The 57,671-nt window shown below is 40.3% G+C and carries 59 protein-coding genes (1 of these 59 running past the window's edge); 1 reads left to right on the top strand and 58 read right to left on the bottom strand.

Annotated elements, in window-relative coordinates:
- From K9H14_01365 to K9H14_01150, 44 genes are all read right to left on the bottom strand, one after another.
- Positions 1-1,381, bottom strand: the 5' portion of a protein-coding gene (locus K9H14_01365; protein MCG9478842.1) for a ribonuclease J. 278 nt of this gene lie to the left of the window's left edge; the window shows 1,381 of its 1,659 coding nt (coding positions 1-1,381); it begins with the start codon at positions 1,379-1,381; its stop codon lies off the left edge, out of view.
- 28 nt (positions 1,382-1,409) lie between these two features.
- Positions 1,410-2,294 carry a 4-hydroxy-tetrahydrodipicolinate synthase gene (dapA, locus tag K9H14_01360; GenBank protein ID MCG9478841.1) on the bottom strand — a complete coding sequence of 295 codons (885 nt, stop codon included), beginning with the start codon at positions 2,292-2,294 and terminating at the stop codon, positions 1,410-1,412.
- Positions 2,295-2,311: 17 nt separating this feature from the next.
- On the bottom strand, positions 2,312-3,106 hold the full coding sequence (gene dapB / locus K9H14_01355; protein MCG9478840.1) for a 4-hydroxy-tetrahydrodipicolinate reductase: 795 nt from the start codon (positions 3,104-3,106) through the stop codon (positions 2,312-2,314).
- Positions 3,106-4,365 (bottom strand): insulinase family protein, encoded by a 1,260-nt coding sequence (locus tag K9H14_01350; protein MCG9478839.1) that lies wholly within the window; start codon positions 4,363-4,365, stop codon positions 3,106-3,108. The genes dapB and K9H14_01350 overlap by 1 nt, the downstream gene beginning before the upstream one ends.
- Positions 4,366-4,397: 32 nt before the next feature.
- Positions 4,398-6,500, bottom strand: a complete 2,103-nt coding sequence (locus K9H14_01345) for a polyribonucleotide nucleotidyltransferase (GenBank protein MCG9478838.1) — start codon at positions 6,498-6,500, stop codon at positions 4,398-4,400.
- A gap of 79 nt (positions 6,501-6,579) precedes the next feature.
- Complete coding sequence (gene rpsO / locus K9H14_01340) at positions 6,580-6,849, bottom strand: 30S ribosomal protein S15 (protein MCG9478837.1); 270 nt, start codon at positions 6,847-6,849, stop codon at positions 6,580-6,582.
- Positions 6,850-6,929: 80 nt separating this feature from the next.
- Positions 6,930-7,871, bottom strand: a complete 942-nt coding sequence (locus K9H14_01335; GenBank protein ID MCG9478836.1) for a bifunctional riboflavin kinase/FAD synthetase — start codon at positions 7,869-7,871, stop codon at positions 6,930-6,932.
- Between the two features lie 15 nt (positions 7,872-7,886).
- Positions 7,887-8,669, bottom strand: a complete 783-nt coding sequence (gene truB / locus K9H14_01330) for a tRNA pseudouridine(55) synthase TruB (GenBank protein MCG9478835.1) — start codon at positions 8,667-8,669, stop codon at positions 7,887-7,889.
- A 126-nt stretch (positions 8,670-8,795) separates the two neighbouring features.
- Positions 8,796-9,785 (bottom strand): bifunctional oligoribonuclease/PAP phosphatase NrnA, encoded by a 990-nt coding sequence (locus K9H14_01325; protein ID MCG9478834.1) that lies wholly within the window; start codon positions 9,783-9,785, stop codon positions 8,796-8,798.
- A gap of 14 nt (positions 9,786-9,799) precedes the next feature.
- The gene (gene rbfA / locus K9H14_01320) at positions 9,800-10,147 is read right to left on the bottom strand and encodes a 30S ribosome-binding factor RbfA (protein ID MCG9478833.1); all 348 of its coding nucleotides are present in this window, start codon (positions 10,145-10,147) and stop codon (positions 9,800-9,802) included.
- A gap of 10 nt (positions 10,148-10,157) precedes the next feature.
- Positions 10,158-12,263, bottom strand: a complete 2,106-nt coding sequence (gene infB, locus K9H14_01315; GenBank protein ID MCG9478832.1) for a translation initiation factor IF-2 — start codon at positions 12,261-12,263, stop codon at positions 10,158-10,160.
- A 25-nt stretch (positions 12,264-12,288) separates the two neighbouring features.
- Positions 12,289-13,329 (bottom strand): transcription termination factor NusA, encoded by a 1,041-nt coding sequence (nusA, locus tag K9H14_01310; protein MCG9478831.1) that lies wholly within the window; start codon positions 13,327-13,329, stop codon positions 12,289-12,291.
- 138 nt (positions 13,330-13,467) lie between these two features.
- Positions 13,468-15,630, bottom strand: a complete 2,163-nt coding sequence (locus K9H14_01305; protein MCG9478830.1) for an ATP-dependent RecD-like DNA helicase — start codon at positions 15,628-15,630, stop codon at positions 13,468-13,470.
- A complete protein-coding gene (locus tag K9H14_01300) occupies positions 15,630-17,336 on the bottom strand; it encodes a proline--tRNA ligase (GenBank protein ID MCG9478829.1) in 1,707 nt (568 codons plus the stop codon). The genes K9H14_01305 and K9H14_01300 overlap by 1 nt, the downstream gene beginning before the upstream one ends.
- Positions 17,337-17,339: 3 nt before the next feature.
- Positions 17,340-18,410, bottom strand: a complete 1,071-nt coding sequence (gene ispG / locus K9H14_01295; protein MCG9478828.1) for a flavodoxin-dependent (E)-4-hydroxy-3-methylbut-2-enyl-diphosphate synthase — start codon at positions 18,408-18,410, stop codon at positions 17,340-17,342.
- Between the two features lie 2 nt (positions 18,411-18,412).
- Positions 18,413-19,477, bottom strand: a complete 1,065-nt coding sequence (locus K9H14_01290; protein ID MCG9478827.1) for a site-2 protease family protein — start codon at positions 19,475-19,477, stop codon at positions 18,413-18,415.
- Between the two features lie 5 nt (positions 19,478-19,482).
- Positions 19,483-20,217: an isoprenyl transferase gene (locus tag K9H14_01285; protein MCG9478826.1), complete on the bottom strand. Its 735-nt coding sequence runs from the start codon at positions 20,215-20,217 to the stop codon at positions 19,483-19,485.
- Between the two features lie 39 nt (positions 20,218-20,256).
- Entirely contained in the window at positions 20,257-20,814 is a 558-nt protein-coding gene (gene frr, locus K9H14_01280) for a ribosome recycling factor (GenBank protein ID MCG9478825.1), read from the bottom strand.
- A gap of 3 nt (positions 20,815-20,817) precedes the next feature.
- Entirely contained in the window at positions 20,818-21,537 is a 720-nt protein-coding gene (pyrH, locus tag K9H14_01275; GenBank protein MCG9478824.1) for a UMP kinase, read from the bottom strand.
- Positions 21,538-21,546: 9 nt separating this feature from the next.
- Positions 21,547-22,143 carry a translation elongation factor Ts gene (gene tsf, locus K9H14_01270; GenBank protein ID MCG9478823.1) on the bottom strand — a complete coding sequence of 199 codons (597 nt, stop codon included), beginning with the start codon at positions 22,141-22,143 and terminating at the stop codon, positions 21,547-21,549.
- Positions 22,144-22,163: 20 nt separating this feature from the next.
- Positions 22,164-22,955 (bottom strand): 30S ribosomal protein S2, encoded by a 792-nt coding sequence (gene rpsB, locus K9H14_01265; GenBank protein ID MCG9478822.1) that lies wholly within the window; start codon positions 22,953-22,955, stop codon positions 22,164-22,166.
- A 172-nt stretch (positions 22,956-23,127) separates the two neighbouring features.
- The gene (locus K9H14_01260; GenBank protein MCG9478821.1) at positions 23,128-24,033 is read right to left on the bottom strand and encodes a tyrosine recombinase XerC; all 906 of its coding nucleotides are present in this window, start codon (positions 24,031-24,033) and stop codon (positions 23,128-23,130) included.
- A gap of 3 nt (positions 24,034-24,036) precedes the next feature.
- On the bottom strand, positions 24,037-24,447 hold the full coding sequence (locus tag K9H14_01255) for a hypothetical protein (protein ID MCG9478820.1): 411 nt from the start codon (positions 24,445-24,447) through the stop codon (positions 24,037-24,039).
- 82 nt (positions 24,448-24,529) lie between these two features.
- Positions 24,530-25,393 carry a DNA-processing protein DprA gene (gene dprA, locus K9H14_01250; GenBank protein MCG9478819.1) on the bottom strand — a complete coding sequence of 288 codons (864 nt, stop codon included), beginning with the start codon at positions 25,391-25,393 and terminating at the stop codon, positions 24,530-24,532.
- 16 nt (positions 25,394-25,409) lie between these two features.
- Positions 25,410-26,033: a ribonuclease HII gene (locus K9H14_01245; GenBank protein MCG9478818.1), complete on the bottom strand. Its 624-nt coding sequence runs from the start codon at positions 26,031-26,033 to the stop codon at positions 25,410-25,412.
- Between the two features lie 72 nt (positions 26,034-26,105).
- Positions 26,106-26,633 carry a signal peptidase I gene (gene lepB, locus K9H14_01240; GenBank protein MCG9478817.1) on the bottom strand — a complete coding sequence of 176 codons (528 nt, stop codon included), beginning with the start codon at positions 26,631-26,633 and terminating at the stop codon, positions 26,106-26,108.
- A gap of 12 nt (positions 26,634-26,645) precedes the next feature.
- Positions 26,646-26,990, bottom strand: a complete 345-nt coding sequence (gene rplS, locus K9H14_01235) for a 50S ribosomal protein L19 (GenBank protein MCG9478816.1) — start codon at positions 26,988-26,990, stop codon at positions 26,646-26,648.
- A 59-nt stretch (positions 26,991-27,049) separates the two neighbouring features.
- Positions 27,050-27,748 (bottom strand): tRNA (guanosine(37)-N1)-methyltransferase TrmD, encoded by a 699-nt coding sequence (gene trmD, locus K9H14_01230; protein ID MCG9478815.1) that lies wholly within the window; start codon positions 27,746-27,748, stop codon positions 27,050-27,052.
- A 10-nt stretch (positions 27,749-27,758) separates the two neighbouring features.
- Positions 27,759-28,283 (bottom strand): ribosome maturation factor RimM, encoded by a 525-nt coding sequence (gene rimM, locus K9H14_01225; GenBank protein MCG9478814.1) that lies wholly within the window; start codon positions 28,281-28,283, stop codon positions 27,759-27,761.
- A gap of 42 nt (positions 28,284-28,325) precedes the next feature.
- A complete protein-coding gene (locus K9H14_01220; GenBank protein ID MCG9478813.1) occupies positions 28,326-28,562 on the bottom strand; it encodes a KH domain-containing protein in 237 nt (78 codons plus the stop codon).
- A 13-nt stretch (positions 28,563-28,575) separates the two neighbouring features.
- Positions 28,576-28,833 (bottom strand): 30S ribosomal protein S16, encoded by a 258-nt coding sequence (rpsP, locus tag K9H14_01215; GenBank protein MCG9478812.1) that lies wholly within the window; start codon positions 28,831-28,833, stop codon positions 28,576-28,578.
- Positions 28,834-28,910: 77 nt separating this feature from the next.
- Positions 28,911-30,245, bottom strand: a complete 1,335-nt coding sequence (gene ffh, locus K9H14_01210) for a signal recognition particle protein (protein ID MCG9478811.1) — start codon at positions 30,243-30,245, stop codon at positions 28,911-28,913.
- 14 nt (positions 30,246-30,259) lie between these two features.
- Positions 30,260-31,132, bottom strand: a complete 873-nt coding sequence (ftsY, locus tag K9H14_01205) for a signal recognition particle-docking protein FtsY (protein ID MCG9478810.1) — start codon at positions 31,130-31,132, stop codon at positions 30,260-30,262.
- Positions 31,116-33,326: an AAA family ATPase gene (locus tag K9H14_01200; protein MCG9478809.1), complete on the bottom strand. Its 2,211-nt coding sequence runs from the start codon at positions 33,324-33,326 to the stop codon at positions 31,116-31,118. Before K9H14_01200 ends, ftsY begins: the two co-directional genes overlap by 17 nt.
- Before the next feature lie 15 nt (positions 33,327-33,341).
- On the bottom strand, positions 33,342-34,058 hold the full coding sequence (gene rnc, locus K9H14_01195) for a ribonuclease III (protein MCG9478808.1): 717 nt from the start codon (positions 34,056-34,058) through the stop codon (positions 33,342-33,344).
- Positions 34,059-34,082: 24 nt separating this feature from the next.
- Complete coding sequence (gene acpP / locus K9H14_01190; protein MCG9478807.1) at positions 34,083-34,319, bottom strand: acyl carrier protein; 237 nt, start codon at positions 34,317-34,319, stop codon at positions 34,083-34,085.
- A gap of 9 nt (positions 34,320-34,328) precedes the next feature.
- A complete protein-coding gene (gene plsX, locus K9H14_01185) occupies positions 34,329-35,300 on the bottom strand; it encodes a phosphate acyltransferase PlsX (GenBank protein MCG9478806.1) in 972 nt (323 codons plus the stop codon).
- Positions 35,301-35,356: 56 nt separating this feature from the next.
- Positions 35,357-36,421 carry a phosphotransacetylase family protein gene (locus K9H14_01180; protein MCG9478805.1) on the bottom strand — a complete coding sequence of 355 codons (1,065 nt, stop codon included), beginning with the start codon at positions 36,419-36,421 and terminating at the stop codon, positions 35,357-35,359.
- Positions 36,422-36,440: 19 nt separating this feature from the next.
- The gene (locus K9H14_01175) at positions 36,441-38,549 is read right to left on the bottom strand and encodes an acetate--CoA ligase family protein (protein MCG9478804.1); all 2,109 of its coding nucleotides are present in this window, start codon (positions 38,547-38,549) and stop codon (positions 36,441-36,443) included.
- 20 nt (positions 38,550-38,569) lie between these two features.
- Positions 38,570-38,758, bottom strand: a complete 189-nt coding sequence (gene rpmF / locus K9H14_01170) for a 50S ribosomal protein L32 (GenBank protein MCG9478803.1) — start codon at positions 38,756-38,758, stop codon at positions 38,570-38,572.
- Positions 38,759-38,851: 93 nt separating this feature from the next.
- A complete protein-coding gene (locus K9H14_01165; GenBank protein ID MCG9478802.1) occupies positions 38,852-39,310 on the bottom strand; it encodes an ATPase in 459 nt (152 codons plus the stop codon).
- 18 nt (positions 39,311-39,328) lie between these two features.
- Positions 39,329-39,823 carry a pantetheine-phosphate adenylyltransferase gene (gene coaD, locus K9H14_01160; GenBank protein ID MCG9478801.1) on the bottom strand — a complete coding sequence of 165 codons (495 nt, stop codon included), beginning with the start codon at positions 39,821-39,823 and terminating at the stop codon, positions 39,329-39,331.
- A 12-nt stretch (positions 39,824-39,835) separates the two neighbouring features.
- Positions 39,836-40,387: a 16S rRNA (guanine(966)-N(2))-methyltransferase RsmD gene (rsmD, locus tag K9H14_01155; protein MCG9478800.1), complete on the bottom strand. Its 552-nt coding sequence runs from the start codon at positions 40,385-40,387 to the stop codon at positions 39,836-39,838.
- 17 nt (positions 40,388-40,404) lie between these two features.
- A complete protein-coding gene (locus K9H14_01150; protein ID MCG9478799.1) occupies positions 40,405-42,072 on the bottom strand; it encodes a DAK2 domain-containing protein in 1,668 nt (555 codons plus the stop codon).
- Between the two features lie 232 nt (positions 42,073-42,304).
- Between K9H14_01150 and rpmB the strand changes: the two genes are divergently transcribed.
- A complete protein-coding gene (gene rpmB, locus K9H14_01145) occupies positions 42,305-42,496 on the top strand; it encodes a 50S ribosomal protein L28 (protein ID MCG9478798.1) in 192 nt (63 codons plus the stop codon).
- Positions 42,497-42,498: 2 nt separating this feature from the next.
- Here rpmB and rsmB read toward each other — a convergent pair whose 3' ends face one another.
- The 14 genes from rsmB to carB are packed head-to-tail and all read right to left on the bottom strand — an operon-like array spanning position 42,499 to position 57,621.
- On the bottom strand, positions 42,499-43,875 hold the full coding sequence (gene rsmB / locus K9H14_01140; GenBank protein MCG9478797.1) for a 16S rRNA (cytosine(967)-C(5))-methyltransferase RsmB: 1,377 nt from the start codon (positions 43,873-43,875) through the stop codon (positions 42,499-42,501).
- On the bottom strand, positions 43,859-44,797 hold the full coding sequence (fmt, locus tag K9H14_01135; GenBank protein ID MCG9478796.1) for a methionyl-tRNA formyltransferase: 939 nt from the start codon (positions 44,795-44,797) through the stop codon (positions 43,859-43,861). The genes rsmB and fmt overlap by 17 nt, the downstream gene beginning before the upstream one ends.
- Positions 44,797-45,306, bottom strand: coding sequence for a peptide deformylase (gene def / locus K9H14_01130; protein ID MCG9478795.1), 510 nt, complete (start codon positions 45,304-45,306; stop codon positions 44,797-44,799). Before def ends, fmt begins: the two co-directional genes overlap by 1 nt.
- A 14-nt stretch (positions 45,307-45,320) precedes the next feature.
- A complete protein-coding gene (priA, locus tag K9H14_01125) occupies positions 45,321-47,723 on the bottom strand; it encodes a primosomal protein N' (protein MCG9478794.1) in 2,403 nt (800 codons plus the stop codon).
- Between the two features lie 18 nt (positions 47,724-47,741).
- Entirely contained in the window at positions 47,742-48,947 is a 1,206-nt protein-coding gene (gene metK, locus K9H14_01120) for a methionine adenosyltransferase (protein ID MCG9478793.1), read from the bottom strand.
- A 28-nt stretch (positions 48,948-48,975) separates the two neighbouring features.
- Positions 48,976-50,181, bottom strand: a complete 1,206-nt coding sequence (gene coaBC / locus K9H14_01115) for a bifunctional phosphopantothenoylcysteine decarboxylase/phosphopantothenate--cysteine ligase CoaBC (protein MCG9478792.1) — start codon at positions 50,179-50,181, stop codon at positions 48,976-48,978.
- A gap of 3 nt (positions 50,182-50,184) precedes the next feature.
- A complete protein-coding gene (gene rpoZ / locus K9H14_01110) occupies positions 50,185-50,421 on the bottom strand; it encodes a DNA-directed RNA polymerase subunit omega (protein MCG9478791.1) in 237 nt (78 codons plus the stop codon).
- Positions 50,414-50,992, bottom strand: coding sequence for a guanylate kinase (gene gmk / locus K9H14_01105; protein MCG9478790.1), 579 nt, complete (start codon positions 50,990-50,992; stop codon positions 50,414-50,416). Before gmk ends, rpoZ begins: the two co-directional genes overlap by 8 nt.
- Entirely contained in the window at positions 50,992-51,318 is a 327-nt protein-coding gene (locus K9H14_01100) for an integration host factor (protein MCG9478789.1), read from the bottom strand. The genes gmk and K9H14_01100 overlap by 1 nt, the downstream gene beginning before the upstream one ends.
- Before the next feature lie 54 nt (positions 51,319-51,372).
- Positions 51,373-51,972, bottom strand: coding sequence for an orotate phosphoribosyltransferase (pyrE, locus tag K9H14_01095; GenBank protein ID MCG9478788.1), 600 nt, complete (start codon positions 51,970-51,972; stop codon positions 51,373-51,375).
- A gap of 1 nt (position 51,973) precedes the next feature.
- Entirely contained in the window at positions 51,974-52,708 is a 735-nt protein-coding gene (gene pyrF, locus K9H14_01090; protein MCG9478787.1) for an orotidine-5'-phosphate decarboxylase, read from the bottom strand.
- A complete protein-coding gene (locus tag K9H14_01085) occupies positions 52,705-53,610 on the bottom strand; it encodes a dihydroorotate dehydrogenase (protein ID MCG9478786.1) in 906 nt (301 codons plus the stop codon). Before K9H14_01085 ends, pyrF begins: the two co-directional genes overlap by 4 nt.
- Positions 53,611-53,626: 16 nt before the next feature.
- The gene (locus K9H14_01080) at positions 53,627-54,412 is read right to left on the bottom strand and encodes a dihydroorotate dehydrogenase electron transfer subunit (GenBank protein ID MCG9478785.1); all 786 of its coding nucleotides are present in this window, start codon (positions 54,410-54,412) and stop codon (positions 53,627-53,629) included.
- Positions 54,409-57,621, bottom strand: a complete 3,213-nt coding sequence (gene carB / locus K9H14_01075) for a carbamoyl-phosphate synthase large subunit (protein MCG9478784.1) — start codon at positions 57,619-57,621, stop codon at positions 54,409-54,411. Before carB ends, K9H14_01080 begins: the two co-directional genes overlap by 4 nt.
- Positions 57,622-57,671: the final 50 nt, after the last annotated feature.

The raw sequence follows: 57,671 nt of genomic DNA, 5'->3' as shown, positions 1-57,671 counted from the left end.
CTCTGGAAAGCAGCCTCCTGTCCTTTAAAACCATATCCTCTATATTTCCTCTGCCAATGCCATCCACATATATGGTTTTCAGATTTAATGAATTGGAAACCCTGCAGAGATTAGAATTCATCTTAAGAATGGAACCGTCCTGGGCAATAATTACATTCTTTTCATCTATGCCCATTTCTTCAGCGATCTTTGCATTTTGTATCTTGTGCTTATTCTCCCCATGTATGGGAATAAAATATTTCGGCCTGACCAGTCCAATCATCATTTTTATCTCTTCCCGGGCTGCATGGCCTGATACATGCACTCCGGCTATTGACTCATAGAACACATCGGCACCCTGCTTTATCAACCGGTTAATGGTGTTGGAAATAGATTTTTCATTTCCGGGTATGGGAGAGGCGGAAATAATAACCATATCTCCACCCATTATCTGTACCCTTTTATGTTCACCCATCGCCATTTTATTCAGTGCGGAAAGAGGTTCCCCCTGGCTTCCGGTAGAAAGAATTACTATCTTTCTTACCGGGAAATCATCTATTTTGGTAATGGGAACAATAGTTTTTTCGGGTATCTTCAAATAACCCAGCTCCGAAGATATCCTGATAGTCTTGAGCATGGATTTTCCCGATATTGCTACTTTCTTATCAAATTTGTGGGCTACATCCATTATCTGCTGTATGCGGTGGATATGGGAAGCAAAAGTGGCTACAATAATTCTTTTATCCGCCAGATTAAACTTCTCTTCCAGGGTCTTGCCCACATCCCTTTCCGGCAGGGTATATCCCTGCTCTTCTGAATTGGTACTGTCACAGAATAAAGCCAGAACCCCTTCCTGGCCTGCTTTGATAATTTTAAAAAAATCAGTAACCTTTCCATCTACAGGTGTCTGATCAATCTTGAAATCACCCGAATGCACCACATTTCCTATATCCGTCTTTATTATTAGTCCAACCCCGTCAGGTATGCTATGGTTAACCCGGAAAAAATCAACATTAAAAGGTCCGATCTCGATGGGCTTATCCGGATCTATCTCATAAAATTCCTGCTGTCTCTGAGAGCTGTTTAACTTTATCTTTATCAGCCCCATGGTAAGCCTGGTGGCATATACAGGCGCACTTATTTCCTTTAACAGAAAAGGCAGGGCGCCGATATGGTCTTCGTGCCCATGAGTAATAATAATGGCCTTAACCTTATGTTGGTTCTTCTTGATATAGGTAAAATCAGGGATAACATAATCAATTCCCATCATTTCCTCATCGGGAAACATTACCCCGCAATCAACAATTATTATCTGGTTGTCTTTCTCAAAAATGGTTAAATTTTTACCAACCTCATTCAAACCCCCCAGGGGTATTACTTTCAAACTACTTTTTTTTGGCATCTACTTATATAATCATCCTCCTTTTTTGCTATTCTATAATTGAATATTTTTTTAATATATCAATTAGTTTTTCCTTTTTATAATCTTCCATCTGCCATAAAGGCAGCCTGGTTTTGCCTACATCCAGCCCAGCCAAATTCAATGCTTCTTTAATAGGTACAGGATTGGTAGTAATAAAGATAACTTTGAAAAAATCCATTAAAGAATTATTTATATCCCGGGCCTGTTGTATATCACTATCCTTAAAAGCCCCAATCATCTTTTTTATCTGTTTTCCCATAAGATGAGAGGCAACGCTAATTACTCCCTGACCTCCTATACTTAATATTGGCAGAGTATCACAATCATTGCCGCTATATATAATAAAATCCTTATCTTTAGCTCTGGCAATTTCTGAAATCTGGGACAGGTTTCCGCTTGCTTCCTTTATTCCTACTATATTGTCAATTTTAGATAATCGGATACAGGTGCTGCAATCTATATTGGTACCTGTACGGCCTGGAACATTGTAAACTATTATGGGCAGGCTGACTTTGCTGGCAACAGCCTCAAAATGGCGGTACACACCTTCTGGTGTAGGTTTATTGTAATAAGGGGTAACTATCAGCAAAGCATCTACCCCTAATTGCTCTGCCTGCCTGGATAACTCTACTGTATGCCTGGTATCATTGGAACCGGTACCCGCAACTATCTTTGCCTGTGAGCCAAAATTCTCTTTAGCATATTTGAACAGTTTGAGCTTTTCTTGGTCGCTTAAAGTAGGAGATTCACCAGTGGTTCCAGAAAGCAGAATCCCATCCGAGCCATTGGATACCAGATATTCCATCAGCTTATGAGTCAAATTCAGATCCACTTCAAGCTCCTGGTTAAATGGAGTAACCATTGCCGTTATTACTTCTCCTAGCCCTGTCATATATATGCTCCTAACCTCTAGAATTGTATCAATTTATCTAAACCATAAGTGTAGTTCCCGAGTTTATCCAGGTTTCTTAACGCCATAATCACCCCGGGATAAAAAGCGGCCCTGTCTATACTGTCATGGCTTAAAGTAAAAGTTTGCCCTTTTGCTCCAAACATAACCTTCTGATGGGCCAATAGACCGGGCAGCCTTATACTATGAGTATGTATGCCGTTTATAAAGCCTCCCCTGCTTGACTCCACCGTTTCTGCCTCAAAATCTTTTAATCTCTGGTGATTAAACTTCATGGAATCAGCAATAACCTCTGAAGTAGAAATAGCCGTGCCGGAAGGGGCGTCCTGTTTCTTATCATGATGCATCTCAATTATTTCACAGTTGTCAAAGTACCTGGCTATCAACCCTGAAAGCTTTACCATTATTACCGCCCCGATAGAAAAATTGGGAGCTATCAGTACCTTGCAATCTGTCCTACTCGCCCTTTTTTTTATACTTTCCAGGTCACTTTTTTTTATTCCGGTTGTGCCCACTACTATATTAATGCTGTTATCAATTGCCCAGCTAATAGTCTGTAAACAGATGTCGGCACGGGTAAAATCAACAATAGTATCTACCGAAGCCTGTTTTATTTTTTCATAGCTATCATAGATCCTGGCTCCAGTAGGACCCATATTTAAAAATGTTCCTATATCCTGGCCTGTATGAAGGTTGTCGAAACCCGCCACTACCTGAACATCTTTCTCTCTTATCAATTCCCTGGCCATAGCCTGGCCCATCTTGCCGCATATTCCAAATACTGCAACCCGCATTACTGCCTCTGCCCCTTCAAATCACCCAGAATTACCCAGCTCTGGTCTTCCGGGTTATAATATTTATTTACAATTTCAATTAATTGGCTACTGGTAACATTATCTATTTTCTTTAATATATCATCAATAGTCAAAACTTTTTTATCTACCAATAAGGCCTTGCCCATTCTAAACATCCTAGAACTTATATCTTCCACATTTAACACAATACTGCCCTTAAGATTTTCCTTGGCCCTTATAACTTCTTCCTCAGTTAAACCATTACGTTCTATGTCCTTTAGCTCATCTTCAATCAGCTCTATAATCCTGTAACTGTTTTTTGGCGATGAACCAGCATAGGTTAGTACTACCCCGGTATCAACATACTGCGAATTAGTAGAAAAAATAGAATAACTTAATCCATGTTCTTCCCTGATTTTTTGAAACAGCCTGCTGCTCATAGAACCTCCAAAAAGTACTGTAAACACAGAAAGAGGATACTTGTCCTGATGGGTCCTGCTGCACCCGAGTCCACCATAACAGAGATGCACTGCCTTGGTTTTATGGCTATAAACATTTTTAAATTTACGCTTATCCGGCCGGGTTTTTTTCACCTGGTTTGCATTCGCCCCGGCATCATGATTAAAACCATCGATATTCTTCTCCACTTCCCGCACCAACTTATCATGGCCTATGTTTCCTGCTGCCGATAGTACACAGTTTTTTAGGTTATAGTTTTGTCTAAAATATTTCCAAATCTCCTTCTGGTTGATATTCTTTAAAGACTCTCCCTGTCCCAGTACAGTTAAACTTAAAGGATGCCCTGCAAATAAGTCTTTGTAAAAATAGTTGAAAATATTTTCACTGGGATTATCTTCAACCATTTTAATTTCTTCATAAATAATCTTTTTTTCGGTTTTAATATTCAGTGATTCAAAAGAGGGATTAAACACCACGTCAAACAGCAGCTGTAAACATTTATCCAGGTGTGAATCTATAAAATCGGCATAAAAGCAGCTATTTTCCTTATCGGTAAAGGCATTATACTCCGCTCCCAAAGAATCAAAAGCAACAGCTATATCCCGGTAGCTTCTGGTAGTAGTGCCTTTAAAAAGCAGATGCTCAATTAAATGGGTAATACCGTTATTGGTTTTATTTTCACTTCGGGAACCAGCAAATATCCAAAAACCTAGTGAAATGGACCTAAAATGTGGTATTTTTTCACTAATAATCTTAAGTCCATTATCTAATTCTGTTATATGGTAATCATCAAATTTCAATCGGCTAAATATTCCTTCTAAAAACTAGTTGATTAAATATCTGCCCTTTCTAATCCAATTTTTTTAGTTTTTTGATCAACATTGGAAACTCTTACCTGTATTTTGTCACCGAGTTTTAAATAGTCCTCTACATTATCTATCCTCTTATCAGCAATTTTGGATATATGCAGCAAACCATCTATATTGGGTATTATATTTATAAAGGCTCCGTAATTGGTGATACCTACAACTGTGCCCAGAAATTCTTCTCCTTCTTGAATATCTTCAACACCTTTAAGCATGGTCTTAATCATCGACCTTGCATCCACAATTGTCTGCTGGTCATATCCCACAATGGAAACCAGTCCTTCCCCGTCAGAGTCGGTTATTTCTATTTCTTCCAGATCGAATTGCTCTTTTACCATTTTAATATTTTTTCCACCCGGGCCTATGACCTCTCCAATCTTATCCTTGGGTATCTTAAAGGATATAATTTTGGGGGCGGTTTTAGCTAACTGTTCCCTGGGCATGGCAATGGTATCCAGCATTTTCTGTAATATATATAACCTTCCCTCTTTTGCCTGCTCCAGAGCCTGCCTCAATATATTCAGGTCTATACCCTTTGCCTTTATATCCATCTGTAATGCAGTTATACCTTCATTGGTGCCTGCAACCTTAAAATCCATATCTCCATAGAAATCTTCTATGGCTTGTATATCAGACAGAACCATATGGGATCCATCCTCAGCCTTTATAAGACCCATGGCTATCCCTGATACCGGGTTCTTTATAGGAACACCTGCATCCATTAGAGCCAGGGTGCTTCCACATACGCTGGCCATAGAAGTTGAACCATTGGATTCAAGTATTTCTGATACCAGTCTCAGTGAATAAGGGAACTCTTCCTCGGAAGGTACCATGGGGTACAGAGCTTTTTCTGCCAGCGCCCCGTGTCCTATTTCCCTTCTTTTGGGGCCCCTTAGCATCCAGACCTCGCCTGTACTGAAGGGAGGGAAATTGTAATGGTGCATATAACGTTTAAATTCCTCCACTCCCAGGCTGTCGATTCTCTGGGCTTCCTTTATGGAACCCAGCGCCAGTATGGTTAAAGCCTGAGTCTTTCCCCTGGTAAACAAACCAGAGCCGTGGGTTTCAGGAAACAGACCCACCTCGCAGGTTATCCTTCTTATATCCCCAGGTTTCCTGCCATCAGGCCTTATGTGTTTGTTTACGATAGTGTCTCTTACCAGTTCACGCTCAACATCTTTTAAACTGGTTTTAATAGCTTCTGAATCCTCCGGAAACTGTTCAGAGAGCTGGTCTAAAATCTGCTGCTGAATTACTTTAAGTTCATCCTGAAAAAAACCTTTCTTGGTATTATCCAGCAACTGTTCCCTGTCTTCCCTTTCTGCATATCCCACAATGGTTTCCATCAGAGACTTGATTTTATCATAGCTTAACTCTCTCACTTTTTCTTTTATTTCCTCTGGTGAGCCAAATGTTTCTACTTCTACTTTTTCCCTGCCTACTTTTTCCCTGAACTGGTGCTGCAATTCTATTATCTTTTTTATATTCTGATGGGCTATATCTATGGCTTCCAAAACTATTTCTTCGTCTGCTTCCTTGGCATTAGCTTCTACCATAATTATTTCTTTTTCCGTACCTGCAACCACAATGTCAATTTTGCTTTTTTCCAGTTCATCATAGGTTGGATTAATTATCCATTCTTCCCCTATTCTACCTACCCTGACTGCTCCAATTGGTTCATAAAAGGGAATATCGGATATATACAGAGCCATGGAAGCCCCGTTTAATACCAGTATATCGTAAGGGCTTATCTGATCTACAGAGAGAACCGTAGCAACAACCTGCATTTCGTTTCTGATATTTTTATCAAATAAGGGTCTCAGGGGCCTGTCTACCAGACGGGCAGTAAGTATTGCCTTCTCCGAAGATCTTCCCTCCCTCTTAAAAAAACCGCCCGGTATTTTACCTGCAGCATACATTCTTTCTTCAACATCTACAACTAAAGGAAAAAAGTCCGTACCTTCCCGGGGGTTTTCCCCCATTACTGCAGTAACCAGGACTCCATTTCCGCTGGATTTTACTAAAACCGCACCATTAGCCTGCTTGGCTATCTTCCCGGTGGCAAACATTATATTTTCGTTGCCAACCTTTATTTCACACTTTTCCTCTTTTAAAAATTCATTATTCAAACTAATTTCCTACTCCTTACTATTTCCTTAAACCTAATTTCTTTATTAATTTTTTATACCGGTCCAGTTCATTGTCCTGTATATACCTTAACAACCTCTTCCTCTTTCCAACCATCATCACCAGACCTCTCCTGGAATGATGGTCCTTCTTATTTTTCTTCAAGTGCTCATTTAATTGATTAATTTTTTCGGTTAACAATGCCACCTGAACCTCAGATGAACCAGTATCCGTTTCATTAACTTTAAATTCATCTATTATTTTACTCTTGTTTTCTTTCTCTAAACCCAACTTTTCCATCTCCTTTTGAATTTACATCGCTCAATAATTTATCACAACTATTTTATTATTACAATTAAAATAAATGGGAACTAACTTATATTAAAATAATTTTTAGCCGCCCTGACATCCTTTTCTATCTGTAATTTTAACTGGTCCGGGCTGCTAAACTTTATTTCCCTTCTTAATTTTTTTAAAAAGCACACCCTTATTTTAGCACCATAGATGCTTTTATTAAAATCCAATATAAAAACCTCCAGCTGGGTATCTGAATTCCCAAAGGTAGGGTTGTTGCCAATATTTACAAGGCATGGTAAAACTCCAGGTTTATCTAATTCCGCTTCCCCCAGATACACACCATCTCCGGGAAACACGAATTTCTTACCTACACCTATGTTGGCAGTGGGAAAACCCAGACCCCTGCCTCTTTTTGCGCCTTCCTCCACCATACCCCACAGGCATGGTTTTCTGCCCAGAAGCAGCTTAACCTTATCTATATCGCCTTCTCCGTAAAATTTTCTGATATTGGTACTGGATACAGTAATATCCCCTATCCGGTAAAGAGGGATAATATTTACCTTAACCCCGTGCTTTAAAAAGAATTGTTTAAGGTACTGTTCATCTCCCTGCCCTTTGTAACCAAACCTGAAGCCGGAACCCACAAATATTTCTTTCAGGTGAAACTTTTCAAGTAAAATTTTCTGGCAGAATTGCCGGGGGCTAATCATGGAGAACTGCCTGCTAAAACTTTCAGTTACTATATAGTCTACCCCCATTCTGCCAATCAATTCCAGTTTTTCTTCAAAAGAAGTGATAAGTTTTTTATGGGTAGAGCCTTTAATAACATTTAAGGGCGGCTTGTCAAAGGTAAATACCAGACTGCTGCCATTAATCTTTTCGGCCCTTTGAATACACTTCCCAATAATCTTTTGATGCCCCTGGTGCAGGCCATCAAAAAAACCTATTACCACAACTATTTTTTTTCCAGCAAGGTAATCCGCGCCTAACTTTTGCAGCTCAATTATCTCAGTCAAAAATTACCCCTAGTTCTAATTTAAAATTACCATTGGTCTTAACCATTCCTTGCCCGGCTGATATTGCTTATCCACCTTATATACCGCCAGCAGGTGGCCCCGGCCATCTTTTATCTTTACCATTTCATCAGGCTCCAGCCCCCTGCCTGGCCATCCTTCAGCCCTCTCTCTGTCCAACCAGCGGCCATTAATTATCTGATTTTTGAATTCCTTTTTTACTGCTACCTCTCTGCAGCCGGCAAGAGCGCTGTCTATACCTATTAGCCTATCCGGCAATTTGTTTTCCAGATAGTCCACACCACTTGCATCACTTAAATTAAAATTACCTATCCTGGTCCTGACAAGCCCGGACAGCATCGCCCCACAACCAAGTTTTTTCCCCAGATGATGGGCTACCCATCTTACATAAGTACCGGAACTGCAAACCATATTTACAGTCAGCTTATCCTGTGAATAATCCAGCAGCTTCATGGAATAAATATTTATTTTCCTTCTTTTTATCTCAATCTTTTTGCCTTTTCTGGCATAACTGTAAAGCGGCCTGCCTTTATATTTTATAGCTGAATACATAGGAGGCTCCTGGTAATTTGTCCCTACATATGACTCCAGCATTCTTTCAAATTCCTTCTGCTTATAAATTGCAGGAGTAGACCTGCTTACCACTCTTCCTTCATTATCCCAGGTATCAGTTTCTATCCCCAGCTTAATTGTAGCCCGGTATTCCTTGTCCATGGTCAGAAAAAATTGGGACAGTTTAGTAGCCCTGTTAATTAAGATTATTATCAAACCCTGTGCCAATGGATCCAGGGTTCCTGCATGCCCAATTTTATTTAAAAAAAAACCTTCTTTATTTCCCTTATCAGGTCATAAGAGCTAATTTTGCTCCTTTTATTGGCCAAAAAGATGCCATTTGTATGGCTTAAATTAATTTTTTCCATAACTGTCTACACTATCTAAAAGGTCCTTTGCAATTCTTTCTATATCCCCTTCCCGGGAATAAGCTGCTGCCATCTGGTGTCCGCCTCCCCCAAATCTGGCAGCCAGGTTGGCTACATTTAAATCTTTCCGGGAAGTCCTGAGGCTTATTTTATAATGGTGGTTGTCTACCTGCTTTATAAGGGCAGCAATCTTAACATCCTCTATGCCCCTGAGTATTTCAATTATTCCATCCTGGGCTGAAAAAGGCAGGCCCAGCTGCTGAAAGTCCTCCTGCAAGGTAAAAGAATAAATTACCTGCTTATCCGGCACAAACCTGATTCTTTTAAATACCCTTTCCAGAAGTTTAATCCGGTTAAAGGGATCATTTTCATAAATATTGGAAAAAATTTCTGCCGGGACTATCCCCTGTTCAAGCAGACTGCTTACAATCCTGTGAACCTGTGCAGTGGTATTCTCGTATTGAAACCTGCCGGTATCGGTAAGGATACCTGTATATATGCCTAACGCTATATCCCGGTTCATGTAACCATCAAAAAATTTATCCATTATTTCAAACAAGATCTGGGCGGTTGCTGACTTCTGTGAATCTATTAAATTAATATCACCATAATGGGAATTGTTTATATGATGATCAATATTGATAATAGTCCTGGATTTCTGTTTAAGGGCCTTAAAATCTATACCCATTCTTTTCTCTTCAGCACAATCCAGGCAGATGGTTACCGGTTCCTGTTCAAGCATTAAATCTTCAAAATTATTTTTAACTTCATCTAAACCGGGCAAAAACCTGTACTGGTAAGGAATATCATCCTGACAAATTATATAACTCTGCTTGCCTAGCCGCTCCAGCAGGCAGTGCAATGCAGTTTGTGAACCCAGAGAATCGCCGTCAGGGAATAGATGGGATAAAATTAAAAAAAGATTATTATCTTTGATTATTTTTACGAATTTATCAATATCTTTGTCCGTACTCAAATTTATGCTACCTGTTATAATTCATTATTCTTCTTTAACTCATCCAGAATTTCAGTAATTCTCATACCTTTATCAATAGACTCATCATATTGAAAACGTAAAACCGGTACAGCCCTCAACTTTATTCTTTCATTAAGCTTCTTTTTAATAAATCCTTTACTCCGGTCCAAAGCCTTCATGCTCTGATCAATTTTTTCCTGGCCGCCCATGACACTGACGTAGACATCCAGGTATTTAAAATCAGGGGATAAATTTATTCCGGTTATGGTTACAAAGCCCAGCCGGGGGTCTTTTACCAGACTGTTGACTACAAAGCCCAGCTCTCTTTTTAAATCAATTTCCAACTTCTTTATGCGATCCATAACAACCACTTTATGGAGCTACCTCTTGTTCCTGGAAAACTTCGATGATGTCACCCTTGTTAAGGTCCTGGAAATTCTCAATCCTGATCCCGCATTCATAACCTGCTGATACCTTCTTCACGTCTTCTTTAAACCGGTGTATGGTAGCAATCTTACTTTCATAAATTATCTTGCCGTCCCTTATTATCCTTGCCGGGTTGCCCCTTTCAGCTTCACCTTCCAGAACATAACAACCGGCAACTGAGCCCACCTTGGGTATCTTGAATAACTCTCTTACTTCAACTTTTCCTTTTTCTACTATTTCTATTTCCGGCTCCAGCAGGCCCTTGAAAGCCAGACTCAAATCATCAATAAGTTTGTAAATAATATTATAGGTCCTTATTTCTATATCTTCTTTTTTGGCTACCTGCTTTGCGCTGCTGGTTGGAACCACACCAAATCCTATTACCACTGAATTTGAGGCAGATGCCAGTATAATATCACTATCGGTAATGGCCCCTACTCCCCTATGTATAATATCAATGTTTATATCCTCTTCTTCTATCTTACCCAAAGCCTTAACTACTGCATCAAGGGAACCATTGGAATCCGCCTTAAGTACTATGGCCAGTTTCTTTACCTCTTCCTGCTCTGATATTCTGGACAGCTCTTCCAGGGTCATGCTCTTTTTAGTTTCAGCCATTTTAGACATCTTAATATCATAGTCCCTTTTGCTGGCAATTTCTTTAGCTACTTTTTCACTCTTGACCACAAACAGTTTATCACCAGCCTGGGGCACAGTGGAAAATCCCATAATCTCTACCGGCTGTGATAATACAGCCTTCTTAATCCTTTTGCCTTTCTCATCAATAATTGACCTTACCCTGCCGGTAGAACTGCCGGTAACAAAAGAGTCACCTATCTCTATTGTGCCTCTTTTAATCAGGACAGTAGCAATAGGACCCATGCTTTTATCCAGCTTGGACTCAATTATTATTCCACTTCCCTCAACATTCGGGTTTCCCTTTATTTCATTCATCTCCGCTACCAGCTGTATCATTTCCAGAAGCTCATCTATATTGGTCTTCTTTTCTGCTGAAATTTCCACGCAAATTGTTTCGCCTCCCCACTCTTCGGGAACCAGGTCGTATTCAGTAAGGTCCTGTTTTACCTTGTTGGGGTTGGCATTGGGCAAATCAATCTTGTTTATGGCTACAATTATAGGGACTCCTGCAGCTTTGGCATGGTTTATGGCTTCTACTGTCTGGGGCATTACCCCATCATTGGCTGCCACCACTATTACCGCTATATCTGTGACCTGGGCGCCCCTGGCCCTCATAGTAGTAAATGCCTCATGGCCGGGCGTATCAATAAAGGTTATCTTTTTATCCTTATGCCTTATCTGGTAAGCACCTATATCCTGGGTTATACCCCCAGCTTCGCTGGTGGCTACCTTGGTATCACGGATAGAATCCAGCAAAGTTGTCTTACCATGGTCTACATGGCCCATTACGGTAACAATAGGAGGCCTTATTACTAAATCCTCTTCTGAATCATCATATACCTCTTCAATTTTCTCTTCAAAACCGATGATATTGTATTTAAAATTGTATTCATTGGATAAGAATTCTATAAGTTCCCTGCTTAGGGGCTGATTTATGTTAACCATTTCCCCCATATTAAACAATGATTGCACCAGATCGCTGGAAGATACACCAATTCTCTCCGAAAGCTGTTTTGCATTTATCCCGTCCGGAAGCTCAATCACTTTCTTTATTTGAGGCCTGGCTGCCTTCTTTTCCTTGGTGGTTGTGCCACTGCTTTTGGAGCTGTCGTCCTTAGGTTTGGCCTGCTTCTTTCTCCTGGAAGTACTCTTTAACCTTATTCTTCCATTTTTTTCTTCTTTATCCAGCTCTTTATCCAATACACTTCTAATGCTCTGCCTCTTTTCTTCTTCCCAGCCGCCTTTTTTCTTTTTGTCAGGTTTCTTGGAGCCTAACAACTTCTGGATCTTTTTTTCCACATCCGGACTGACTGAAGACATATGGCTTTTTACCTCTATACCTTCATCCTGCAACAGTTTCATTAATTCCTTTGAGGATATTTTATTCTTTTTTGCTATTTCATATACTCTAATTTTAAATCACTTCCGTTCAAAAAATTTATTCTGGCTGTTCCTCCGACTGCTGCCTGATCTTTAATCTTTCTCTCCTGGCCTCTTCCAGTTCTTCATCAAATTGCCTCTGGCTTTTTATATCAATTTTCCAGCCAGTAAGCTTGGCTGCCAGCCTGGCATTTTGTCCTTCTCTGCCTATAGCTAAAGACAGCTGGTCGTTGGGAACCACAACCAGGGCAAACTTCCTTTCTTCTTCAGTAAGTACCTTGTTTACTTTTGCCGGGGATAGGGAATTCTTTATAAACTCTACTACATCCTGGCTATAACATACAATATCTATTTTTTCTCCGCTCAGCTCATCAACAACCATTCTAACCCTGGACCCTTTGGGGCCAACACAGGCGCCTACAGGATCAACATTCTTATCATTTGATTTTACCGCAATCTTGGTCCTGTAACCGGGCTCCCGGGCAATATTGACTATTTCTACGATATCTTCTCCAATTTCAGGCACTTCCAGTTCAAACAACCTTTCTATAAGGCCGGTATGAGTCCTGGAAACTATCACCTGGGGACCTTTGGTGGTTTTCCTTACCTCTGATATAAAAGCTTTTATTCTTTCCCCATGTCTGTATCTCTCATTAGCTACCTGCTCATGCTGGGGAAGCAAAGCCTCTACCTTGCCCAAATCCACCAGGGTAAAACGTGCATCACTTTGCTGTATTATACCGGTAACCAGATCGCCCACTCTGTCCTTGAATTCTTCATACATTATTTCCCTCTCAGCTTCCTTTATCCTCTGCTTAATCACCTGCATGGCTGTTTGGGCGGCAATCCTGCCAAAATTGTCAGGGGTTACTTCCAGTTCATCAGCATCATTATCGCTTTTTTCATCTTCGGTTAATACCTTAAACACCTTAATTTCACCGGTCTCGGTATCCACCTCTACCCTGCTGTCAAAATCTATTTTATAATTTTTCTTATATGCAGAATTAAGGGCAACATTAAGTGCATCTATAATAGTATCCAGCTTAATGCCTTTTTCTTTTTCCAGCTCCCTTAAAGCCGCTATCAATTCCTTATTCAAACTTCATCACCTTTGTAAAATTTAGATAAACAATAAAAATAGTGGGTCATGCCCACTATCCTTAAACATTATTGTTGCTGAAATTTGTAAATAAGTATAGCACATAATAAAAAAAATTCAATATAATAGAATCTCTAATTAAGCCAGCATTTCTTTCAGGCCGGTATAACGGTCTCCTACTATATTGCGGTTTATAGCTATACCTATTGCTTTCTTTGAACCAATCAGGATGGCCACCTGTTGCGCCCTGGTAATAGCGGTATAAAGCAGGTTTCTCTGTAGAAGCATATAGTGAGAAGTAAGCAATGGGACTATTATGCAGGGAAATTCAGAACCCTGGGATTTATGTATAGAAATAGCATAAGAAAGGGTTATTTCATCCAGCTCATAAAAATTGTAAAGCACGTTCCTGCCTTCAAAATCAATGGTAACTTCCTTTAATTTTGAGTCAATGTATTTTATAAACCCTATATCACCATTATAGACATCTTTATCATAGTTATTTTTTAGCTGGATGACCTTATCATTTAACCTGAACTCAAACCTGGGTCCTGATATTTTGGTGCCACTGTTATTTATTCTTTTCTGTATGGCTTTATTCAGATTGTCTACCCCTACCGTTCCCTTGTTGGTGGGTACCAGTACCTGTACGTCACTGAGGGGGTTAAAATTAAATTTTTGCGGTAGTTTATCCAATATCAGTTCCAGTATAAGACTGACTACCTGTTCGGGATCATTTTTTTCTATGAAAAAAAAGTCATTATTTTTAGGCTTACCGGTATAAGGATACACCCCGTCCCTTACCTTGTGGGCATTCTGTATAATCAGGCTCTGCCCCTCCTGCCTGTATATTTTTTTCAGTGTCACTACCGGGAATTGCCTGGATTCTATTATGTCCTTTAATATATTACCCGGTCCTACAGATGGCAGCTGGTCAGCATCACCCACCAGTATTATTTGTGATTCATCTTTCACTGCCTCCAGCAAGGAGTTAAACAGCCTGATATCAATCATGGAAGCTTCGTCTATAATTAATACATCAGTATCTATCTGGTTCTCTTTATTCTTGCTAAAGCTGTTGCGTTTGGGATTATATTTTAGAAGCCGGTGTATGGTTTTGGCCTCTTTGCCTGTAGTCTGGGAAAGCCTTTTTGAGGCTCTGCCGGTAGGTGCAGCCAGCATAACTTTTCTGTTCTGCATCTTCAGGGTCATAAGTACAAAATTCATTATTGTACTCTTTCCTGTACCCGGACTGCCGGTAATTACCAGTACTTTCTCAGTATTAGCCTTAGCGATAGCCTGTTTTTGCTCTGTATCTAAGAATATATTATTGCGTCCGGCCAGCTCATCCGTAATTTTATCTATGCTTCTGCTATCTAAATTCTGTTGGGCCAGAGGACTTTCCTGAATTTTTTTTAACTTGGCGGCAACAGAAACTTCTGCATCATATATTTCCCTCTGGTAAACCCTGGGTTCATATCCGGCAATTACCGCTACCCTTTTTTCCTGTTTTAACTCACCCAGAGCCTTATTGGCCAGATCCAGATCTATATGCAGAAAATCAGCTGCAGCTTCTATCAATTTTTGATAGGGATAATAGCAATGTCCGGCAGTTTCCATATTCTCCAGCAAATAAATTATTCCCGCTTTAGTCCTGAACATGGAATCTTTGCTGATACCCATGTTTATGGCTATAGAATCAGCAGTTTTAAACCCTATGCCAAAAATATCCTCACAGAGCCGATAAGGGTTTTTCCTGATTATGTCTATGCATTTTTTGCCGTAGTGCTTGTAGACTTTAATGGACAGAGCATTTCCCAGTCCATAGGTTTTTAAAAAAACCATGGCATCCCTTAAATCCCTGTGCCTGTCCCAGGCTTGCTTAACTGTCTCTATTCTTTTGGCCCCAAAACCCTCTATCTCTGATAGTCTCCCTGGATTTTTATCCAAAATTTTCAGGGTATCCATGTTGAATCTATCAACAATCTTTTTGGCCATAGCCGGGCCGATACCCTTAATCAGGCCAGACCCTAAATATTTTTCTATGCCTTCAATGGTCTGGGGAGCCACCAGTTTGGTGCTTTCTATTTTAAACTGCTTCCCGTATTTTGGATCCTCAAACCAGTGGCCATTAACTTCCAAATGCTGGCCGCATTCCATATCGGGGCAACTTCCTACAATGGTAGCCAGCCGTTTACTATTATCCAATCGCAGCCTTCCCACCAGGAAGCTGGTTTCCTGGTTATTAAAAACAATTCTTTCCAGGACTCCGCAGATTTTTTCTGGTTTTTGGGATTCCATTAAGTCTTTTGCAGTTGTTTTATTTGGGCCATAAATTGTGGTAAATCTTTTAATTCAACCTCTTCTTTCTGCCTGCCCTTTCTGAATTCTAATTCCACAATCCCTTTTTGGACCGTATTCTTTCCCACAATAAGCCTTACGGGTATACCTATAAGTGAAGCATCCTTAAACTTTATACCTGCCCTTATATTGCGGTCATCATACAGAACATCTATATCCATATCGCACAGCTGCCCATATATTTTATCAGCCGCCTGGACCATAGCTTCATCATCAGCATTGATAACTATGATTTCAGCATCAAAAGGTGCAATTGACTCTGGCCAGATTATGCCGTCATCATCGCTTAGCTGTTCTATAGCTGCAGACATTATCCTGCTTACCCCTATGCCATAACAGCCCATCTGAAAAGGCATCCTCTTACCATCTTTATCCAGGAAGCTGGCCTCGAGTTTCCGGCTGTATTTGGTGCCCAGTTTGAATATATGTCCTATCTCAATACCCTTCTTAAAAGTCAACCTGCTGCCGCAGTGTTTACACCAATCGCCTTCAACAGGGTAAGTGAAACTCCCCCAGTCATCCACTTTAAAATCACGTCCGTAATTGGCATTAATGTAATGGTGATCCCTTTTATTGGCACCTATAATGAAATTTATCTTTCCTTTTATGGAATTATCAGCAAAAAATTTAATATCTTCCCTGGCTCCTATGGGCCCGAAAAAGCCAAGATTTAAATCATGGGCCAAAGACTGGTCCACCATGCCCAGTTCGGTCCGGGCTACTTTCGAAGCCTTATCTATATCCAGCTCCCGTTCACCACTAACCAAAAATGCATACAGGCTGCCATCTTTTCCTTCCATTACCAGAGATTTAACTATACTGTCGGCTGCAACCCCCAGAAAATCTGAAAGTTTCTCAATACTGCTCACCTCGGGAGTATGTACCATTTTCAGTTCTTTTTTATCTTCTTCCGGAGATTTATTACCAGCTTTAAAAATTGCCTCCTCCTGTTTTGCGGAATAGCCGCAGTCGGGGCATAAAACCATTACTTCTTCACCCTGTTCGGCTAAAATGATAAACTCATGTGAAAAACTTCCTCCTATGAGTCCGGTATCCGCCTCTACCACCAGATACTCCAGCCCCAGCCTTTCAGTTATCCTGCTGTAAGCCTTATACATAGCCTGGTATACTTCATCAAGTTCTTCCGGGTTTTTGCAGAAGCTGTAAGCATCCTTCATTATAAACTCCCTGGCCCTCAGCAACCCGTATCTGGGTCTGATTTCATCTCTGAATTTAGTCTGAATCTGGTACAAATTAACCGGTAGCTCTTTATAGGATTTCAGGTCCAGGTAAGCCAGGTAAGTAATCAGTTCTTCATGGGTGGGACCAAGACAGAAATCCCTTTGATTCCTGTCCTTTAACCTGAACATTTCCGGCCCATACTGATCCCATCTTTCAGACTTTTGCCACAAATCGGACGGCTGAATAACCGATAGCATAAGCTCAATAGCTCCTGCCCTATTCATCTCTTCCCGTACAATATTTTCAATTTTTCTCAAAACCCTGAGCCCCAGGGGAAGATAGGTATATATTCCCGAAGCAACTTTCCTGATAAGACCCGCCCTTAAAGAAAGTGAGTGGCTTCTAAGCTCGGATTCACTGGGATCTTCCTTTAAAGTAGGGATATAATATTGTGTAAATCTCATAATTCACCTGTCTAATAATAATTGCAATTCCTGTTCAAACTCTTTTAATACCTTTTTTTCAGGTACCCTTTTCTTTATAGTGCCTTTGATAAATATAGCTGCTTTTTCCTTGCCGAAAGCTATACCCAGATCCGCATCCCTGGCTTCTCCGGGGCCGTTTACAACACATCCCATTACCGCAATCTTGATAGGCAGCTTTATTCCCCTGGTTATATCTTCCACCTGTCTTACAATATCCTGTAAATCAACCCTGGTCCTTCCACAGGTAGGGCAGGATATAATATCTACTCCATAATTGCGCAAACCAAGATTATTTAAAATAAGATAAGCAGCCCTTACCTCCTGAATAGAAGAATCAGTCAATGAAACCCTTATGGTATCTCCAATACCTTCAGATAAGAGTATGCCCAGACCCAATGAAGATTTAATGCTGCCCCCCAGTAAAGGACCTGCTTCAGTAACCCCCAAGTGCAGAGGGTAATCCAGCTTTTCTGATATTTTTTCATAAACTTCTATGGTATCCAGAACCGAAGAAGCCTTAGCTGATATTTTAAAGTTGTAAAAACCATGGTTTTCAAAAAACCTGACACTTTCCAATACGCTCTCTACCATTGCTTCAGCCATATTCCCATTATTTTTTTCCAGCAGCCCCTTCTTTAGAGAACCTGAATTAACTCCAACCCTTATGGCAGCACCTTTCCGGGCTGCTTCTTTTAAAACCATAGACAGCCGTTCCCTGCCTCCAATATTACCCGGATTTATCCTGATGCAGTCAACTCCCAGATCAAGACTGCCCAGCGCTAATTTATAATCAAATTGGATATCTGCTACCAGCGGAACCCGAAAAACATTTTTTTTCTTCAGCGACTTCAAATAACTCAGGGAATCATTATCGGGAACAGCCACCCTTATTACTTCACAACCCCCCTGTATAAGCAGCTTGATTTCTTCTTCTATAGCCCCGGCCTGTTGCAATTTTGATTTGGTCATAGACTGTACAATAATCGGATTATTGCCGCCAATTTTTAAACTTCCTACCTTTATTTCTCTTGTTTTTTTTCTTTTTATATCCATATTTACATATTCTGCAGGTTAAATGGGCTTATTATATCATAAACAAAACCTACAACTAAAAGTGAGATTAAAAATATTATACCCAGGGTATTAAGAACCTCTAATAACCTCCTGGGAAGTGGTTTCTTTCTTATGCTTTCTATTATTAGTACCACTATATGCCCTCCATCCAGGGGCAATATGGGTATCAGGTTTCCAAAACCAACAATCAGAGAAACCAGAGCTATAAAAAGAATAAAATTTTGTGCCCCCATGGCTGCCGACTGCTGGAAGATACTTATAACCCCAACCGGCGATACCGGCCTGGCTTCACTGAAGGACAGCTGTCCCTGAAAAAGCATGCCGAAAAGTCTTACATAAGTAACTATAATATCCCAGGTCATAACCATGGATTGCTTCACCACCTGGCCAAAAGAAAGATTCTGCTTTACAACTTGAGGCCCTATTCCCAGATAGAATCCTTCTTCTGTCTGCTCCAATTCCACCCCGATGTTTAATTCTTCTCCATCCCTTAATAGGGTATATTCAGTCTGGGCTCCCTGATGCTGCTTGGTGGCAGTAGAAAATTCTTCCCAGCTTTCAATTTTATTTCCATCAATGGCAATAACCTTATCTCCGGGCTGCAGTCCACTCTCTGAAGCAGGAGCCTGGGGATCGATATAGTCAATAACGGTAGTTGCCTGATACACCCCCATGCTTAAAAACAGCATTATCAGCAATACTGCTACTACTGCATTAAGAGATACCCCGCCGGCTATAACCAGAAATTTTTTATAATTAGGTTTATTGGAATAGGATTTATGTTCCATTTCCGTGGGAACCCTGGAGTCCCGTTCCATCCCCAATATCTTGTTATACCCTCCAACCGGTATGGCATTAATGCCCCAGAGGGTTCCAGACCTGGATTTAAATTTTAATAACCTGGGACCAAAGCCTATAAAGAATTCTTCTACATGCATTCCGCTCAGTTTAGCCATCAAAAAATGACCAAATTCATGAACCAGAATTATGAATGAAAAACCCAGTATAGCCAGAATATATTGTCCAACCATTAACAAACTATCCATAGTATCTACTGTACCCTGCCAAAACGGCGGTTTCTTTTTTGGTAATTCTGTATTGCTCTAAGATAATGTTTTTTGCTGAAATCCGGCCACAGCGTTCTGGTAAAATAAAATTCAGTATATGCACTCTGCCATAACAGAAAATTACTTATTCTATACTCGCCGCTGGTCCGGATTATCAGGTCAGGATCAGGGCATTCCCTGGTATAGGTATAACTTGAAATTAGCTTTTCATTTATATCCTCTATATCAACTTTACCCCGCCGGCAGTCCCTGATTATGTTTTTTACCGCATCAATTATTTCTCCCCGGGAACCATAGTTAAAGGCAATATTAAACACCATTTTATTATTGCTGCTGGTAATATCCTCTGCATGGTTAAAACATTGTAAAACCTTCTCCGGGGTCTTTTTCTTGCTTCCAATAATTTTAATTTTTACCCCGTTTTTATTCAAAGAATCAAGCTCCTGGCCCAGGGTATCCACAAAAAGATCCATTAAAAAATCAACTTCACGCTGGGGCCGGTCCCAGTTTTCACTGGAAAATGCAAAAACAGTAAGGTATTTTACCCCCAGCTCAACCGAGGTTTTTATAACCTGCCTTAAAGTAGCTACCCCTGCGCGGTGGCCCACTACCCGGGGAAGATGTCTCCTGGCAGCCCACCGTCCATTGCCATCCATTATTATTCCCACATGTTGAGGTACACTACCTTTTTTTAAGTCTTTGACTTTCGGAGTCAGGATTGAAGAAAGAAAGGAAGAGATAAAATTCAATATGGTTACCTACACTTCCATGATTTCCTTTTCTTTGTTGGACAAAGCTTCATTAATCTTTTCAATATATTTATCTGTTAAATCCTGGACATCTTTTTGCATCCTGATATGATCATCTTCAGTAATATCTCCATCAGTTTCCATCTTCTTTAACTGATCATTTAAATCCCTTCTTATATTTCTTACCGATACCCTGCCCTCCTCTGCAATTTTTTTAACCAGTTTAACCAGTTCCTTTCTTCTTTCTTCATTTAAGGGAGGGATACTAAGCCTGACTGCTTTTCCGTCATTATTGGGAGTAATGCCCAGATCTGAAGCAAGTATCTGCTTTTCAACCTCTTTTAAGAATTTCGGCTCATAGGGAGCTATAACCATGGTCCTTGCTTCCGGTATGCTTATATTGGCTACGTGTTTTATAGGGGTCTTGGAACCGTAATAATCAATAAATATTTCATCCAGTAAGGCCACTGTAGCTCTTCCAGTCCTGATGGTATTAAATTCATGTTGGGTTTTTTCAACAGATTGTTTCATTCTTTCTTCGGATTCTTTAAATACTTTATCCTTCATTTCTTACCCTTTCATTACTATGGTACCAATTTTTTTACCCATTATTACACCTTTTATATTTCCTGGCTTATTTATGTTAAAAATCACTATGGGTAAATTATTATCCATACAAAGAGATGTAGCAGTAGAATCCATAACCCTGAGATTCTTTTTAAGTACATCCAGATAACTCAGGGTCTTATATTTCTTGGCATCAGCATAAACTACAGGATCTTTATCGTAAACCCCGTCCACTTTGGTGGCCTTGAATATTATTTCTGCATCTATTTCCAGCGCTCTCAGAGCGGCTGCAGTATCAGTGGTAAAATAGGGATTTCCTGTACCACCGGCAAAGATAACTACCCTTTTCTTCTCCAGATGCCTTACCGCCCTTCTTCTAATAAAAGGCTCAGCAACCTCCTGCATGGATATTGAAGTCTGCACCCTAGTCCATACTTCTTTGTTTTCCAAAGCATTCTGCAGGCCCAGTGCATTCATAATGGTTGCCAGCATACCGATATAATCAGCAGTAGTCCTGTCCATCCCATTGGCACTGGCCGGTCCACCCCTCCAGAAATTACCCCCGCCAATTACAATAGCCACCTCTACGCCTAGCTCGGTTACTTCTTTTATCTGGTCGGCAATTCCATTTATTACCTCAGTATCAATACCATAAGAAACTTTACCCAGCAAAGCTTCTCCGCTTATTTTTAATAATACTCTCTTGTACTTTGGCTTTGGCATCCTTATTAATTAATCTTCGCCCAGCACAAAACGGGCAAACCTTTTTATATTTATGTTTTCACCGATTTTTGCAATGGTATGCTTTACCAGCTCTTCAATATTAATATCATTATCCTTCACAAAAGGCTGCTCCATAAGGCAATTTTCCTCATAGAACTTATTTAGTTTGCCTTCAGCAATTTTATCTACTATTTTTTCCGGCTTGCCTTCATTTAAGGCCTGGTTCTTATATATTTCCTTTTCTTTTTCCACTATTTCTTCTGGAACATCATCCCTGGAAACATAACCGGGCGCTGAAGCAGCAATATGCAAAGCAATGTCATGTACAAATGATTGAAATAATTCATTTTTAGCTACAAAGTCAGTTTCACAGTTTACCTCCAACAAAACCCCCACCTTGGAGCCCAGGTGTATGTAGCTGTCAATTATTCCTTCTTTGGTGGCTCTGGAAGCTTTCTTGGAAGCTTTGGCCAGACCTTTTTCTCTTAATAGTTTCTCTGCCTCTTCCATATTTCCTTTTGTCTCCACCAGAGCCTTCTTGCAATCCATCATTCCCACGCCTGATTTTTCTCTAAGTTCTTTTACTAAATCTGCTTTTATGTCCATTTTAAATTCCTCCTAAATATTTAAACCCATACACCGTCATCTTCAGGCTTATCTTCAAGCTCGCCTTCAGGTATTTCCTGTCCTACCTGTTTTGCCTCTTCCTGTTCTGGGCTTTTATCAATTTTCAAATTCTCCTGCACTCCTTTTTTTACCGCATCAGCGATTACGCTGGTAATTAAGCTGCAGGACCTTATAGCATCATCATTTCCGGGTATAACATAATCTATGTTATCCGGATCACAATTGGTATCAGTTATGGCTACAATAGGTATGCCGAGTTTGACAGCTTCATTAACTGCAATTACTTCTTTATGCGGATCCACCACATACAGGGCGTCGGGTATCTTCTTCATATCTCTTATTCCCCCGATATTATACAGTAACTTCTCATATTCCTTTTTTATACCCAGCACTTCTTTCTTGGGCAGCTTTTCAAAAACACCGCTCTCTTCCATCTCTTCAATTTCTACCAGTCTTTTGGTCCTTTTGCTTATGGTCTGAAAATTAGTAAGGGTTCCCCCCAGCCATCGATTCTTTACATAAGGCATGCCGCAGTCCTGGGCATATTTCTCAATAGTATCCTGGGTCTGTTTCTTGGTTCCTACAAAAAGCACCGTGCCTTGGTCACTGGCAAGGTCCTTGATATAATCATAGGCTTCCATTATCAGCTGCATGGTCTGTTGAAGATCTATGATATATATGCCATTTTTGGCAGCATATATATATTTCTTCATTTTTGGATTCCACTTTCTGGTCTGGTGGCCGAAATGTACCCCCACCTCCAGCAATTGTTTCATGGTTACAATACTCAAAATAGTACCTCCGTTTTTTATGGTTTTTCCTCCACCACTTTAACCTTTAAGGTGACACCATAATGCTACAAGTGGTGTGTGTATTTACTAATTTCAAATTTTAGCATAATAGATATCAATGAGCAAATACATAAACTCCAAAGATTTTAAACCTTTTTAAAAATTTTTCAACTTATTTTGCCCGGGGATGATAATTATTATAATCCTGTTTTAATTTTTTTATATTTAAGTGAGTATATATCTGGGTTGTGGAAATATTTTCATGCCCCAGCAATTCCTGAACCTCCCTTATATTGGCTCCGCTCTGCAGCAGGTGGCTGGCAAAGCTGTGCCTTATGCTGTGAGGGGAAATATTTTTATCTATGGCTGCCTTAAAGATATGTTTCTTCAGTATGGTTCTCATGCTTCTGGCCGACAGTCTGCCTCCCTGCTGATTCAGAAACAGATAAGGGCTTTTTTTATAGCTATCTTTTTGATATAAAAAATTAGTTCTTATTTTCAGATAGTTTTCCAGGCTTTGGCAGGCACTGCGGTTTATATAAACAATCCTTTGTTTGTTTCCTTTCCCTACCACCTTAATTTCCCTTTCTTTCATTTCCAGATCAAACATCTTTATATTTTCTATCTCATTTACCCTGGCTCCGGTAGAATACATAAGCTCTATTAAAGCCCTGTCCCTTTTTCCACAATCACTTTCCACCTCAATATTGGTTAACAGTTTTTCTGCTTCTGAAGCAGACAGAAAATTAAAAAATCTCTGATCTTTTTTGGGAGGAACCAACTGCTGGCTCAAATTTTCTTCCAGAATATCTTTTTTTTCAAAAAACTTGAAAAAATTTACAAAGGAGGAATATTTTCTGATTATGGTGCTATTTGCATATTTGAAATTATCCAGAAATTTTATATATTTTCTAAAATCATTCAGGGTTATATCTTCCAGAGATTCTACTCCTTTATTCTGTATATATTTTAAAAAGTGGCTGATATCTTTTTTATAGGATTGGATAGTATGGGGAGAAAGATTTTTCTGGTACTTTATAAATTCTAAATATTTGGCCAGGCCTTCAAAGAGTTTCATAATTTATAAATAATCACTTTCAATTTCTTTCATATCCTTTTTTATCTGCTCTCTTTTTTCTAAAACTCTTTCCAGCATGCCCGTATCCACTTTTTCATAATCAAACTTATATTCTATAGCTTCCTTAAAAAACTTAATTATATCATTTACCATATCTATTATTTTGTACCTTATTTTGTCCGATCTGTAATCAATTTTTAAATTCTCTTTGGAAATATGTTCTAATATATCTTCCATTTTAGGAATACTTCTATCCAGTACTTTCTCTACTTTTTCTGTCTTTAGAGGTTTTTCGGCCTTAATATAAGCAATTATTTTTTTAAATCTGGTTTTAATTAAGCGGTCATAGTCATATAAGGCAACCCCCAGAGGATTCTTGGGTCTTTCTATCTTTTTCTTTCCAAAGAGTCCCATCTTCAGCCTTTCCTCGAATTAGCATTATTTATATTATAATAGTACTGCCATAATATAAACAGGATAATTTAAGGTTAACCCTTCAGATATAATTGAACTCCTCCACTATACTGTCAATGCTGGATACCAGCTTTGCTCCTTTCTGTATAAGGTTATTGGTTCCTCTGCTGGTTCTGCTGTATATATTTCCGGGTACAGCGAAAACTTCCCTTCCCTGTTCGGCAGCAAAATTTGCAGTTATCAGGGCTCCGCCCTTTTCAGCACTTTCAATTACCACCACCCCGTTAGCCAGGCCGCTGATTATTCTGTTCCTGTATACAAAGTTTTTCTTTCTGGGCTTGGATAAGGGAAGATACTCTGAAACCAGGCATCCATTTTCAACTATTTCCCCGAATAAACGGAAATTGCTTCTGGGATAGGTATAACCTATGCCATTACCCAGCACCCCTATACTCCCCCCTTTGCCGGCCAGCGAAGCCTGCTGGGCACAGCCGTCTATACCTTTAGCCATCCCGCTTACCACAGTTATACCTGCCCTGGACAGCTGTCTGCCTAAATTGGCTGCCACTTTTTTCCCATAATCTGAAGGCTTTCTGGTGCCCACCACCGCTATTTTAAAATTATCAGTAATGGGCCTGCCTTTTAGAAAAAGCAGTGGGGGGACTAAAGCTATATTTTTTAGCAGCTCCGGGTATTGTCTATCGGTAAGGTTTAAAACCCTCAGGTTGTCCCGCTTAAGCTGATAGATTATCCGGTCCAGCCTGCTGCACTTTTCCACTTTTCTATCTAATCCAAAATAGGAAAAAACCCTGGACATATCCCGGCCATACTGCCGGAAAACTTTGTTAAAAAAGCCAGAGTTTATGCCCTGGATATAAAGTAGGTGCATCAATTTAATAGTTACCGGAGAAATACCCATGGCCACATAATAGACCCATATGTACATTTAGTCAATTATGTTTTTAGTTTAATACTCCAGTAAAACTTAACCGGTGGATATGGCTGGGCCCATATTTCTGTAAGCTCAAAAGATGTTCCCTGGTAGCATAACCCTTATTTTTGCTGAAACCATATTCTGGATAGTAACGGTCGAATTTGACCATGATATTATCCCTTATTACCTTGGCCACAATTGAGGCGGCAGCAATGGAAAGGCTCAGCATATCCCCATTGGTTAAAGGAACTACCTGTGCTTTAGCATCAAAACTGAAAAAATCTGATAATATAATATCAGGTTTTATGTTTAACTTTCCGACCGCCCTGCTTAAAGCCAGGATATTTGCCCTTCCTATATTCAAATCATCAATCTTTCTGGGACCGACCGCAGCTACGGACCAGCAAACACAGCTGCCAGTAATTATTTTAAACAGCTGCTGCCTTTTTTTTGGAGGTATCTTTTTAGAATCATTTAATCCGTCTATAAGCATACACTTTTTATCCAGTATTACTGCTGCTGCTACCAGAGGACCGGCCAGCGAACCTCTTCCTGCCTCATCCGCTCCCGCAATATACTCCATGCCGCAACCATATAAATTATCCTCATAGGCAGTAAGTTTTCTCAACCGGTTTATTTCTTTAATATTCATAAGGGATAAGCATAATGATTTTTAATCAACCCAGTAAATATTGTAATGCTTTTAGAAAATATTAACAGGATCCTACAGGTGTTTTATCCTGGAAGGCGGCCAGTAAATGATTACCAGCTCTCCAAATATATCGGTGTTTAAAATAGGGCCAAAATACCTGCTGTCCAGACTGTTCTTGCGGTTGTCTCCCATAACAAAATACTGGTCCGGGCCCAGCTTATAGGTTTGGTTCTGGTAACTGCCGGAATTATCATGGACTAGATAAGTTTCCTCTATTGGTTGTCCATTTATAATTATCTGCCCTTCATTGGTTAAGGTAACTTCTTCCCCGGGTAGGCCAATAGCCCTCTTTACCAGTTCTTTTTCCGGTTCAGCAGAAGAATTAAAAACAACTAAATCACCTCTTGATATCTCCCCAAAGCGGTAAGCCAGCTTATTTACTATAACTTTATCTCCCACCAGGAGAGTGGGCTCCATGGAAGGAGTGGGCACTATAAAAGGCTCAAAGACAAAAATTCTTATGGTCAGAGAAATAGCCACAGCCGCTATTACTACTACAAGATAGCCTAAAAATTCTTTAACTATTTTTTTCTGACCCATCAAACAGACATGCTATTTCTTGAATTTAACCTTGGATTTTTTACCAATCTTATCTCTGAGATAATACAGCTTGGCTCTTCTGACCAAACCTTCCTCCAGCCTTTGTATGGACTGTATTATGGGGGAATTCAATAGAAATGTTCTTTCCACACCAATATTGTTAAAAGATATCTTCCTTACGGTAAAGGTTTCATTTAAACCGCTACCCTGTTTTTTCAGTACTATACCTTCAAGCGTCTGGATTCTGTCCTTGTTTTCTTCACTGATCCTGATATTTACGCTGATCTTGTCACCCGGCTTAAATTCAGGGATATCAGACCTGATATATTTATTTTCTACCTTATCAAGAGTATTCATGTTTCACCAACCTGTATATTAATTTTTGATTTATTTAAAACTAAACAAATATAAGAAATTTAACTTTTTTTGTCAAATAAATCAGGACGCCTGTTCTTAGTTATTTTTACCGACTGCTCATTTCTCCAAGACTTTATCTTTTCATGGTTACCGGTAAGCAGCACTTCGGGCACTTTCAAACCCTTAAAAACAGGAGGCCTGGTATACTGGGGAAAATCCAGCAGGCTATCCTCAAAAGACTCCTGCTCAACTGACTCTTTCTTTCCCACTACCCCCGGCAGCAGACGGATAAGGCCATCCATTAAAACCATGGCTGGAACCTCTCCCCCGGACAGCACATAGTCCCCAATGGAAATTTCCATATCTATATCCAAATCTATTACCCTCTGGTCAATGCCTTCATACCTTCCGCAAACCAGTATAAGATTGGGTATCTTAACCAGTTCCTTTAGCAGGGGCTGATTTAAAACCCTGCCTTTGGGAGTAAGCAGTATGGTTTTAGATGAACCATTTCTATCCCCAATTTTATCCTTCAGGTAATTTATGGCCTCATCTAATGGCTGGGGCATCAGCACCATGCCCGGTCCTCCCCCATAGGGCCGGTCATCCACCTTCTTTTGTTTGTCTGTGGTAAAATCCCTTAGATTATAAATATTGACCTGGCATAAATTCTGTAAAAAAGCTTCCTTTATTACACCATGCTCAAAAAAGTTAGCAAAAAAATCAGGGAATATAGTTATAACATTTATGTTTAACATAGCTGCCAAATTAGATATATTGGGGTAGTTTTTTTAAAATTATTTTTCTCTCCCCTATATTTACCTTCTCAATATAAACATCAATAAAGGGTACCAAAATATTTTTTGTTTTTCTTTTTTCAGCTTCCCCTGCTTCCAGATCTATTGAAAGAACATAATTTGCCGGGAGATCAAGCATCTGTACCACAGTTCCAACAAATCTATCCCCTTCAAATACCGTACACCCGGGTATATCATCTGCCCAGTACTGGCCAGTCTCCAAATGGGGACTATCAGCTTCAGGACGGTACAGGTATTGACCCCGGTATTGTTCCGCAGCATTTCTGTCAGCCAATTCCAGAAATTTTATAAGGATACTATCTTTCCTGCTGCCGTCCATAACCATCTCTACAGTTAGCCTGTCCTTACCTTCAGGGGAAGTATATAAAATATCACCTTTAATAATAGATTTGGGGTAATCGGTATAAAGCCTTACTGTAACAAATCCTTTAACCCCGTGCGGCTTACCGATTACCCCGACTACTCTTATAGACATTTACTGCCTAAAATCAGTATATATTTTAAAATATTAGAAATATCAGTCTAATATTTTAACAATTGATGATTTTCCTCTTTTTGCAGAAGCTGCTCTCATAATCACTCTTAGAGCATTGGCTGTTCTACCTTTTTTACCAATAACCTTGCCCAGGTCATCCTCGGCTACCTGTAGTTTGAAAATTATTGTCTTTTCATCCTCCTCTTCTTCGGTAATCTGAACCTCCTCAGGATTATCAACCAGTTCTTTTACCATGTACTCTAGTAGTTCTTTCACAATTGACCTCCAGTTCTTATTTGTTGTCACTACTGATTAAATTAATTTTCTCGAAAAGCTTCTGCACTGTATTGCTGGGCTTTGCCCCTTTCTTAATCCATTCCAGTGCTTTCTCCTTATCCACCTCTACCTTTGAAGGTTCACTCTTGGGATCATAAGTTCCAATATTTTCAATAAACTTTCCATCCCTGGGAGATCTGCTGTCGGTAACTACAATTCTGTAGAATGGCCTTTTCTTAAAACCAGTTCTTGTCAACCTAATCTTTACACTCAATACTTTTCCTCCTAAATTACTAAATATAGCCATTGTCTAATTATTATATATTTTTATCAACATCTTGCAAAATTTTTTTATCCCCTTATTTTATCGAAGGGAAAATTGATTCCGTCCATGTTTCCGGAGAATTGCTTTAACATCTGTCTGGTAGTACCAAATTGCTTTATCAACCGGTTAACCTCTGCTACCGACGTACCGCTGCCTCTGGCAATCCTTCTTTTCCTGCTTCCATTAATTATATTGGGATTTCTTCTTTCTTCAACAGTCATGGAGCCAATCATGGCCTCGATTGGCTTTAGCTGTGAATCATCCAGATTTATATTCTTAAGCAGCTTACCTTTTCCGGCCATAGGCAGCATGGAAAACAGTTTATCCATGGAACCCATTTTTTTTATGCTCTTTAGCTGCTCCACAAAATCCTCAAAGTTTAATTCATTCTTTCTTATCTTCTCCTCAAATTTCTGGGCAGTTTTTTCATCTATTGCCTTCTCCGCATTCTCTATAAGGGTAAGCACATCCCCCATTCCCAGGATTCTTGAAGCTATTCTGTCCGGATAAAATACCTCAAAATCATCGACCTTTTCACCGGTAGATATAAATTTTATTGGTTTCTGGGTCATATAATGAACCGAAAGTGCAGCACCGCCCCTGGAATCACTGTCAATCTTAGTCATTATAAGTCCATCGCATTCTACTTCAGAATTAAAGGTTGTGGCAATATTTACTGCTTCCTGGCCGGTCATGGCATCCAGAACCAGCAGTACCTGGTGGGGCTTTACCTTCTTTTTTATATTTCCAATCTCGCCCATCATCTTCTTATCAATCTGAAGCCTTCCTGCGGTATCAATTATTACTATATCACTTCCCTCTTTCTTAAATTTGGCCGCTCCCCGGGCAGATATTTTCACCGGATCTTTGCCTTTTTCAGAATATACTTCCACCCCTATAGTTTCTGCCATATTTTTTAACTGTAATACAGCTGCCGGACGGTATACATCAGAGGCCACCACCGATACCTTTTTGTGGTATTCCTTCTGGAAATAATTGGCCAGCTTTATTACGGAAGAAGTCTTACCTGTACCCTGAAGGCCTACCATCATAATTATAGTAGGTGGCTTATTGCTAAGATCAACCTTTCCGGCTGAACCGCCCAATACCTCTACTATCTCATCATTTACTATCTTTACTACCTGCTGGTAGGGAGTCAGGCTTTCGGTTATCTGATCTCCCACAGCCTTCTTTTTTACCTGGCTTAAAAATTGCTTTACCACTTTGAAGTTTACATCAGCTTCCAGCAGGGCAAACTTAATCTCTTTAAGCGCAAGTTCCAGGTCCTGCGGGGAAAGTTTTCCCTTATTTCTTATCTTAAAAAATAGATTTTCAAACTTGTCGGTTAAAAATTCAAACATTCCTATCACCCTGTTTAGGATACCAATAAATCAACATATTTTTTAGGGTCAAAATAAGATAGGTTATCCAGTTTTTCTCCAGACCCTATCAACTTAACCCTCAACCCCAGTTCATTTTTTATAGTTACTACTATACCTCCCTTTGAAGTGCCGTCGGTCTTGGTTAAAACAAGACCGGTAACCGGCAAAGCCTGATTAAATTTTTCCGCCTGTGCTTTGGCATTCTGGCCGGTAGTTGAATCTATCACCAGTAAAACTTCATCGGTATCTCTGCCTGTTTTTTTGGATACCACCCTGTTTATCTTTTTAAGTTCTTCCATCAGGTTGAATGATGTTTGCATCCTTCCTGCGGTATCCACCAGCACCAGATCTATATCATTGGCCGCTGCTTTTTCTATACTGTCATAGACTACCGCCCCGGGATCTGAATTTTTCTGATGGCTTACCACCGGTATACCCATATCCTGGGCATAATGCTGGATCTGCTCCACTGCTGCTGCCCGGTAAGTATCAGCAGCTGCAATCAATACTTTTTTACCCTGTTTCTGAAACATCCAGGCAATTTTTGCCAAAGTGGTAGTCTTGCCTACCCCGTTTACCCCCACTATCAAATAGACTGAGGGATTGGTATCAGACAGGTTTAAAACAGCTTCGCCCTGCCCATCAAGTATGGCTTCAATTTTTTCCTTAAGCAATTGTTTAATACGGTCAGGATTTACCTCTTTTTCACTTAAAATTTCCGGCTTTATCTGCTCCAGAAGCCAGGTAGCAGTGGCAGCATTTATATCTCCCAGTATGAGCTCCTCCTCCAGCTGATCCCATACATCCTGGTCATTATTTTTAAGCTTGTTTACAAAATAATTAAAATTTTTAATTAATTTCTTCATTGGCCTTCTCGATCTTTTCTGAAACAATCTTTGAAACTCCATCCGACTGCATACTAACCCCATAGATGGTATCCGCAATCTCCATGGTTTTTTTCTGATGGGTTATCAAGATAATCTGCTGGGTTTCAGCAAACTTTTTTAAAAGGGAAAGAAACCGGTCGATATTTACATCATCCAGGGCCGCATCAGCCTCATCCAAAATATAGAAAGGCGAAAGATTGGTAGCAAATATGGAAAACAGAAAAGCTATAGATACCAAAGTCTTCTCCCCGCCGGATAAAAGTGATAATGGCACAAACTTGTTATTTCCAATATCCACTTTCAGATCTACACCCATCTCCTGGCTGTCATTAGGGCTGGTAAGTATAAGCTCGCCATTACCCAGGGGGAAAAGTACCTTGAAATAATAATTGAATCTCTGGTTTATCTTCTCATATTTCTGGATAAACATATCACTTATCTGTTTATTCATATCCTGTATTAGTTTTTCCAGTTTCTGCTTGCTAACCGCCAGATCTTCTCTCTGGTTATGCAGAAAATCATACCTTTTTTTAATTCTTTCAAACTCCACCGAGGCATTGGGGTTAATGTTTCCGAAATTTTTTATTTTAGTCTTAAGCCTTCCAATTATTTCCCTGGCCGGCCCAACTTCTTCCACTGGTTCATAGTTTTTTAATATATAGTCAATGGATAGATTATAGTTATCCACAATATAGCGGGTTAAGTTCTCCGTTTTTTCCTTAATCTGCTCCTGGTCCAAATCATTTTTATAAATCTGATTTTCCAAACGGTTATTTTCCATTTTTATCTGGTTTAACTGCTCGCCCAGTTCTTCTATTGTCGATTTTTCCTGCTCTATATCCTTTTTTTTCTCCTCAAACACCGGGTATGCTTTGGAGCTTAAAGCCTTAGAGCTGGCCTGTAAGGCATTTATTGCCTCCAGCAGCTTTCCGGCTTTCCCGGCATAAGTACTGCAGGCTTCCTTTAACTTAAGGTTAAGTTTTCTTTTTACCTCACGTTTTTCATCCTCTTTTTGCTCCTGGCTAAACCGTCCCAATAGTTCATCCAGCCTTAGATAGATATGTTTTGCCTGCCGGTGTAGTTCTTCAGCCTGGTCGTGCCCGGATAAAGCAGCATCTACTTTCTTCACATAGTCATCTATCAGCAGCTGCAGGTCTTTTAATTTCTGGTATAAAGAATCTTTCTCTGCTTTTTTTTCTGGTATAACTTTTGGGTCAAACATACTGGCCAGAGTAGAAAATATATTAACTTTGCTCCATATAAGCTCTTTAAGGTTACCCAGCCGGTTTTTTTGCATTTCTATGCGGTTGATGGTGTTTTCCCAGTAACGATACCGGTTTAGGCCCTGTTCAATGTCGCTACGGAAATCATTGTATCTTTTAGTCTGGGTATCCAGTTTCTGCTTAGACTGTTTGAGCTGCTGCTTCAATTGACGGCCCATCTTACTCTTGCTCTCCCAGGCTTTATTTAATTTATTTATCTGGGTAATAAAAAGAGAAAGTTCTAAATTTTTTAATTGATTGGCAACTTCAGAGTATTCTCTGGCTTTAGCAGCCTCAATTTCCAGGGGGTCCATGGTCCTTTTAATCTCGCCCATAAGATCATCAACTCTTCCCATATCTTCTTTTACCCGGCCCAGCTTGTTCTCGGATTTTTCTTTCCTGATCTTATGTTTTGAGATTCCCACCACTTCATCGATAATTAATTTTCTTTCACCAGGTTTAAGTATGGCTATTTCATTGATCTGCCCCTGGTTTATAATGGTGTACAGGCCTTTCCCTATACCACTGTCAGCAAGCAGCTCCTGGATGTCCATAAGCCTGCAGGGTGAACTGTTTATGAAGTAATCGCTCCCCCCTTCAGCATATACTCTCCGGGTAAATTTAACCTCGCTAAAATCAAGATCTATTGCCCGGTCCTTATTTTCAAAAAGTAAGGAAACTTCAGCAATCCCCATTTCTTCTTCTTTATTTCTAAAGATTACATCCCCCATACTGGCACCTCTTAATGATTTTGGGCTTTGCTCCCCCAGCACCCAGGATATAGCATCAGCAATATTGCTTTTGCCGCTCCCGTTAGGGCCTACAACTACACTGACTCCCGGTTCAAATACCAGAGTACTTTTTGCTTTAAATGATTTAAATCCTCGAAGAGTAATGGTTTTTAGATACAATTTCCTGCAACAATTCTACTTTTTTAAATTATAAAGGGTGGATAAGGCATCCCTGGCAGCTTCCTGCTCGGATTTTTTCTTACTCTTGCCTTTTCCCCTGCCAATTATCTTTTCTTCTATCATGGATACGGAATAAAACAGTTTGTTATGGTCCGGTCCATCAGCTTTTATGAGCCTGTACTTAACCAGCTTGGCATAATCTGCCTGCACCGCTTCCTGTAAATAAGTTTTGTAATCAGATATCTTGGGCCTGAGTATCCTCTCCTCAATCCTGTCTTCAAATCTTTCCAACAGCCACTTTCGGGTAAACTCTATGCCCTGATCTATATAAATTGCCCCCACAAAGGCTTCAAAACTATCTGCCAGTATGGAATCTTTTTCCCTGCCCTGACAACTTTCTTCATTTTCGCTTAAAAGAATTTGCTTATCAATTCCTATTTCCCTGGCTAATATGGCCAGGGTTTTCATATTAACCAGTATGGCCCTTATCTTGGCCAGCTTACCTTCAGTATAATTACCATAATTCTCATACAGGTAAGAAGTAAGCACAAAGGAAATAATACTGTCTCCCATAAATTCAAGCTGCTCATTGCCTCTCGACTCAACATTTATCTCCCTGGCAAAAGACCTGTGAGTTAAACTCTGAATATAAACTTTTAAATCTTCGGTGTCTATACCAATGGTTTTAAGCCAGGTCCTTATTCTCTTCCTTAATGTACCTTCTTCTTCCATAAACTAAAGCAGAAACCTTAAGTCTTATTTTGTATGTTTATCTATATAATTTAAGGCATCCTGAACTGTTTCCAGTTTTTCAGCCTCTTCGTCACTGATTTCAATACCAAATTTGTCTTCAAAAGACATAATTAGTTCGACCAAATCCAGAGAATCTGCACCAAGGTCTTCCACAAACTTGCTTTCAGGGGCAATCTCTTCTTCTTTTGCACCCAGAACATCCACCAGTACCTCTTTCACCTTTTCAAAATTCTCCATTATTCCTCCTGATTATAAATTGCTATTGATTTCTTGTTTAACTTTTCCTACTAGATCGGTTTTTATGCCTTCATAGGCTACCCTTATTGCATTGTATACAGCTTTTTCCTTTGAGCTTCCATGGGAAATAACCGCAACTCCATTTAATCCCAGCAAATAAGCTCCTCCATATTCCTCATAATCAAATTTCTTTTTCAATGATCCCAGGGAGCCCTTCAACCCCAGGGCCATAAGCTTGCTAAGCAAGTTCGAGGTTAAGGCTTGCTTAACCTCACCAAACAAAAGGGTGGCCAGTCCTTCCACTGATTTTAATAAAATATTGCCAATAAATCCATCACAAACTGCTACATCTACAGCACCTTCGAATATTTCTCTGCCTTCCACATTACCGGTAAAATTAATATTAGACTGCTTCAGTAGTGGAAAAGCTTTCAAAGTAAGCTCATTTCCCTTTTTATCTTCACTCCCTATATTTAAAAGTCCTATTTTAGGATTGGATACATGTAGAATATTCTGGGAGTAAACCTTACCCATCAGAGCAAATTGTTGAAGATACTGGGGCTTGCAGTCCACATTGGCACCGGCATCCAGCAATACCAATTTTTTTTGCCCCAGGGGGATGACCACTGCTATTGCCGGTCTAAGCACCCCTTTTATTCTTTTGAGATTAAACAGAGCGCATGCCATAGCCGCACCGGTGTTGCCTGCTGAAAGGAAGGCACTTCCAGGAAGCTGTGCTGCTCTAGCAGCTGCCAGGAATAAAGAAGAATCCCTGTGATTTTTTACTACCTCTGAGGGAGATTGATCCATGGATACTTCTGTTTCTGCGTTCACCAGCTCCACATTGTTTAAATCAAGACCGGCCTGCCGGGCAGAAACCCTTACTTTTTGCTCATTTCCAGCCAATACAATATGGGCATCTTTTAAACTGGAAGCCTTTATTGCACCCTTAATAATTTCAGTGGGAGCATAGTCTCCGCCCATAGCATCTATAACTATGCTGAATTTGTTCTGTTCCAATAAAGCTTACCCTTCCACACTCAACTTTTTACCAGATCGAATAAGGCCTTGGTATCTATACATTCACTAACAACTTCAACTATTTTATCAATTTTTTTCATTTCATGAAATCTAACATGGCCAATAATCTTTTCTACTTTTTCTACTGCAGTAAGGGTATCATAATTAACCAAAATCATGGGAATACCTAATTCTTCTGCCCTTCCCAGGACCACAGTTGAAGGCTGGAAATTACCGGTAAGTATCAAACATTTGGTAGGGGTTTCCAATGCTGCCAGCTGAACATCGGCCCTGTCTCCACCAGTAATTACTGCTTTATTTATTTTTCTCCTGAAAAATTTCAAAGCCTGTTCCTGGCCCATGGCACCTACCATAAAGGATTCCACCAGTTCGTCAGTTTTGTCCTCTGCACATATAATCTGCCCTTCTAATTGGTCAGCCATTACCTTAACGCTTACCGAGGATAGTATTTTATTTGAAGGAATATAACCAAATACATTAATTCCTTTTTGTTTCAGAAAAGGCAAAACCAGGTCTGTTAAAAAATCTACCTGACTTCTGGGCACCCAGTTTATTATTACCCCACCAAAGCAGTCTGCTAAAAATGCCCTTGCATACATTATTTCATCTACTATTTCCGGACAAAATCTCAGAACCATAACTGCTTTTGCACCAATTTTTTCACATATCTCCCGGGAGGAGACCCCCATAAAGAATCCATCTTCAACACTTTTTGCCCCTTCCAGTATAACCAGATCCTTATTCTGCCTAATATTCTGATATGACTTGTCTATAAGATCCAGAAAACCTTTGGAAAACTCGCTATCCTTAAGCCCCTGCCTTATCGATTGCTGGGTCATCACTATAGGGGATATGTTCTCCAGATCATCTTTGACATTTAAGATGTTTGAGATGTACTGTGCATCTTCATCGGTGGTTATGCCACCTTCCCTGGTAGGTAGTGTTCCTATGGGCTTCATATATCCCACCTTTAAGCCATCGTTTATAAGCTTTTTTCCTACCCCTACACACATGGAGCTTTTCCCAGAGAAAGGCTTATTTGAAATAAAAAACAATGGGTACATATTTGCCTCCTTTCAGTTTTTAATTTTCGCCTATTCTAATCCTTACATCCCCGGCAATAGAGCCCTGGCCTTTGCTCTTAACAAAAAGAGGATTTATATCCATTTCTATTATTTCCGGAAAATCCATAACCAGTTGAGAAATCCTTAGCAGCACTTCCACTATACTGTCTATATCGGAAGGCGCTTCCCCCCTGGCTCCTTTAAGCAATTTAATAGTCTTAATCTCATTTATCATTTCTATAGCATCATCCCTGGCAATTGGGGCAATCCGGAAAGATACATCCTTTAGGACTTCTACATATATTCCTCCCAGACCAAACATAATCATTGGCCCAAATTGAGGGTCTTTATTAATTCCAATAATAGTTTCTTTCTTTGATTGTACCATTTCCTGGATTAAAATACCTTTAATATTGGCATCTGGCATATATTTTTTCACATTCCAGAGCATCTGTTCAAATTCCTCTTCCAGTTCCTTTTCATCAGAAATGCCTACCTTGATGCCGCCCACATCGGTTTTATGCAATATATTGGGAGAGACTATTTTAAGAACCAGTGGATAGCCAATTTTTTTAGCAATATTTTTAGCTTCACTGATATCAGTAGCTAATTCAGCCTTGGGGATTTCTATTCCATAGGCCCCTAAAACGATTCTGGCTTCCATCTCGCCCAGCTCAAGCCGGCCTATCTGTTTATTGGTTTCAAAAAGCTCCTTTACGCTTTTGGTGTCCACCTTGAACTCTTTAATCTTGAAAGTTTTTTTATTTTTCCATTCACTATAGTCAATCATTACTTTTAAGGTTTCCACTGCAGTCTCGGGTATATCATAGTTTGGTATGCCATGATCTCTTAAATAGTTGATTCCCTTATGTACCTGATCGCCACCCATAAAACAGCTGATAACCGGAATCTTGGTTCCACTGTCTTTTACTTCTTCTATTATTGCCTGGGCTGTTTCATAGGGTTGGGTTACAGACTGCGGAGTTAGAATCACTATAATTGCCTCTACATTCTTATCTTTTAGCACAACTTCCAGGGTTTTTTGGTATCTATCTGCACCAGCATCTCCTAATACATCCACCGGGTTGTAGAAATTGGCAGCAGCCGGTAAAAATTCTTTCAGTTCTTCTATAGTCTTCTTATCCAGGCTAGCCAGGGGTATGTCACTTTCTTCACAAGCATCGGTGGCCATAATACCCGGACCTCCTGCATTTGTTATTATTGCAACTTTTTTGCCTTTAGGCAATGGCTGATTGGCAAAAGTATTGGCATAATCAAAAAGGTTTTTAATGGTATGGGCTCTTATAATGCCTGATTGTTTAAAGGATGCTGTATATGCTTTTCCAGAACCGGCAAGGGTCCCGGTATGTGAAGAAACAGCTCTGGCTCCAGCACTTGTATTTCCAGCCTTAACCACAATTATCGGCTTTTTCTTGGAAACCTTGCTGCTTATATCTATGAATTTTCTTCCATCTTTTACGCCCTCCAGATAAGCAGTGATAACCTTGCAGCTATCATCGTTTTCCATATACTCTATGCAGTCATTTTCTGAAATATCGGACTTATTCCCCAGAGATACAAACTTGGAGATCCCGATATCAGCAAATTTAGCCCAGTCCAATACTGAGGTCCCCAGTGCACCCGACTGGGATATAAAGCTTATGCTTCCAGGACCAGGTAAGGTTGGAGAAAAAGAGGCGTCAAGGGGACAGGAAGTATCAATCATTCCCAGGCAATTAGGTCCCAGTATCCTTATGCCGTACTCTCTGGCTTTCTTAATCATCTCTACTTCCAGCCTAGCTCCTTCTTTTCCTACTTCCTTAAAGCCTGCTGAAATGACGATAGCTGCCTTTACCTTTTTTTTAGCACAATCATCCAGGGTAGAGATCACATATTTTCCTGGAATTACAATTACTGCCAGATCTATATCCTGGGGTACATCCAGCAATGATTTATAGCATTTTAATCCGTGAATTTTATCCGACTTGGGGTTGATTGGAAAAATCTTTCCCTTGAATTTTGAATTAATAACATTGTTTAAAATGGTATTGCCTACTTTTCCGCTTTCCCTAGATGCCCCAACCACTGCTACTGAATTGGGGCAAAATAAACTATCCAGACTCACCATCTACCTCCATCTAATTAATTTTATTTTTTTTCTGTTTCCATTTTTATGATTTCCTGGTTGCTGTAATAACCGCAACTTTCACAAACCCTGTGAGCCAATTTTTTGCTATGGCATCTGGGACAATCTACTATATTTAACGCCTTTAACCGATCGTGGCTTCTGCGCATATCCCTTTTACTGCTTGTGGTCCTCCGTTTTGGAACCGCCATGATAACCTACCTCCTATAAGTATAATATGTTACAAGGCTGTTATAAGCCCAAACAAACATAGTACTATACCATAAAATTTTTATTATTCAATGTTATTGTTCAGACTTTAAAGTAGCTTTAAACTGGTCCCTACCCCTTTCCACTGCAGAAAGCAGTTTATGGAGCACCGCTTCCAGGTTGGCCAGCTTTTCATCGGCATAATCTTCGGCCTCCAGCCTTATGGTTCTTGCCTTGGCTTCCACCATTGACATTATTTCCTCAGCCTTCTTATTGGCATTTTTCAATACCTCGGTCTCGCCAACCAACACCTGAGCTCTTTCTTCAGCCTCTTTTACTATCCGGGTAGACTGCCTTTTTGCTTCTTCAATCATTCCTTCTCTTTCTTTGACAATCCACCTTGCCTGTTTTAGTTCTTCCGGGAACAAGCTCCGGAGTTCATCAATTAAATCATAGATTTCGTTTTCGTTAATTATGGCATTGGACGAAAACGGAAGCTTCTTGCTTTTTTCCACCAATTCTTCAATTTTATCCACTATTTCTAAAGCATCCATATTTTCCTCTCCGTTTTATTATTCAAATATATTATTATTAAAACTTTCAACTATATCCGATTCAATCTCCTTAGGCACTAAATCCTTTATACAACCTCCAAGAGCTGCAATCTCTTTAACCGCGCTTGAACTGAGGTAGGCATACCTGGGATTAGTCATTAAAAACATAGTTTCAACTTCAGGGTTAAGCTTTTTATTAATCTGGGCCATTTGAAACTCGTATTCAAAATCCGAAATAGCCCTCAGGCCTTTTACTATAACCTTGGCTTTGGCCTTCTTGGCTACATCTACCAGAAGACAATTAAAGGATACTACTTCCACATTCTCAATTCCCCCCAGCACACGCTTCACAAAGTCTATTCTTTTGACCAGAGAATACAAGGGCCTTTTTTTGGGAGTATCCGAAACCGCTACTACTATTTTTTTAAAGATTTTTGAACATCTGATTATGATATCGCGGTGCCCTTCGGTAATTGGATCATAGGTACCGGGGCAAATTGCTGTTCTTTCCATTAAATACATCCTTTAAAGCTTTAAATAACTAACCTTCTTATCACCGTAATGGTATTCTTTTATTATATTAAGTTTTTTTATTTCATGGTATATATTTTTTTTAAAAAAATATTCATAAACAATTATTGATTGTTTATCTATTATCTGGCCCAGGGCCAGGATACCAAAAATCTTCGCCATTTTAGCCTCAGATATTTTATAGGGAGGATCTAAAAATACTATATCCCAGTGGTACTCAGAAGATTTTTTTAAGAATCTTTCCGCATCATCCCTTATGACATTATAACTATCCCGGTCAATGCCCACTATGCCAATATTATGTTTAATAAGTTTAATTGCCCCAATACTCTTATCCACAAAACAAACCCGGCCTGCTCCCCTGCTTAAAGCCTCCAGTCCCAGGGAACCACTGCCCGCGAACAAATCAAGTATGTTCTTTTGTTCCAGTTGAAAACCAAGGACACTAAAAATGCTTTCCTTTACCCTGTCCTGGGTTGGCCTGATATCCAGATTGGATGGGATTTTAAGTTTTCTACCTTTGTACTTGCCAGAAATAATCCTAATTGGTAATCACCTTTATATTATTCTATGGAAAAGATTACAGGATATAATGGTTGCCCTCCATTATGGAACTCTATCTCCAGCTGAGGAAAATGCTGCTTTATTTTTTCTTTTATAAGCCCCATATCCTCTTTGTTTAAGTTTGCACCGGTATAAAAGGTAATTACTTCCTCCTGGCCCTTAACCATGTCTCTTACCAGATCCAGGGTAGCATCAACAATGTTATCTGATATTACCCTTACCTTGCCATCATGGAGACCTATGAATTCGCCTTTCTTTATCTCTCCCACCAGCAGGTTCGCGTCCCTTACCGCCCGGGTTATCTCACCGCTCTTTACCGACTTTATGGCTTCAGACATACCGTAAACATTTTCATCTATTTCCATATCCTGGTTAAAAGCCAGCACCGAACTTATTCCCTGTAGAATGGTTTCCGTAGGGACCACATGCACTTCCTTTTTTACGATACGCTTAGCCTGTTTGGCAGTAGCAATTATATTTTTATTATTGGGCAGAATTATTATTGTTTCAGCATCAATGTTGTTAATTGCCTTTACCATATCATAAGTAGAAGGATTCATGGTCTGGCCTCCACTTATAATATAATCAACACCTATGCTCTTAAAAATCTCTACCAGTCCTTCTCCGTTGGCCACAGCTACAACCGAAGCTTTCCTGAGTTTGACTTCTTCTTCTTTGCCTTCCATAATATTGGCTTGCCTGCTCTGTTCCACCATGTTATTTATCTGTATCTCGTGCAAGCTTCCTTCCCTTATCGCCCGCTTTAACACCTTATGGGGCTGATTGGTATGTACATGTATTTTCACCAGCTTTTCATTCCCTACCACCATGGCACTATCTCCATAGCTTTCTATGTTATCCTTAAGCTTCTCTACATTTATTTTTTCTCCCTTTACTATAAGCTCGGTACAATAAGTATACTTGATATCAGAAGATACATTCAGCTGGCTCAACTGTTTATAGGATTCTTGTTTGGACTGGGGTTTGGATCTTCCCGGATTAGCGCCCACCTTGTTTCTGGTTATCTTTCCATCTATCACTTTTAATTGTTCCAGAGCCTTCTTCAGGCCTTTCAGGATAACCAGAATCCCCTTGGCTCCTGCATCTACAACATCCGCCTGTTTTAAAACCGGCAAAAGATAGGTAGTTCGGGTAACTGATTTTTCTGTTTCTTTAATCAGCATGTTAACCAGATTCTTGTAATCTATGTCATCTTTGCTGCCGTTTGCCATATTCTCAACCGCCCGATGTATATCTTTTATGGTGGTGAGCATGGTTCCTTCGGTAGGGTTTTGCACAGAACTGTAAGCCATTTCCTTTGACGAGGCCAAAGCCTGTCTCAAAATTTCCAGATCCACATCTTCCTGTTCCATTATCACATCAAAAAAGCCTTTCAATATCTGGGAAAGTATAACCCCTGAATTTCCCCTGGCCCCCATTAGGCCCCCAAAAGATACCGATTCTGAAATGTTTTTAATATTATATTTATTGAGTTTAGTGATCTCCTCATTTATGGATTTCAAGGTTAAAAGCATATTGGTTCCGGTATCCCCGTCAGGGACCGGAAAAACATTTAAATTATTTATATGTTCTTCATTTTCAGAAAAAGTTTCAATAATAATGGATACTGTCTTCTTGACTATATCTGGATTTAATTTTTGAAACATAATCTTTCACCTTTAATTATAACTTTCATTTTTATTATATTGGATACTTTAACAAATAAGTATACAAAATTAATTACAATTGTTCATCCTCTAGTAATGATATTGACTTATTTTACTAAAAATAGTTTCCGGTCAATCAAAATTAAGATTTGTTTGTCTTGCTAATTAAAAAATATAATGATATATTTCTAGCTGTTTTAAAATTGGTAATATTAATATCAGGAGTATATAAATGTCTGCAAAATGCGATATATGTGGCAAAGGCCCCCTTTTTGGGAATAGTGTTAGCCATTCACATAAAAAGACCAGAAAAGTCTTTAAACCCAACCTGCAAAAGATTAAAGCAGAAATTAATGGCAAAGTTAAAAGAATAAATATCTGTTCCCGGTGCCTTAAATCCAATAAAGTCAAAAAGGTTGTTTAGATTCACCCCTTAATCATACGGCAGGCAAAACCACCTTCGCTGCCATAATAATAGGGCATTATTTCCATAAATCCATCACTGATTTTAGGTTTTACTTGAGTGGATATTTTTTCTTCAGCACTAAAATTGGGAAAGCTTTTTAAAAACCTCTTTACAACTTGCTGGTTTTCTACCGGGGATAAGGTACAGGTGTAGAATATAAGGTGCCCCTTCTGCCGGAGATAGTCTTTTGCACATTTTAGTATCTGGTATGATTTTTCACCCAGCCTCTCTAAATCCTTATAATCCCGGCCATACTTTGCATCCGGGTTCTTGGAAATAGTCCCCAAAGCGCTGCAGGGCGCATCCACAAATATTTTATCAAAAACCCTGTCTTTGCCCAGGCTTTTCAAACTGGTGGCATCATCCTCCAACAGTTCAATATTTTCTATACCCAGCCTTTCGATATTTTCTTCCATTCTCTTTATTTTTTTTCTGCTTATATCTACTGACACTATATGTCCCCTGCCTTCCATAAGCTGGGAAGCAAAAAGAGATTTTCCTCCAGGAGCAGCACACAGGTCTAATATCTTTTCTCCGGACTGGGGATTGAGAAAATATCTTACTGCTATCTGTGAAGAAATATCCTGTACAGTTATTAAACCGTTATAAAACAATTGACTGTCCAGTATTGAGCCCAAAGAGGACAACCGGAAATTCAGTTTAGCCAGCCCTGGGGGCAGTCCGGAATCAATCTGGCTTTCCTCCTGCTTAAGGTTTAATTCTTTAGCTGCCTGCAGGCGGTCTATCTCCGGATTAATCCTTAAGAAGGTAAAGGGGTTACCATTTAAGCTATACATCAATTTTTCAGCCTCCATTTGGCCATAGTGACCGATCCAGTACTCTACCAGCCACTCCGGGTATGAGTAGTGTATGCTTGTTCTTTTAAACTCATGGTAATTTTCCCTGTCCAGCAATTGCATCATATGCAATTTCGGCTGTTCAAATGAGGATAATTTCCTCAGGATAGCATTAATAAATTTGGCTGCACCGCTGTGAACATATTTTTTGGCCAGCTTTACTGATTCATCAACAATACTGTAGTAGGGAACCTTATCCAGATAAAGGATCTGGAATACTCCCAGCCTCAATATGGTTACTACTTCCGTATCCAGTTGGCTTAATGAAACATGTGATAGCTGGCTTATGCAATAATCAATAAAAATCCGGTGCCTTACAGTTCCCTTCACCACATTATAGGCAAAATTTTTATCCAGCCGGGAGATTTTTCCAGCAAGTATATTATCCAGGGCTGAATTCAGGGGCTTTTGCTTATTAAAATACTGGTCCAGTATTTTATAGGCAATGTCTCTTGCATTTTGTTTAACCAAAACTGTCACCGGGCTTTAACCTGTAACCGTTGAGGAAATCTTTAAAATGCATGGAATTCTTATTCTCCGGTTTAAGAACCTGGAGCCAGATATTGGTATTTTGCCCGCACTGTACTTCTATCCCCTGCTGGTTATGGATATCAATAATGGTGCCCGGGGGCAAGTTTTTACCTCTTCTATCTGCAGGCAGTTCTGCCTGCAGAATTTTAATTCTCTTCTTATCTAAATAGCAGTAACAGCCGGGGGAAGCACTATAAGCCCTTATGTTATTATTAATCTGGGATGATTTCTGATCCCATTCTATTTGCAAATCTTTTCTTTCCAGCCTAAAAGTATAGGTAGCCCTGCTTTCATCCTGGTCAAAAGAATCCAGATTATTGTTTTCTATAAGTCCCAGGGTTGCTTCCAGCAAGGGGCATCCTATCTTTACCAGTTTAAATTTCAGCTTATCCTTATTATCTTTTTTGTCTATCTTTATAATGGTCTGGGAAAAAACAGGGCCGGCATCCAACTGCGGAGTAACCTCCATTATGGATACCCCGGTTAATTCATCTCCATTTTTTAAAGCCCCGGTTATGGGAGAAGGACCCCTGTATCTGGGAAGCAATGAAGGGTGAACATTAATACACCGGTGGGGTACAAGGGACAAAAATGATTCAGGTAAAATTATACCGCATGATACCACCACCGCCCCGTTGAACTTTTCGCCGGACAGGGAGCTGATTTCTTTTTTACCAATCTTTTTTGCCTCTAAAATCCTTAAACCTAATTCTGCTGCTTTCTTTTTAACCGGATTGGCCAACAGTCTTTTACCCCTGCCCTGGGGCATATCAGGATAAGTTATAACCATCGATATATTGTTATGGGAACAATACAATGCATCCAGAAAAGGAACTGAAAAATCCGACGATCCTAAAAATAATAAATCCACTATTTTTTTCCCTCTTCGGTTTGCTCACTATCATACTGGAAAAGCAGCTTCCTCTTGGTTTTCTTATCCAGCCTATCTATGAACAAAGTGCCTTCCAGATGATCTACTTCGTGCTGGAATACCCTGGCCAGTATACCTTCGGCCACCACCTCAATTTTTTTGCCCTCTAGATTTAATGCTTCTACCCTTATTTTTGTATTTCGGACTACATCAGCCCTAAGGTGGGGCAAACTGAGGCAGCCTTCTTCTTCCAGCTCGGTCTGGTCATCTAAAACCTTTATTTCCGGGTTTATATAAACCTGCATATCCTCTTCTAGGTTAATGGCAATAACCCTTTTACTCACACCTATCTGAGGTGCTGCCAGGCCCACTCCGGCTTGATAACCAGTATTTATGGAATCAGCCATATCCTTTGCCAGGGTCAATACAGCATCATCTATCTGCTCTACAGCACGGCTTTTTTCCCTCAGAACCGGATCACCCAATACTCTTATTTTCCTAATAGACATAACTCACCTTCCACTTAAAGAATCCATGCCGGATCCACGTCAATAATAATTCTGGTATCTGCCACTTTCCTGTAATTTTTCATAAATTTATTAAAATTGGCCATTAATCTATTTAGGTCTTCTGTTTTAATCATTATATGCCACCTGTAATAACGGTTTATCTTACTAAAGGGGGCAGGCGAAGGCCCTAATAAGATAGCTTTAATTTTAATTACTTTGCTTAATTCTGTAAAGAACCGTTGACTTTCTGCCTGTACCTTCTGCTGTTCTGTTCCCGATATTACTATATTAACTATATGTGAAAAGGGGGGATATGACAGCTCTTTCCTGTTTTTAAGTTCCTGTAGGTAAAAACTCTGGTAATCCTGTTTTAAAAAAGAACTTATCACTTCATGCCGGGGATTGTAAGTCTGTATTATAACTTTTCCCTGTTTGGATTTTCTTCCCGCTCTTCCTGCTACCTGGCTTATTAACTGGTAAGCTCTTTCATACATATGATAATCAGGTAATTCAAGCATGGAGTCACAATTAATAATCCCTACCAGGGTCACATCTTCAATATCCAGGCCCTTGGCTATCATCTGGGTGCCCAGAAGAATGGCTGGTCCCGGTTTTAGAAAGCTGTTAAGGATTTTTTGGTGGGACTTTTTTTCCACGGTTGCATCAGAATCCATCCTCAACACCGGAACCGGTTTAAATCTTAAGTTTAGCTGCCTCTCCACTCTTTGTATCCCTGTACCTTTTAACAGTATATTCTTTTGACCGCATTGGCTGCAGTTGGGGCTGTAACCAAACTCTCTGCCGCAATGATGGCATCGTAAAACATTGTCTGTAATATGGTATTTTAGAGCCAGGTTGCAGGCAGGACATTTCAGTACATGCCCGCAGGAGTTGCAGATTAAAAAATTGCTGTAGCCTCTTTTATTTATAAAAATTATAACCTTATTCTGTTTATCTAAATGTTCCTTAATAGCCTGATGCAGCCTATTGGTAATAATATGGCTCTGGCTGGCAGAATTTACCTTTTTTAAATCAATAACCTCCTTCAGTATATCCCTGGACCTGGTAGCTTTTTCCGGCATCTTCAGCAGCTCAAAATCACTTTCGGTTTCAGCCTTATACCTTATCACTACAGAAGGGGTGGCGCTTCCAAAAACCACCGGTATGTTTAGAATCCTTCCCAGTCTCAGGGCTACATCCCCAAGATTGTACCTTACCTTGGAATTCTCTTTATAGGAGGGGTCATGCTCTTCGTCCACTACTATTATACCTAAGTCTTTAAACGGTAGAAATATTGCGGATCTGGTGCCCACCACTATCTTGTTTTTTCCTTCTGCTACTTCCATCCACCTTTCGTAGCGCTCTGCCTGGCTCATATTAGAATGATAAACACATACTTCTTCTCCAAATTCCTGGGTAAACCTTGCAAATAGTTGCGGGGTTAAGGATATTTCCGGAGTAAGAACCAGGGCTTTTCTACCCTTCTCTATAACCTGTTTGCAGGCTTCAATATAAACTTTGGTTTTGCCGCTGCCGGCTACTCCTTCCACCAAAAATGCCTTAAACTGGTTAGCCTTTAGGGCAGAAGATACAGACTGAAGACATTGCTTCTGATAAATATTTAAAGTCACATCAGGGCTGGCCTGGTTCTCCTCATCATACTTAAAATTCCTTTTAACCCTTTCTTCTTCTATATTCACCACACCCTTGTTCTGTAAAGCCTTAAGGCTGGTATAGCCGGAGTTTGATTTTTTGATTAAGTCTTCTTTACTGCTTTTGCCCCTTTGCTGCAGTAACTGTATTATTCTCTTCTGGGCATGACTTCTTTTATAGGTAGAAGACTTTTTAAATTTAAATAAACCTTCATTATTCAAAGATACCATCTGCCTGTATTTGAAACCTACAGATGGTTTAATTAACCGGTAACCCTGGGTTATTAAGCCCTGTCTTTGGTATCTCAGGATTTCTTCTTTTAAACCGGGGTTATCCTGTAGCTGCCTGTCAGGCAGTGGAAAGCTAACTTTTAGCTGATCCAATTTACGGTCTGCCCTTACCGCCTTCCATATTTTTTCTATCTTTGGCTCCTTGCCGGGTGGTGTAAACAGCTGGGCCACACTGGCCAGAGGCTGCAGGTAATAAAAGGACATCCAGTATATGAGTTTGATTCTGAATTTATCAAATACCGGAGCAGATGCTATAAGGCTATGGATTGGTTTCAGCTGACTTGATTTCAGGCGGCTATGGCTCTTTAATCTGACGATGTAACCAATCTCCAGCCTGGACTGGAAAGGAACCATAACCACTGCTCCAATATCCAGGTCATCTAAATTTTCAGGTACTTCATAGTCAAAAGGGTGATCGATATCCAGGGCTTTTATCCCTAATATGACTTCAGCATATTGGTGTTTGTTAACCATATATTGACACTAGGTACTTTATTTTAATCCCAGCATGCTTTTAATATCATCAACCTTATCCAGTTTTTCCCAGGTAAAGTCACGGTCGTGCCTGCCGAAATGGCCGTAAGCTGCTGTTTTCTTATAGATTGGCCTCAACAGATCAAGATCCCTGACAATAGCTCCCGGCCTTAAATCAAATATCTCTCTGACTGCCTTCTCTATTTTGGATACATCCACCTTTTCCGTACCAAAGGTTTCCACCATCAAGGAGACCGGATGGGATTTTCCTATAGCATAGGCCACTTCGATTTCCAGTTTTTCTGCTACCCCTGCCGCCACTAAGTTCTTGGCTACATACCTGGCTGCATAGGTTGCAGAACGGTCAACTTTGGAAGGATCCTTACCGGAAAAAGCTCCGCCTCCGTGCCTGGCTACTCCGCCATAGGTGTCCACAATGATTTTCCTTCCGGTAAGTCCGGTGTCACCCATGGGACCTCCAATGGTAAACTCGCCTGTTGGGTTAACCAGCAGCTGATAATCTTTTGCCAGTAAGTCTTCTGGTATTATGGGCTTAACCACAAATTCCTTAAAATCAGGTTTAATCTGGGTATCAGTATCAATATTTGGAGCATGCTGGCTGGAGAGCACAATGGTGTCCACACTGACCGGTTTGCCATCTTCATACCTTACCGTTACCTGTGATTTGCCATCAGGTCTAAGATATGGCAGTATACCCGCTTTCCTTACTTCAGAAAGCCGGTGGGAAAGCTTATGGGCCAGCATTATTGGCAAAGGCATATATTCTTCGGTTTCATTACAGGCATAACCAAACATCATACCCTGGTCTCCTGCTCCCTGATAATCAATTTCATCTTCATAACCGTTACCCAGTCTGGCTTCATAGGCCTTATTTACTCCCTGGGCTATATTGGTAGATTGTCTTCCTATGGATACAATCACTCCGCAGGTCTCATAATCAAATCCATATTTAGCACGGGTATACCCGATATCCTTAATAGTTGTCCTTACTATATCTGGAATTTCCACATAAGTTTCAGTGGTAACCTCGCCGGCAACCACTACCAGCCCGGTTTTAAGTAAGGTTTCAATAGCAGTCCTGCATTTGGGATCATCAACTATTATTGAATCCAATATAGCATCTGATATCTGGTCAGCCATTTTGTCCGGATGGCCTTCGGTTACTGATTCTGACGTAAATAAGTATGAACCCTTCTTTGACATTTGTGCCCCCTGTTAAATTCTTTTCTTTCTATAAATAATTATCAATTATATTCGCCCATATTTTTCTGGCTATTATATTTTTTTTAGCCTTCTCTACTAATGTGCGGCTGCCGTCAGGACTTACCAGGATTACCTGGTTATAGTCACTGCCGATACCCATGCCTTGTTTGGAAATATCATTAGCCACAATCATATCTATGTTGCCGTCCTTGAATTTCTCCAGCATATTTTGTTCGGTCAGTTCGGTCTCTGCCGCAAAACCTATCAGCACCTGGCCCTGTTTCTTTTCCCGGGCAAGCAGCTGCAAAATATTCTGGTTTAACTTGAAACTCAATTGGGATAATATATCATCTTTTTTCTTTAACTTGTAGTCAAATCTCTGCCCGGGAATAATATCACTGACCGCTGCAGCCATGATAGTTACATCGGCTTTACTATAAAATTCCAGCACTTTATCCCTCATCTGCATAGAACTTTCTACCCCTATAGTCTCCACCCCGAACGGACGGTTAAGGTTCCGGGCGGATGTTATCAATATAACCCGTTTTGCTCCCCTTAATTTTGCTTCCCGGGCCAGCGCATGGCCCATTTTACCGCTGGAAGCATTGGAAATATATCTTACCGAATCAATATATTCTCTGGTTCCCCCGGCTGTCACCAATACCGTTTTGTCCATTAATTGCCGGGAAAAGGATAGAACTTCTAACAGGCTGTCCAGAATTTTATCCGGCTCTACCATTTTACCTTTTCCTTCTTCCCCGCAGGCCAGTCTTCCTTCAGCCGGCCCAGCAAAAAAGAACTTACCCCATGATTCAAGCTTCCGGATATTCTCCTGTAATGACTGCTGTGTGTACATGCTTTCATTCATGGCCGGCGCTATTAGCACCGGGCAAGTGGCGGCAAGTGCGGTAGTAGTTAAGAAATTATCACATATGCCCATGGCCAATTTGGAAATGGTATTGGCGGTAGCCGGTGCAATTATCATCGCATCCGCACTGTGGGCTAGAGAAATATGGTCGGTTTTTCTATCTCTGAACTGATCATATATGGTTTCATTGCCGCTTAAAGCGTTTAAGGTAGAAATACCTAAAAAATTAAGCGCATTTGGCGTCATGACAGGATATACTGTGGCTCCCATCTTTACCAGATGGCTGCAAACCTGAGCCGCTTTATAAGCAGCTATGGACCCGGTAACACCAAGAACAATTTTTTTTCCTTCAAATACTGAAGTCATGAATTACTTGTCAGTTCTTATATAGCTGACAACCCCCTCTTTTATTTCATTCAAAGCAATCTCTAAAGGGTCCCTGGAGTCTATATCCACCAGAGGCGGAACCACGTTTACTCTTTCCATATTCCTCTTGGCAGACATATAGCTGCCCAGCTCCCTGGCCCGTTTAGCAACCGCTATACATAGATTATATTTATTATCTAATTTTTTAATATAAGTATCGATATAAGGTACCTCAGTCAAAATGCTTTCCTCCTTTTTCTTGGTTTAATACTGCCTTTAAATTTAGTAAAGTTTCATTATAATTGTTATTTACAATTATGCAATCATAGTATTTGGTATACTTTAATTCTTCTTCGGCGACTTCAATCCTTTTTTCTATCTGTGACCTGTCATCTGTATTTCTACCCAGTAATCTTCTTTCTAGCTCCTCCACACTGGTAGTAGTAATAAAGATCATATAGGCGTCACTTATTTTTTTCTTTACCTTCATGGCTCCCTTTACTTCTATTTCCAGTATGACATTGATACCCTGTTTGATTTTTTCTATGACAAAATCTACTGGAGTTCCATAAAGATAACCGCAGTAATCAGCCCATTCCAGCAATTTGTCTTCTTCAATCAGGCTCTGAAACTGGGGTTCAGAAATAAAACGGTAATGCTTATTCTTTTTTTCATTCTTTCTCATAGGCCTGGTAGTCACTGATAAGGATTTAACAAATCCTTTCATATCTTTTAAAGCATCCCTGATAAGGCTGCTTTTACCAGCTCCTGAAGGTCCGGAAATGACAAATATTTTACCCTGGTCCGCCATTAATCTCTAATTCTAAAATAATTATAAAATCTTTGTTTCTGGTTTTTGCCCAGGCCGCCAATTTTCTTGGATAGGCTTATTTTTAGCTCTTCAGTTAATATACTTTCTGCCCTTACTCTTCCTATGCCCGGAAGTGCACTAACCAATTCTATGGCTTTCATATTTCCTACAACCTGTTCAAAAAAATCCTTATCCTGAAATACAGATTTCAGGCTGATCTTCTCTGATTTTAAAGCCTTTTTTAAGTCTGACCTCTTTTTTCTGATTTCTCTGGCTTTTATTAAGCCTTTACGCCTTACTTCACTATCCAGGTTATTTACAGGCATATCAAAAATCTTTCATGCATTAAATAATAAAAGTGAACCTAGCAGATAGCTACCCTATTTTCTACTGCCTGGAATATCCATTTTAACACCAGCTTTACACAGGGGGCAATCCTGAGGTGAAAATTTTTCAATATTTAAGCTTATAAGAGAACGGTACGGAAGACCAAAGTCTGCTTCCTGGGAGCGGTCTACTATGGATACTACTGCCATAACCTCGGCTTCTTTTTTGTGGCATATATCAATTACTTCCTTAACTGAACCTCCGGTGGTAACTACATCCTCAGCCACCACAATCTTCTGGCCTTTTTTTATATCAAAGCCTCTTCTCAGCTCCATCTGATCCGATTTTCTTTCCGTGAAAATCATCTCTGTACCCATGCTGTAAGCTATCATATATCCGTAGAATATTCCTCCTATTGCCGGTGAAACTATTAAATCCACATCACCTGTATCAATTAATTCAGAAAGCATATTACTGGTTTCTTCTGCCAATTTTTTAGTGAGATCGGGGTGTTTTAACAACCTGGCGCATTGCAGATAATACTGGCTGTGATAGCCTGAGGTAAGCTTGAAATGGCCCTCCAGAATGGCTCCCGTCTGCTTGAACATCCCCATTATATCCAGATTCTTATTCTGGCTTACTATCTTTAACATATTACAGTGCCCTTTCTATTTCTTGTAAAAATAAGTCTATAGCTGATGATACATCATCTTTGGTGGTTATGGAACGGCCTACCACTAAGAAATCTGCTCCATCCGCTATCGCTTGCCCGGGAGTGCTTATTCTTTTCTGGTCACCTTTTTCGTCCTGAGCCAGCCTTATCCCCGGGGTAATAAGGTAAAAATCATCCCCAAATTTTTTCCTGAGGCCTGCAGCTTCTCTGGGAGAGCATACTATTCCGTCTATCCCTGCATTCAGGGACATCTTCACCAGAGAATCTACCATTTCCATATAGCTTTTATCTATACCCATTTGCCCCAGGTCCCTGTCATCCAGACTGGTAAGCACGGTTACCCCAAACAACATAGGGGCAATCTGGTCATCTTCCCTGGAAGCATCCTCTAATGCGGCTTTGGCATCAGAGATCATCCGGGGGCCGCCAAGGGTATGTGCAGTAACTGCAAACGGTTTGATTTGAGCAATGGCCCTGCAGGCTCCGGATACTGTATTGGGTATGTCTAATAATTTTGAATCCAGCATTATGTTGTAGCCAAAACTCTTAACCGTATCCAGTATGCCCAGCCCCTGGCTGTATATAAGCTCCAGCCCTATCTTCACTGTGCTCACCCGGTTGGCTATATTCTGGCAGACAGAAATAGTCTGCTGCCTGGTAGAAACATCAATACTTACTATAAGGCGGTCTTCAGGCTTCAGTTCTTTTCGCTTCATTTAAAAGCCCTTCCTATTATTTTTCCAATATGGTCTATGTTTTTGCTATTCAGATAATCAGTCATGCCATTAATTATTTTTTTCCCCGCATTATAATCTATAAAATTAACCGTACCTATCCCTACCGCAGCAGCTCCAGCTACCATAAATTCCAAAGCATCCCGGTAATCAAATATTCCACCCATCCCTATTACCGGAATTATTTCTTCCCTGGCAATCTCAAGCACCTTGGCCAGAGCTATAGGCTTTATGGCCGGTCCGGAAAGCCCACCGGTCACATTGCCCAGCCGGGGCTTAAAAGTTTCTATGTCAAACGCGGTTCCCACCAGAGTGTTAATAAGCGAAACCGCATCGGCTCCTCCCTGTTTAGCCGCCAGGGCCTGATGCTTTAATTGTCCTACATTGGGGCTTAGTTTAACTATTACGGGTCTATTTAATATTTGCTTGACCCTAGATGCGATTTCTCTTATATCTTCAGGGCAGCTGCAGAAAGCCATTCCTCCCTTATCTACATTGGGGCAGGAGAGATTAAGTTCCACTCCCCCTATCTGGTCGGCTACATCCAGGATCCGGCCAGCAATCTGCTCAAATTCTGCAATAGTTTCACCAAATATGCTTAATATAGCATTGATATTTAACTTTTTTATCAGAGGCAGGTCATAACTTATAAACTTATCAATTCCAGGATTCTGAAGTCCTATTGAATTTAATATCCCCCCTGCGGTCTCAAAAATTCTGGGAGGAGGGTTGCCCTGCCTGGGCGAAAGCGAAAAACTTTTGGTGGTAACTGCACCCAGTATGGAAGGATCATAAAAGTTGGCATATTCTATACCGGATCCAAAAGTACCCGAGCAGGTAATTACCGGATTCTTTAGTTTCAAGTCTCCCAGCTCTACTGCCAGACCGGGAACAAAATAATCAGTCAAAAATTACCTCCCTGAGGTTGAATGCGGGACCATCGCTGCACACTTTTTTATAGACATATCCGTTCATATCCTGCCTTATTTTTACCGCACACCCTGCGCAAACCCCTACCCCGCAGGCCATCCATTCTTCCAGAATAGCCACTGTTTTTCCTCTATGCTCTGATAACTTGTTCTGCAGTACTTTCAGCATGGGCCTGGGTCCACAACAGTAGGTATCATATTCACTGTATTTCTGTATATCAGCTAAACCTTCCACCACCTGGCCGGGATTGGCCCAGTGGTCCTTTTCGCAGTATATGCTGTAATCAATATTAAGCCTCATTATGTCTCTTTCTATCAATCTGAAACTGTCATCCTTAAAGCCCGCAAGAATGCGGACTTTTCTTGACTCAGCAATACATTTACTGGCAATAAAAAACAGGGGAGCAATACCTATGCCTCCCCCTATAAGCAGTACCCTGTCGCTGCTTATCTCTATGGGCTGTCCCAGGGGGCCGGAAAAATCTATTACATCGCCTTTGACCAGGCCGGACAGATATTTGGTTCCCTTGCCCCTTAACTGATAAAGAACAGTTATTACATTAAAGGACTGCTCTATATCATAAATGCTGAAGGGCCGTCGCAATAAAGGATCATGCTGTCCAGGTTCTGAACATTTTATATTTATAAACTGGCCCAGCCCTGCATTCCTGCATACATAGGGTGAAAAAATGTCAATTTTAAACAGATCATCACCCAGCCTTCTATTATTTACAACTTCCCCGCTTACAGATTTCATTTATAGTCCTGAATAGCTTTAACTTTTACATTAACGTTTGATCTTAATTCCTTTATTCCCTGCATTACTGCCGAAGCACCGGATATGGTGGTTATGGAAGTTACATTGTGCAGTACTGCTGCCGTCCTTAAATAATAACCATCGCTCCTGGCAGTGCTTCCTTCGGGTGTGTTTATTATAAGGTCTACATCCCCGTTTTTAATAAGATCCAGAACATTGGGCCTGCCTTCCCTTATTTTAAGCACTGAATCACATTTTATGGACTTGCCTTCCAAAAATTCCCCGGTTCCCTTGGTGGTAATTATTTTAAAACCCAGATCCATAAATCCCCTGGCAATATCCTCTATTTGCTGCTTGTCCCGGTCACTTACGCTTATAAACACAGTGCCCTGTACAGGAAATTTCTGGTTGGTAGCAATCTGGGACTTGGCAAAAGCTATACCAAAGTTGGGGTCTATTCCCATAACCTCTCCTGTTGATTTCATCTCCGGCCCCAAAATGGTATCAATGCCAGGAAAACGGTTAAAAGGCATTACTGCTTCTTTGATGCTGAAATAATTTAATTTGGTAGAATCTTTCCTTTCAAAATCCTGAGCCTTTAATTTTTTTCCAGTCATTACCCTGGATGCTATCTTGGCTAAAGGAATATTAATTGACTTGCTTATAAAGGGTATGGTTCTCGAAGCCCTGGGGTTAGCTTCCAGAACAAAAACCTTTGAATTCTTTATGGCATACTGGATATTAATAAGACCCCTTACTTTCAGTTTTTCTGCTATCTGGTAGGTATATTTTCTCAGGGTATCAAGAGTTTTGGAATCCAGGGTAAAAGGCGGGATAACACAGGCGCTGTCTCCTGAATGTATCCCTGCCTCTTCGATGTGCTCCATTATTCCCCCGATAAATATTTCTTCACCGTCAAACACTGCATCCACATCTATTTCAATTGCTCTTTCCAGGAATTTGTCTATGAGTATGGGCCTGTCCGGTGACACCAGGGCAGCATCCCGTACATAATTTTTAAGGGAATCCTGATCATAAACTATACTCATAGCCCTGCCTCCCAGTACATAGGAAGGCCTAACCAGTACCGGATAACCGATCCGATTGGCAATTTCTATAGCCTGGTCTATGTTTAAGGCCGTGCCATTATCGGGCTGAGGAATACCCATCTCTGAAAGCATAGCCCCAAACCTTTGCCTGTCTTCGGCCAGATCTATGCTGTCCGGAGAAGTACCCAGTATGTTTACACCTTCATTTTGCAGCTGCTGGGCTAATTTCAAGGGAGTCTGACCGCCAAACTGCACTATTACCCCTATCGGTTTCTCTGCTTCTATGATGTTCATTACATCTTCAAAAGTTAAAGGTTCGAAATACAACCGGTCCGAAGTATCATAATCGGTACTCACCGTTTCTGGATTGCAGTTTACCATTATGGTTTCATAGCCATCCTGGTGCAGGGCAAATGAAGCATGAACGCAGCAGTAGTCAAATTCTATTCCCTGTCCTATCCGGTTGGGTCCGCTGCCCAGTATTACTATTTTATCTTTATCTGAAGGTTTTACTTCATCCTCAGATTCATAAGTAGAATAATAGTAAGGGGTATAAGCCTCAAACTCAGCAGCACAGGTATCTACGGTTTTAAAGGTTGCAACCAGGTCCAGCTTCTTTCTAAGCTTTCTTACTTTTTCCTGGGAACTGTTACACATATGTGCAATTTGGATATCTGAATACCCCAGCCTTTTTGCTTCCAGCAAATCCTGTCTGCTCAGGCTGGCCAGATTACGATTAGAAAACTTTTTTTCGAATTCCACCAGTTGCTTTATATTGTATAAAAACCAAGGGTCTATTTTGGTATATTCATAAATCTGTTCTACGGTCTTGCCCATCTCAAATGCAAGTTTTATATAAAAAACTCTATCCTGATTAGGCACAGAGAGTTTTTTGAAAAGCATCTCCTGCTTTATATGATCATATCCATCAGCGCCCAGGCCATAACGGTCTATTTCCAGCGAACGTATAGCTTTCTGCAAAGCCTGCTTAAAGGTCCTGCCTATGGCCATTGCTTCACCCACTGATTTCATCCTGGTGGTTAGCGTGGGGTCTGTACCCGGGAACTTTTCAAAAGCCCACCGGGGAAATTTTACAACCACATAATCTATTGACGGCTCAAAACAGGCAGGTGTTTTTTTGGTAATATCATTAGGTATCTCATCCAGATTATAGCCAATGGCCAGCTTGGTGGCTATCTTGGCAATAGGAAACCCGGTGGCCTTACTGGCCAGTGCACTGCTTCTTGATACCCTGGGATTCATTTCAATTACTGCCATCTGGCCATTTTCCGGATTTATAGCAAACTGAATATTAGACCCCCCGGTCTCTACCCCAATTTCCCTGATAATCCTTAATGCCGCATTACGCATATTCTGGTATTCCTGGTCGGTAAGGGTTTGCGCAGGAGCAACGGTTATGCTGTCTCCGGTATGTACCCCCATGGGATCAAAATTTTCTATGGAGCATACAATCACTACATTATCCGCTTTGTCCCTCATTACCTCCAGTTCGAACTCTTTCCAGCCCGCCACCGATTTTTCAATTAAAACCCTGCCAATGGGTGAAAGATCCAGGCCCCTTAAAACCGTTTCCGTAAATTCTTCTTTATTGAAAGCAACTCCACCCCCCAGGCCGCCCAGAGTGAAACTGGGCCTCACTACCAGGGGAAATTTAAGCTTTTCGCTAAACCCCAGGGCTTCTTCAAGACTGTGAGCATATTCGCTGGGTGGAACATATAAGCCGATATCTCTCATGGCCTGCTTAAACAAAGCCCTGTCTTCAGCCTTGTTTATAACATCCACATTGGCACCCAGAAGTTCCACTCCATATTTCTTAAGCACCCCTGCTTCCTCCAGGCTTACTGCAATATTTAGCCCGGTCTGGCCCCCCAGGGTTGACAGCAGTGCATCCGGCCTTTCTTTTATTATAACTTTTTCCACAAATTCCGGGGTAAGCGGCTCAATATAGGTTTTATCCGCAAATTCAGGATCAGTCATAATAGTAGCAGGATTGCTGTTTACCAGTATTACTTCATAACCTTCGTCTTTTAATACCTTACAGCCCTGGGTTCCCGAATAGTCAAACTCACAAGCCTGCCCTATTATTATGGGTCCCGAGCCTATTATTAAAATCTTTTTTAAGTCTTTCCTTTTAGGCATAAAATCTTCCTATTTAAAATTTTCAATTATATTAATAAATCTCTTAAAAA

It is taken from the genome of Actinomycetes bacterium (genome assembly GCA_022396035.1).
Taxonomy (GTDB): domain Bacteria; phylum Actinomycetota; class Humimicrobiia; order Humimicrobiales; family Humimicrobiaceae; genus Halolacustris.
Note: the sequence above shows the minus strand (reverse complement) of the source record. Positions and strands in the feature narration are given on the sequence as shown.

Bases quoted from the DNA above. Each gene is read 5' to 3' on its own strand.
- dapA (MCG9478841.1), bottom strand. From the start codon at position 2,294: ATGACAGGGCTAGGAGAAGTAATAACGGCAATGGTTACTCCATTTAAC.
- dapB (MCG9478840.1), bottom strand. From the start codon at position 3,106: ATGCGGGTTGCAGTATTTGGAATATGCGGCAAGATGGGCCAGGCTATG.
- K9H14_01345 (MCG9478838.1), bottom strand. From the start codon at position 6,500: ATGTTTGCCACCGGGAAGATAGCCAAGCAGGCTAATGGTGCGGTTTTA.
- rbfA (MCG9478833.1), bottom strand. From the start codon at position 10,147: ATGGATCGCATAAAGAAGTTGGAAATTGATTTAAAAAGAGAGCTGGGC.
- K9H14_01305 (MCG9478830.1), bottom strand. From the start codon at position 15,630: ATGGAATCCCAAAAACCAGAAAAAATCTGCGGAGTCCTGGAAAGAATT.
- K9H14_01300 (MCG9478829.1), bottom strand. From the start codon at position 17,336: ATGAGATTTACACAATATTATATCCCTACTTTAAAGGAAGATCCCAGT.
- ispG (MCG9478828.1), bottom strand. From the start codon at position 18,410: ATGGATATAAAAAGAAAAAAAACAAGAGAAATAAAGGTAGGAAGTTTA.
- K9H14_01290 (MCG9478827.1), bottom strand. From the start codon at position 19,477: ATGGATAGTTTGTTAATGGTTGGACAATATATTCTGGCTATACTGGGT.
- frr (MCG9478825.1), bottom strand. From the start codon at position 20,814: ATGAAGGATAAAGTATTTAAAGAATCCGAAGAAAGAATGAAACAATCT.
- pyrH (MCG9478824.1), bottom strand. From the start codon at position 21,537: ATGCCAAAGCCAAAGTACAAGAGAGTATTATTAAAAATAAGCGGAGAA.
- tsf (MCG9478823.1), bottom strand. From the start codon at position 22,143: ATGGACATAAAAGCAGATTTAGTAAAAGAACTTAGAGAAAAATCAGGC.
- K9H14_01260 (MCG9478821.1), bottom strand. From the start codon at position 24,033: ATGAAACTCTTTGAAGGCCTGGCCAAATATTTAGAATTTATAAAGTAC.
- K9H14_01255 (MCG9478820.1), bottom strand. From the start codon at position 24,447: ATGGGACTCTTTGGAAAGAAAAAGATAGAAAGACCCAAGAATCCTCTG.
- dprA (MCG9478819.1), bottom strand. From the start codon at position 25,393: ATGTACATATGGGTCTATTATGTGGCCATGGGTATTTCTCCGGTAACT.
- K9H14_01245 (MCG9478818.1), bottom strand. From the start codon at position 26,033: ATGAATATTAAAGAAATAAACCGGTTGAGAAAACTTACTGCCTATGAG.
- lepB (MCG9478817.1), bottom strand. From the start codon at position 26,633: ATGGGTCAGAAAAAAATAGTTAAAGAATTTTTAGGCTATCTTGTAGTA.
- rplS (MCG9478816.1), bottom strand. From the start codon at position 26,990: ATGAATACTCTTGATAAGGTAGAAAATAAATATATCAGGTCTGATATC.
- trmD (MCG9478815.1), bottom strand. From the start codon at position 27,748: ATGTTAAACATAAATGTTATAACTATATTCCCTGATTTTTTTGCTAAC.
- rimM (MCG9478814.1), bottom strand. From the start codon at position 28,283: ATGTCTATAAGAGTAGTCGGGGTAATCGGTAAGCCGCACGGGGTTAAA.
- ffh (MCG9478811.1), bottom strand. From the start codon at position 30,245: ATGTTTGAATTTTTAACCGACAAGTTTGAAAATCTATTTTTTAAGATA.
- ftsY (MCG9478810.1), bottom strand. From the start codon at position 31,132: ATGAAGAAATTAATTAAAAATTTTAATTATTTTGTAAACAAGCTTAAA.
- rnc (MCG9478808.1), bottom strand. From the start codon at position 34,058: ATGGAAGAAGAAGGTACATTAAGGAAGAGAATAAGGACCTGGCTTAAA.
- plsX (MCG9478806.1), bottom strand. From the start codon at position 35,300: ATGGGCGGAGACTATGCTCCCACTGAAATTATTAAGGGTGCAATAAAG.
- K9H14_01180 (MCG9478805.1), bottom strand. From the start codon at position 36,421: ATGTACCCATTGTTTTTTATTTCAAATAAGCCTTTCTCTGGGAAAAGC.
- K9H14_01175 (MCG9478804.1), bottom strand. From the start codon at position 38,549: ATGGTGAGTCTGGATAGTTTATTTTGCCCCAATTCAGTAGCAGTGGTT.
- rpmF (MCG9478803.1), bottom strand. From the start codon at position 38,758: ATGGCGGTTCCAAAACGGAGGACCACAAGCAGTAAAAGGGATATGCGC.
- K9H14_01165 (MCG9478802.1), bottom strand. From the start codon at position 39,310: ATGGATGCTTTAGAAATAGTGGATAAAATTGAAGAATTGGTGGAAAAA.
- coaD (MCG9478801.1), bottom strand. From the start codon at position 39,823: ATGGAAAGAACAGCAATTTGCCCCGGTACCTATGATCCAATTACCGAA.
- K9H14_01150 (MCG9478799.1), bottom strand. From the start codon at position 42,072: ATGTTTCAAAAATTAAATCCAGATATAGTCAAGAAGACAGTATCCATT.
- rpmB (MCG9478798.1), top strand. From the start codon at position 42,305: ATGTCTGCAAAATGCGATATATGTGGCAAAGGCCCCCTTTTTGGGAAT.
- def (MCG9478795.1), bottom strand. From the start codon at position 45,306: ATGTCTATTAGGAAAATAAGAGTATTGGGTGATCCGGTTCTGAGGGAA.
- priA (MCG9478794.1), bottom strand. From the start codon at position 47,723: ATGGTTAACAAACACCAATATGCTGAAGTCATATTAGGGATAAAAGCC.
- metK (MCG9478793.1), bottom strand. From the start codon at position 48,947: ATGTCAAAGAAGGGTTCATACTTATTTACGTCAGAATCAGTAACCGAA.
- coaBC (MCG9478792.1), bottom strand. From the start codon at position 50,181: ATGACTTCAGTATTTGAAGGAAAAAAAATTGTTCTTGGTGTTACCGGG.
- gmk (MCG9478790.1), bottom strand. From the start codon at position 50,992: ATGGCGGACCAGGGTAAAATATTTGTCATTTCCGGACCTTCAGGAGCT.
- K9H14_01100 (MCG9478789.1), bottom strand. From the start codon at position 51,318: ATGCCTGTAAATAACCTGGATAGTGAAGTAAGGCGTAAAGGCTTAATA.
- pyrE (MCG9478788.1), bottom strand. From the start codon at position 51,972: ATGTTAAAGATAGTAAGCCAGAATAAGAATCTGGATATAATGGGGATG.
- pyrF (MCG9478787.1), bottom strand. From the start codon at position 52,708: ATGAAGCGAAAAGAACTGAAGCCTGAAGACCGCCTTATAGTAAGTATT.
- K9H14_01080 (MCG9478785.1), bottom strand. From the start codon at position 54,412: ATGAAATCTGTAAGCGGGGAAGTTGTAAATAATAGAAGGCTGGGTGAT.
- carB (MCG9478784.1), bottom strand. From the start codon at position 57,621: ATGCCTAAAAGGAAAGACTTAAAAAAGATTTTAATAATAGGCTCGGGA.